Annotated in this window: 49 protein-coding genes (1 of these 49 only partly in view); 28 read left to right on the top strand and 21 right to left on the bottom strand. The window is 67.6% G+C overall.

The window, feature by feature from the left end:
* The first annotated feature begins 42 nt into the window (after positions 1–42).
* Positions 43–1,029, top strand: a complete 987-nt coding sequence (locus tag VI08_RS07100) for a glycoside hydrolase family 43 protein (protein ID WP_052697740.1) — start codon at positions 43–45, stop codon at positions 1,027–1,029.
* A 62-nt stretch (positions 1,030–1,091) separates the two neighbouring features.
* Here VI08_RS07100 and VI08_RS07105 read toward each other — a convergent pair whose 3' ends face one another.
* Positions 1,092–2,528 (bottom strand): glycoside hydrolase family 19 protein, encoded by a 1,437-nt coding sequence (locus VI08_RS07105; protein ID WP_198148870.1) that lies wholly within the window; start codon positions 2,526–2,528, stop codon positions 1,092–1,094.
* 188 nt (positions 2,529–2,716) lie between these two features.
* Here VI08_RS07105 and VI08_RS07110 point away from each other — a divergent pair, with 188 nt between their 5' ends.
* Positions 2,717–3,301 (top strand): TetR/AcrR family transcriptional regulator, encoded by a 585-nt coding sequence (locus tag VI08_RS07110; RefSeq protein ID WP_045828851.1) that lies wholly within the window; start codon positions 2,717–2,719, stop codon positions 3,299–3,301.
* Here VI08_RS07110 and VI08_RS07115 read toward each other — a convergent pair whose 3' ends face one another.
* Positions 3,302–4,234, bottom strand: a complete 933-nt coding sequence (locus tag VI08_RS07115; protein ID WP_045828852.1) for a patatin-like phospholipase family protein — start codon at positions 4,232–4,234, stop codon at positions 3,302–3,304.
* Positions 4,231–5,256: a class 1 fructose-bisphosphatase gene (locus VI08_RS07120; protein WP_045828853.1), complete on the bottom strand. Its 1,026-nt coding sequence runs from the start codon at positions 5,254–5,256 to the stop codon at positions 4,231–4,233. The genes VI08_RS07115 and VI08_RS07120 overlap by 4 nt, the downstream gene beginning before the upstream one ends.
* Positions 5,257–5,385: 129 nt before the next feature.
* Between VI08_RS07120 and VI08_RS07125 the strand changes: the two genes are divergently transcribed.
* From VI08_RS07125 to VI08_RS07155, 7 genes are all read left to right on the top strand, one after another.
* Positions 5,386–5,598, top strand: coding sequence for a hypothetical protein (locus VI08_RS07125; protein WP_045828854.1), 213 nt, complete (start codon positions 5,386–5,388; stop codon positions 5,596–5,598).
* Positions 5,599–5,613: 15 nt separating this feature from the next.
* Positions 5,614–6,252: a glutathione S-transferase family protein gene (locus VI08_RS07130; RefSeq protein ID WP_045828855.1), complete on the top strand. Its 639-nt coding sequence runs from the start codon at positions 5,614–5,616 to the stop codon at positions 6,250–6,252.
* Between the two features lie 69 nt (positions 6,253–6,321).
* Complete coding sequence (locus tag VI08_RS07135) at positions 6,322–7,026, top strand: helix-turn-helix transcriptional regulator (protein ID WP_045828856.1); 705 nt, start codon at positions 6,322–6,324, stop codon at positions 7,024–7,026.
* 141 nt (positions 7,027–7,167) lie between these two features.
* Positions 7,168–8,898: a DUF885 domain-containing protein gene (locus VI08_RS07140; RefSeq protein ID WP_052697742.1), complete on the top strand. Its 1,731-nt coding sequence runs from the start codon at positions 7,168–7,170 to the stop codon at positions 8,896–8,898.
* 154 nt (positions 8,899–9,052) lie between these two features.
* Positions 9,053–9,454, top strand: coding sequence for an MbcA/ParS/Xre antitoxin family protein (locus VI08_RS07145; RefSeq protein WP_045828857.1), 402 nt, complete (start codon positions 9,053–9,055; stop codon positions 9,452–9,454).
* Positions 9,451–10,152, top strand: a complete 702-nt coding sequence (locus tag VI08_RS07150; RefSeq protein WP_045828858.1) for an RES family NAD+ phosphorylase — start codon at positions 9,451–9,453, stop codon at positions 10,150–10,152. Before VI08_RS07145 ends, VI08_RS07150 begins: the two co-directional genes overlap by 4 nt.
* Before the next feature lie 18 nt (positions 10,153–10,170).
* Positions 10,171–10,878, top strand: a complete 708-nt coding sequence (locus tag VI08_RS07155; protein ID WP_045828859.1) for an SGNH/GDSL hydrolase family protein — start codon at positions 10,171–10,173, stop codon at positions 10,876–10,878.
* A 258-nt stretch (positions 10,879–11,136) separates the two neighbouring features.
* Here VI08_RS07155 and VI08_RS07160 read toward each other — a convergent pair whose 3' ends face one another.
* Complete coding sequence (locus VI08_RS07160; RefSeq protein ID WP_045828860.1) at positions 11,137–11,382, bottom strand: hypothetical protein; 246 nt, start codon at positions 11,380–11,382, stop codon at positions 11,137–11,139.
* Positions 11,383–11,453: 71 nt separating this feature from the next.
* Positions 11,454–12,341, bottom strand: a complete 888-nt coding sequence (phhA, locus tag VI08_RS07165; protein WP_045828861.1) for a phenylalanine 4-monooxygenase — start codon at positions 12,339–12,341, stop codon at positions 11,454–11,456.
* A gap of 139 nt (positions 12,342–12,480) precedes the next feature.
* On the opposite strand from phhA, the gene VI08_RS07170 reads away from it, so the two are divergent.
* The 9 genes from VI08_RS07170 to VI08_RS07210 all read left to right on the top strand — a co-directional run bounded on the left by VI08_RS07170 (position 12,481) and on the right by VI08_RS07210 (position 18,378).
* Complete coding sequence (locus tag VI08_RS07170; RefSeq protein WP_045828862.1) at positions 12,481–12,963, top strand: Lrp/AsnC family transcriptional regulator; 483 nt, start codon at positions 12,481–12,483, stop codon at positions 12,961–12,963.
* A gap of 196 nt (positions 12,964–13,159) precedes the next feature.
* A complete protein-coding gene (locus VI08_RS07175; RefSeq protein ID WP_045828863.1) occupies positions 13,160–13,960 on the top strand; it encodes a lysophospholipid acyltransferase family protein in 801 nt (266 codons plus the stop codon).
* Positions 13,957–14,952, top strand: coding sequence for a YheT family hydrolase (locus tag VI08_RS07180; protein ID WP_045828864.1), 996 nt, complete (start codon positions 13,957–13,959; stop codon positions 14,950–14,952). The genes VI08_RS07175 and VI08_RS07180 overlap by 4 nt, the downstream gene beginning before the upstream one ends.
* A 69-nt stretch (positions 14,953–15,021) precedes the next feature.
* On the top strand, positions 15,022–15,672 hold the full coding sequence (locus VI08_RS07185) for a YbhB/YbcL family Raf kinase inhibitor-like protein (RefSeq protein ID WP_045828865.1): 651 nt from the start codon (positions 15,022–15,024) through the stop codon (positions 15,670–15,672).
* A gap of 114 nt (positions 15,673–15,786) precedes the next feature.
* Positions 15,787–15,951: a DUF1328 domain-containing protein gene (locus tag VI08_RS21205; RefSeq protein WP_045828866.1), complete on the top strand. Its 165-nt coding sequence runs from the start codon at positions 15,787–15,789 to the stop codon at positions 15,949–15,951.
* Positions 15,952–15,997: 46 nt separating this feature from the next.
* Positions 15,998–16,420, top strand: a complete 423-nt coding sequence (locus VI08_RS07195) for a DUF883 family protein (RefSeq protein WP_157006427.1) — start codon at positions 15,998–16,000, stop codon at positions 16,418–16,420.
* A gap of 65 nt (positions 16,421–16,485) precedes the next feature.
* On the top strand, positions 16,486–16,890 hold the full coding sequence (locus VI08_RS07200; protein WP_157006430.1) for an ABC transporter ATP-binding protein: 405 nt from the start codon (positions 16,486–16,488) through the stop codon (positions 16,888–16,890).
* 4 nt (positions 16,891–16,894) lie between these two features.
* Positions 16,895–17,212, top strand: a complete 318-nt coding sequence (locus tag VI08_RS07205) for a hypothetical protein (RefSeq protein WP_045828867.1) — start codon at positions 16,895–16,897, stop codon at positions 17,210–17,212.
* Entirely contained in the window at positions 17,209–18,378 is a 1,170-nt protein-coding gene (locus tag VI08_RS07210; RefSeq protein WP_045828868.1) for an AI-2E family transporter, read from the top strand. Before VI08_RS07205 ends, VI08_RS07210 begins: the two co-directional genes overlap by 4 nt.
* A 158-nt stretch (positions 18,379–18,536) precedes the next feature.
* Here the strand turns inward: VI08_RS07210 and VI08_RS07215 are convergent, their stop codons facing one another.
* Genes VI08_RS07215 through VI08_RS07230 form a run of 4 tightly spaced genes read right to left on the bottom strand, consistent with a single transcriptional unit; the run spans position 18,537 to position 25,135 of the window.
* Positions 18,537–19,307, bottom strand: coding sequence for an SDR family NAD(P)-dependent oxidoreductase (locus VI08_RS07215; protein ID WP_045828869.1), 771 nt, complete (start codon positions 19,305–19,307; stop codon positions 18,537–18,539).
* Positions 19,304–20,737 (bottom strand): efflux transporter outer membrane subunit, encoded by a 1,434-nt coding sequence (locus VI08_RS07220; protein ID WP_045828870.1) that lies wholly within the window; start codon positions 20,735–20,737, stop codon positions 19,304–19,306. The genes VI08_RS07215 and VI08_RS07220 overlap by 4 nt, the downstream gene beginning before the upstream one ends.
* 3 nt (positions 20,738–20,740) lie before the next feature.
* Positions 20,741–23,929 carry an efflux RND transporter permease subunit gene (locus VI08_RS07225; protein ID WP_045828871.1) on the bottom strand — a complete coding sequence of 1,063 codons (3,189 nt, stop codon included), beginning with the start codon at positions 23,927–23,929 and terminating at the stop codon, positions 20,741–20,743.
* Positions 23,930–23,935: 6 nt separating this feature from the next.
* Complete coding sequence (locus tag VI08_RS07230; RefSeq protein WP_052697744.1) at positions 23,936–25,135, bottom strand: efflux RND transporter periplasmic adaptor subunit; 1,200 nt, start codon at positions 25,133–25,135, stop codon at positions 23,936–23,938.
* Positions 25,136–25,366: 231 nt separating this feature from the next.
* Between VI08_RS07230 and VI08_RS07235 the strand changes: the two genes are divergently transcribed.
* Positions 25,367–26,356 (top strand): LysR family transcriptional regulator, encoded by a 990-nt coding sequence (locus VI08_RS07235; protein WP_045828872.1) that lies wholly within the window; start codon positions 25,367–25,369, stop codon positions 26,354–26,356.
* 35 nt (positions 26,357–26,391) lie between these two features.
* Here VI08_RS07235 and VI08_RS20785 read toward each other — a convergent pair whose 3' ends face one another.
* Together VI08_RS20785 and VI08_RS07245 are read right to left on the bottom strand one after the other, a co-directional pair.
* The gene (locus tag VI08_RS20785) at positions 26,392–27,936 is read right to left on the bottom strand and encodes a S8 family serine peptidase (RefSeq protein WP_052697745.1); all 1,545 of its coding nucleotides are present in this window, start codon (positions 27,934–27,936) and stop codon (positions 26,392–26,394) included.
* Between the two features lie 138 nt (positions 27,937–28,074).
* A complete protein-coding gene (locus VI08_RS07245) occupies positions 28,075–28,920 on the bottom strand; it encodes an undecaprenyl-diphosphate phosphatase (protein ID WP_045828873.1) in 846 nt (281 codons plus the stop codon).
* A gap of 107 nt (positions 28,921–29,027) precedes the next feature.
* On the opposite strand from VI08_RS07245, the gene VI08_RS07250 reads away from it, so the two are divergent.
* Genes VI08_RS07250 through VI08_RS07260 form a run of 3 tightly spaced genes read left to right on the top strand, consistent with a single transcriptional unit; the run spans position 29,028 to position 33,547 of the window.
* Complete coding sequence (locus VI08_RS07250) at positions 29,028–30,542, top strand: efflux transporter outer membrane subunit (RefSeq protein ID WP_045828874.1); 1,515 nt, start codon at positions 29,028–29,030, stop codon at positions 30,540–30,542.
* Positions 30,539–31,993: an efflux RND transporter periplasmic adaptor subunit gene (locus tag VI08_RS07255; RefSeq protein WP_084621347.1), complete on the top strand. Its 1,455-nt coding sequence runs from the start codon at positions 30,539–30,541 to the stop codon at positions 31,991–31,993. Before VI08_RS07250 ends, VI08_RS07255 begins: the two co-directional genes overlap by 4 nt.
* A gap of 3 nt (positions 31,994–31,996) precedes the next feature.
* Complete coding sequence (locus VI08_RS07260) at positions 31,997–33,547, top strand: DHA2 family efflux MFS transporter permease subunit (protein ID WP_045828875.1); 1,551 nt, start codon at positions 31,997–31,999, stop codon at positions 33,545–33,547.
* Between the two features lie 89 nt (positions 33,548–33,636).
* On the opposite strand, the gene acpA is transcribed toward VI08_RS07260, so the two are convergent.
* The 3 genes from acpA to VI08_RS07275 are packed head-to-tail and all read right to left on the bottom strand — an operon-like array spanning position 33,637 to position 37,575.
* Positions 33,637–35,310, bottom strand: a complete 1,674-nt coding sequence (gene acpA / locus VI08_RS07265) for an acid phosphatase (RefSeq protein ID WP_045828876.1) — start codon at positions 35,308–35,310, stop codon at positions 33,637–33,639.
* A 24-nt stretch (positions 35,311–35,334) separates the two neighbouring features.
* On the bottom strand, positions 35,335–37,170 hold the full coding sequence (locus tag VI08_RS07270; RefSeq protein ID WP_045828877.1) for a family 43 glycosylhydrolase: 1,836 nt from the start codon (positions 37,168–37,170) through the stop codon (positions 35,335–35,337).
* A 60-nt stretch (positions 37,171–37,230) separates the two neighbouring features.
* On the bottom strand, positions 37,231–37,575 hold the full coding sequence (locus VI08_RS07275; RefSeq protein ID WP_045828878.1) for a hypothetical protein: 345 nt from the start codon (positions 37,573–37,575) through the stop codon (positions 37,231–37,233).
* Positions 37,576–37,696: 121 nt separating this feature from the next.
* Between VI08_RS07275 and VI08_RS07280 the strand changes: the two genes are divergently transcribed.
* The 4 genes from VI08_RS07280 to VI08_RS07295 all read left to right on the top strand — a co-directional run bounded on the left by VI08_RS07280 (position 37,697) and on the right by VI08_RS07295 (position 42,189).
* Positions 37,697–38,383 carry an alpha/beta fold hydrolase gene (locus VI08_RS07280; RefSeq protein ID WP_045828965.1) on the top strand — a complete coding sequence of 229 codons (687 nt, stop codon included), beginning with the start codon at positions 37,697–37,699 and terminating at the stop codon, positions 38,381–38,383.
* A 265-nt stretch (positions 38,384–38,648) separates the two neighbouring features.
* The gene (locus tag VI08_RS07285) at positions 38,649–39,284 is read left to right on the top strand and encodes a hypothetical protein (RefSeq protein WP_157006433.1); all 636 of its coding nucleotides are present in this window, start codon (positions 38,649–38,651) and stop codon (positions 39,282–39,284) included.
* A gap of 190 nt (positions 39,285–39,474) precedes the next feature.
* A complete protein-coding gene (glnA, locus tag VI08_RS07290; RefSeq protein WP_045828880.1) occupies positions 39,475–40,887 on the top strand; it encodes a type I glutamate--ammonia ligase in 1,413 nt (470 codons plus the stop codon).
* Between the two features lie 111 nt (positions 40,888–40,998).
* Positions 40,999–42,189: an OprO/OprP family phosphate-selective porin gene (locus VI08_RS07295; protein WP_045828881.1), complete on the top strand. Its 1,191-nt coding sequence runs from the start codon at positions 40,999–41,001 to the stop codon at positions 42,187–42,189.
* 6 nt (positions 42,190–42,195) lie between these two features.
* Here VI08_RS07295 and VI08_RS07300 read toward each other — a convergent pair whose 3' ends face one another.
* The 7 genes from VI08_RS07300 to VI08_RS07330 form a co-directional block, all read right to left on the bottom strand.
* Entirely contained in the window at positions 42,196–43,836 is a 1,641-nt protein-coding gene (locus tag VI08_RS07300) for an alpha/beta hydrolase (protein ID WP_045828882.1), read from the bottom strand.
* Between the two features lie 9 nt (positions 43,837–43,845).
* Positions 43,846–45,522: an alpha/beta fold hydrolase gene (locus VI08_RS07305; RefSeq protein WP_045828883.1), complete on the bottom strand. Its 1,677-nt coding sequence runs from the start codon at positions 45,520–45,522 to the stop codon at positions 43,846–43,848.
* On the bottom strand, positions 45,519–47,252 hold the full coding sequence (locus VI08_RS07310) for an alpha/beta fold hydrolase (RefSeq protein ID WP_045828884.1): 1,734 nt from the start codon (positions 47,250–47,252) through the stop codon (positions 45,519–45,521). Before VI08_RS07310 ends, VI08_RS07305 begins: the two co-directional genes overlap by 4 nt.
* A 141-nt stretch (positions 47,253–47,393) precedes the next feature.
* Positions 47,394–48,170: a 3-hydroxybutyrate dehydrogenase gene (locus VI08_RS07315; RefSeq protein ID WP_045828966.1), complete on the bottom strand. Its 777-nt coding sequence runs from the start codon at positions 48,168–48,170 to the stop codon at positions 47,394–47,396.
* Positions 48,171–48,175: 5 nt separating this feature from the next.
* On the bottom strand, positions 48,176–50,353 hold the full coding sequence (locus VI08_RS07320; protein ID WP_045828885.1) for a glycoside hydrolase family 3 N-terminal domain-containing protein: 2,178 nt from the start codon (positions 50,351–50,353) through the stop codon (positions 48,176–48,178).
* A 134-nt stretch (positions 50,354–50,487) separates the two neighbouring features.
* Positions 50,488–53,001 (bottom strand): response regulator, encoded by a 2,514-nt coding sequence (locus tag VI08_RS07325; RefSeq protein WP_045828886.1) that lies wholly within the window; start codon positions 52,999–53,001, stop codon positions 50,488–50,490.
* A gap of 54 nt (positions 53,002–53,055) precedes the next feature.
* A complete protein-coding gene (locus VI08_RS07330; RefSeq protein ID WP_045828887.1) occupies positions 53,056–53,865 on the bottom strand; it encodes a hypothetical protein in 810 nt (269 codons plus the stop codon).
* Between the two features lie 307 nt (positions 53,866–54,172).
* Here VI08_RS07330 and VI08_RS07335 point away from each other — a divergent pair, with 307 nt between their 5' ends.
* Both VI08_RS07335 and VI08_RS07340 read left to right on the top strand, forming a co-directional pair.
* Positions 54,173–54,937, top strand: a complete 765-nt coding sequence (locus VI08_RS07335; protein ID WP_045828888.1) for an ABC transporter ATP-binding protein — start codon at positions 54,173–54,175, stop codon at positions 54,935–54,937.
* Positions 54,934–57,158, top strand: partial view of an ABC transporter permease gene (locus tag VI08_RS07340; protein WP_045828889.1) — the 5' portion only. The gene runs 100 nt beyond the window's last position; the window shows 2,225 of its 2,325 coding nt (coding positions 1–2,225); it begins with the start codon at positions 54,934–54,936; its stop codon lies beyond the right edge, outside the window. Before VI08_RS07335 ends, VI08_RS07340 begins: the two co-directional genes overlap by 4 nt.

A 57,158-nucleotide genomic window follows, 5' to 3' on the forward strand; every position in this document is an offset into this window, starting at 1 on the left:
GGTTACGATCCCCGTTTGCACACCACGATCGGGAGAGTCGCCATGGGGGTTCGCAAGGCCTTGGGGTTCGCGCTGCTGGGCGCGCTGGTATCCACGGCAGCGATTGCCGCGCCGCCGCCGGGCTACTCGGGCAACCCCGTGTTCCCCGGCTGGTACGCCGACCCGGAGGCCGCGATCTTCGGTGATACGTACTGGATCTATCCCACCACGTCGCTTGCCTATGCCAAGCAGACGGGCTTCGATGCGTTCTCGTCGCCCGACCTCGTCCACTGGACCAAGCACTCCACCGTGCTGCCCATCGGCAACATCCCGTGGGCAAAGAAGGCGCTATGGGCGCCGTCGGTGGTCGAGAACAACGGCAAGTACTATTTCTTCTTCGCCGCCAACGATATCCAGAGCGACAAGGAGCTGGGCGGCATCGGCGTGGCCGTGGCCGACAAGCCCGATGGCCCGTTCAAGGATATGCTCGGCAAGCCGCTCATCGGCGCGTTCCACAACGGCGCGCAGCCCATCGACCAGTTCGCGTTCCATGATTCGGACGGCACCTGGTACATGATCAACGGCGGCTGGAAGCACGCCAACATCGTGAAGCTGAAGCCCGATTTCACCGGCGTCGAGCCGATGGCCGATGGCACGGTGTACAAGGAGATCACGCCCGACCAGTATGTCGAGGGCCCGCTGATGTTCAAGCGCAACGGCAAGTACTACTTCATGTGGTCGGAGGGCGGCTGGACAGGCCCGAACTATTCCGTGGCGTATGCCATTGGCGATTCACCCATGGGCCCGTTCAAGCGCGTGGGCACCATCCTGAAGACCGACCCGAAGATCGGCACGGGCGCCGGCCATAACTCGGTGTTCCACGTGGCCAAGGACGACAGCTGGTACATCGTCTACCACCGCCACCCGCTCGGCGCCACCAACGGCAACGACCGCGTCACCTGCATCGACAAGCTCGAGTTCGACAAGGACGGCAACATCCTGCCGGTGAAGATGACGTTCGAGGGTGTCACGGCCAAGACGCTGCGCTGATTGTAGGTGTGGGAGCGCGCTTGCGCGCGATCGCGCGCAAGCGCGCTCCCACAGCACAGGGCTCAGCCTTGCGTGTCGTCCACGATCTCCACCTCAGGGAAGGCCGTGCGCACGCATTGCACGTAATCGCCGGGTTTCAACGCCGAGTGCGCCGTCTGGTAACCCACCAGCTTGCATCCCGGTTCGTCGGTCCAGTTGTTTTCCCAATAGATGGGAAGCGCGCCAGTGCTGGCCTCGGTGAACTCCTTCATCTGCCGGCAACCGAGCTTCTCGCTGGCGTCGACCGGCACGCCAAGCCGGGCGGCGAACGCCCTGTAGTACGTGATGCGGTTCGCCGACGCCGCGTGCTCGGGGCCCGTGCCACCGCATTCCACCCCGCCATTGATGATCATGGTCGTGACGCCGAAGCCCGGCGTGCGGCCATCCGCGATATCGGCGGCGTTCGGCTGCCACGTACCGTCGATGACATGCAGCATCGACGGCTTGGGCGGCTGCGGGTAGGCATGGAAGAACACAGCGCTGCCCAGGTTCAGCCAGGTATCGGCCACGCGTTCGGGCGCATCGAGCAACATCGTCACGTCGCCGTACATGGCGTCGGAGAACGGGCCGTAGTTGTAGTGGTACGACAGCTGCTTCGCGCCGCGGCCGAAGTAGCTCTTGAATGAGCCATCCGGCTTGCGGCCGCACGGCCATGCCACCGTGGCCCAGTTCACGTCGCCGCAGCCACCGTTGTAGCTGTCCGAGCTTTCATCCATGCCCATCTCGCGCACGTAGACAAGGCCCTGGCGGTACTCCTCCTCGGGCCGCCAGGCTTCGTGGCCGCCGGTCTCCTGCGCAAAGTGCGCGAACATCGTGGCCAGGGTCTTGCGGCAGATGGCGTCGGCATCTTTCGGTGCCGCATAAGCGGCGCACACCGCCGGGAATTTCGCGATGCCTTTGAGGAATCCCTCATACGTGTACTCGGCAGCCCGCAACGGGAACAGGTAGTCGAACGCCGCGCCGTCGACGATGGACTCGACACGCCGCACGTTCGCCGGGTTCTGCGGGCGGCCCGGCTGCACGGCTTCCACCGTGGGGTTATCCAGCGTGCGGATGGATGCGCGCACGGCGCCCATCATGGGGTAGGCCGCGGCAAGCGCCGCTTCGTCGTCGAGCAGCTTGCTCAGCAACACCTTGCGCGGCTCGCCAGGGTCGCCACCTTCGCCCGGGCCGCCCGGGCCCGGCGGCACGGGCGGCTCGCCGGGGCAGCCGGTCGGCGTGCCGGGCGCGGCGCGTTCCCACGAGGTATCCCAGGGGTTCGCGACGGTATCCACCGCACCGGGCGAATGGCCCGGCGGCGTCCACCACTTCGCCCGGTACGTAGCCTGCTGCCAGCCCACGACGCAGCCGGCCGGGTAGGCCATGGCGGGGTCGTAGTCGAGGGCCCAGGCCGACGGGGCGGCGGCGAGGGCAAGCATGGCGAGCGCGGGGCGGGCCATTCGTTGGCGGGTGCGTTTCATGGAGCCTCCTTGCGATATCGATGCGGTTGCGCGCCTCGTGGCACGCAACCCGGACGCTAGCGCCATGGCATGGCCGCGCCTATGCGGCGAACTCCTAAAAACGTGGGCGAGCGCGTCGACATTTCAATATGCAAGGATTCGCTACAATGCGCGCGGGTAGGGAAAAACTTGAAACAGGGCAGGTTTTCATGCGTTACGAGAAAGGTCACAAGGAGCAAACGCGGCAGCGCATCGTTGAAGCGGCATCCGAGCGGTTCCGCGCCGATGGCATCGATGCCGTCGGCGTCGTGAGCCTGATGGGCGATGTCGGGCTCACCCAGGGCGGGTTCTACAACCACTTCCCGTCGAAGGAAGACCTGGTGCGCGAGTGCGTCGCCACGGGCGTCGCGTCGACCACGCAGGCGCTGGCCGATCGCGTCGCCGCCTCGCGCGGCGAGCGCTACCGCTCACTGGTCACGGGCTACCTCTCGGCGGAGCACCGCGACAACCCGGCCGGCGGTTGCGTCGCCGGCACGCTCGCAAGCGAACTGGCGCGCCGCCCGGAAGAAACCCGCGCGGTATTCACCGAGGGCATGGGCGGCATGGTCGAACTCATCGCGTCGACGCTGCCGGAGACCGTGCGTGGCAAGCGCCGCCGCCTGCTCGCCACGGCGGTGTTCTCGTCGATGGTGGGCACGATAGCGCTATCGCGCGCCGTGGCCGATGAAGCGATGTCGGACGAGCTGCTGGCCGTGGGCCGGCAATCGGCGCTGGCGTTGATCGAAGCCGGTTAGTTACTTCGCGGGCACGGGCGGCTTGCCCATGGCGGCGGCCTTCTCGGCGATCTTCGCGCGGATGGCCGGGATCGCGGCCAGCGCGGCGCGCTCGCCTTCGAGTATGGCCACGTTCTTCTGGTCGAAATCGGTGGGGCCGATCTGGCCCACCTTCGGGCGGATGACGACATCGGCGCGGCCGAGCTCCTGCTCGGCCAGCTTGCGGCCCATGATGGTGATGGACTGCCCCACGATGCCGACCATGTTGCCGGGGTTCTGGCCATCGGGCCGCGCAGAGATATCCACGGCGATGACGATGTCGGCGCCGAGCTGGCGCGCGGCATCGACGGGCACGGGGCTTACCACGCCACCGTCGACGAAGTGCTTGCCGTTGATCTCCACTGGCTCGAACACGCCGGGGATGCTGCTTGACGCACGCACGGCCTGGCCGGTGTTGCCGCGGATGAACACGGCGCGCTCGCCGTTCTCGAGCACGGTGGCCACCGCGGCGAACGGCGTGTGCAGTTTTTCTATGGGCTGCTGCTTCACCAGCTGGTTGACGTAATCCTGCAGCTTCTGCCCCTGCACCAGGCCGCCGGAGAAGATGCGCACGTCGCGCACGGCCGCCTCGTCGAGGGCGAACGCCGTTTCCTGCAGCTGGAACGCATCCATGCCGCTGGCATACAGCGCGCCCACCACGCTGCCCGCGCTGGTGCCCGAGACCACGTCGGGGTGGATGCCGCTGGCTTCGAGCATCTTGATGACGCCGATGTGCGCGAAGCCCTTGGCCGCGCCGCCACCCAGTGCCAGCCCGATGCGCGGCTTGGCCGCGAGCACGGGCACGGCGGTGTCCGGGCGCTCGTTGGGCCTGGCCGTCTCGGCGCCACCGAAACAACCGGTGAGCAGCGTGGCGGCGAGCAGGGGCAGCAGGTGGCGGAAGCGGCGGGGGTTCATGCGCGGGTCTGGTCGGCGTCGAGGTGGTAACGGGTGGCGATCTCGATCTCGTTCTTCGAGCCGAGGAACACGGGCACGCGCTGGTGCAGACCGGTGGGCTGCAGCGCCATGATCCGCTCGCGGCCGGTGGTGGCGGCGCCGCCCGCCTGCTCCACGATGAAGGCCATGGGGTTGGCTTCGTACATGAGGCGCAGCTTGCCGGTGCCGCCCTTGGCGGTGATCTTGGCATCGAGCGGGTAGATGAAGACGCCACCCCGGGTAATGATGCGGTGGACGTCCGCCACCATGGAGGCGACCCAACGCATGTTGAAGTCGCGGCCGCGCGGGCCGGTGGTGCCGGCCAGCAGTTCGCCAATGTAGCGCTGCATCGGGGCTTCCCAATGGCGCTGGTTGGACATATTGATGGCGAACTCGCTGGTTTCCGCCGGGATGCGGATGTCGCGCCGGGTGAGCACGAAGCTGCCATGCTCGCGGTCGAGCGTGAACTCGTGCACGCCATGGCCAAAGGTAAGCACCAGCAGCGTGCTGGGGCCGTACACCACGTAGCCCGCGGCCACCTGGTCGGTGCCCGGCTGCAGGAAGTCTTCCGTGGTGGGCTCGGTGACGCCATCGGGGCAGCGCAGCACCGAGAAGATGGTGCCCACCGAGACATTCACGTCGATGTTCGACGAGCCGTCGAGCGGATCGAACAGCAGCAGGTGGTGGCCCTTGGGGTAGGCATCGGGGATGGGCTGCGGGTCTTCCATTTCCTCGGAGGCGCAGGCGGCCAGGTGGCCACCCCAGGCGTTGGCCTCGAGCAGGATCTCGTTGGAGATGACGTCGAGTTTTTTCTGCGCCTCGCCCTGCACGTTATCCGAGCCGGCGTTGCCAAGGATGCCGCCGAGGGCGCCCTTGCCGGTGGCCACGGAAATGCGCTTGCAGGCGCGCGCCACCACTTCGATCAGGAGGCTGAGCTCGCCATAGACATGGCCAGCGCGCTTCTCTTCGATCAGGAACTGGATCAATGAAATCGGTTTCGTCATCACATGGGCCCGGGCACGAAAGCACGCATTGTCCGGGTGCCGCGTGAACGGCGCCAGAGGGGCTGCTGACAGTACGGTGTCAGCAGCCCCCGCGCAGACTTAGCCCCATCGCCACGGGGAGCACACGCCATGAACCGATTCCTCGACCGCCTCGCCGCGCTTTATGCGCCCCTGGGCCAGCGCGGCCTGCTGATGGACGGCCAGTACCGTTTCGCGCCTGACCAGGGCGGCAAGCCCGTGGGAGCGCGCTTGCGCGCGAAGGGGCCTGGCCTCGCCCCCGGTCGCGCGCAAGCGCGCTCCTACAACAGCCCACGCCGCAGCCAACGTCTTCGCAACGCCTGACAAAGAGGGAAGGGAATGAACAGCAGCCGCATCGTTTTCCACCACGGCCCCAACAGCCGTTCCACCAGCACGCTCATGCTGCTGGAGGAACTGGGCGCGCAATACGACATGCACGTGCTCAACCTCGCCGCCGGCGAGCAGCGCGAGCCGGCGTACCTCAAGGTGAACCCCATGGGGAAGGTGCCCGCCATCTCCCACCATGGCCAGCTGGTCACCGAGCGGCCCGCGGTCTTCACCTACCTGGCCGACCTGTTCCCCGAGGCGGGGCTGGCGCCGGGCCTCGCCGATCCGCTGCGTGGCCCCTACCTGCGCTGGATGGCCTTCTATGGTTCCTGCTTCGAACCGGCGGTGCTCGACCACTACATGAAGAACGCCGTGGCGCCCGCCTCCACGTGCCCATACGGCGATTACCCGTCGGTGCTGGCGGTGGTGGAAGACCAGCTCGCCACCGGGCCGTGGTTGCTGGGCGAGCGCTTCACCGCGGCCGACGTGCTGTGGGCCAACGCGCTCGACTACACCATGTCGTTCGGCCTCGTGCCACGCAAGCCTGTGTTCGAGGCGTACGTGGCCCGCCTGAAAGTGCGCCCGGCCATCCTCCGCGCGGCCGCGCAGGATGAAGCCCTCGCCCGCGCCCAGCAACGGGCGGCGGCCTGAGCCGCCTGCCATGGCCGGCCGTGACCTTGTTCGCTTCCCGCGCGCCGCGCGGGAAGCGATGATGGGCGCATGCGCCGCGCCGACCGCCTCTTCCTCATCATCAACGCCCTCCGCGGGCGGCGCACCGCGCTGCCCGCGCGGCAGCTGGCCCAGACACTCGAGGTCTCGCTACGCACGGTGTACCGCGACGTGGCCGACCTGCAGCTCTCCGGCGTGCCCATCGAAGGCGAGGCCGGCGTGGGTTACCTGCTGCGCAAGGGCTCGGATATCCCGCCCTTGATGTTCTCCGCCGACGAACTCGAAGCCCTGGTGGCCGGCACGCGCTTCGTGCGTGCCTTCGCGGGCGAACGCCTGGCGCGCGAGGCGCAGGCCGCCCTTATCAAGATCGAGGCGGTGCTGCCCCCCGATCTTCGCGAGCGCGCGGCGCAGTCAAAGATCTTCGCGCCCATCTGGCGCGACCCGGAACAGAACCACATCGCGCGCATGCTCGACCGGCTGCACGAGGCCGTGTTGCAGCGGCACGTGCTGTGCCTCGAATACCGCGATGCCGAAGGCCGCGCCAGCACGCGCGAAGTGGAGCCGCTGTGCCTGTCGTTCTGGGGCGGCGCGTGGACCCTCACCTCGTGGTGCCGCCACCGCAACGCCTTCCGCAACTTCCGCCCCGACCGGATCGAGAGCTGCCGCGAAAGCGGGGAGACGTTCGAGGATGTGCCGGGGCGTGATTTGCAGACGTTCCTCGAGACGATCCGCGGCTACTACGCCGGCCTCGAATAACGCGAAATCTCGGCCTCCTCCCTGTGGGAGCGCGCTCGCGCGCGATGGGTGCTCGTGGTAACCCCCAATCGCGCGCAAGCGCGCTCCTACATCGTCGGTCACCATGCGATCATCGGGCATCCCCGTCCCACCGGAACCCGCATGACACCCTGGATCCGCGCCATCGCTTTCGCCGGCCTCTTCGCCGGTGCCGCCCATGCCAGCCAGCAGGCCGACAACGCCTTCAAGGCCATCTACGAGAAGGAATGGGCCTGGCGCAACGGGCAATCGGGCATCCTCACCTCGGGCGAGGCACAGCCTGGCGATGGCCGCCTCGATTCCGTGGACGCCGCCAGCCAGGCCAGCCGCCTGGCCTACTGGAACGACGTGCTGGCGCAGCTCGATCGCATCGACAAGAGCCAGCTGGGCCCGGATGCCCGCGTGGATTACGAGGTGTACCGCGAGCAGGTGTACAACCTCGCCGCCGCGCAGCGCTTCGGCCAGTGGCAGATGCCCTTCAACAGCGATTCCGCGTTCTGGTCCGATGTCGGCTACGTGATGCACGGCGACGACCTGCGCACGCGCGAGGAATACAGCGCGTACATCGCGCGCCTGAAGCAGGTCCCCGCCTGGATGGACCAGGAGATCGCCAACATGCGCCTGGGCTTGGCGCGTGGCTTCACCGTGCCGCGCGCGGTGCTCGATGGCCGCGACGCGTCCATTGCCGCCGTGGCGGAGCTGAAAAACCCCGAAGACAGCGCGCTGTACGAACCGTTCAAGCACATGGCGAGCACGCTGCCGGCGAAGGACGCCGATGCCTTGCGCGCGCGGGCCCGCGATGCCATCGCCAGGGGCGTGATACCAGCCTACGGCAAGCTGCTCACCTTTTTCCGCCAGGAGTACCTGCCCAAGGCGCGCAACACCCTCGCGGCCGAATCCATGCCCGATGGCAAGGCGTATTACCTGCAGCAGATCCGCGAATACACCACGCTCGACCTCACGCCCGACCAGATCCACGCCATCGGCCTGCGCGAGGTGGCGAGCATCCACGCGAAGATGCTCGAGGTGATGAAGGAAACCGACTTCAAGGGCGATTTCCCGGCGTTCCTCAACTTCCTCCGCACCGATCCGAGGTTTTATGCCAGGACGCCCGATGAACTGCTGATGCGCACCGCGTGGGTGGCGAAGCAGGTGGACGCGCAGCTGGGCAAGTACTTCGGCCTGCTGCCGCGCCAGCGCTTCGCGATCAAGCCGGTGCCGGCCGATATCGCGCCGTACTACACCTCCGGCCGTGGCGGCGCCGATGTGTACCTGGTGAACACGTATGACCTGCCGTCGCGCCCGCTGTTCAACATGCCGGCGCTCACCCTGCACGAATCGATGCCGGGCCATGCGCTGCAACTGGCGCTGTCGGCGGAGCAGCAGGGCCTGCCCGCGTTCCGTCGCGATGGGTACATCTCGGCCTACGGCGAAGGCTGGGCGCTGTACTCGGAGTACCTCGGCGAGGAGATGGGCATCTACCACACGCCCTACGAGCGCTTTGGCTACCTCACGTACCAGATGTGGCGCGCATGCCGCCTGGTGGTCGATACGGGTATCCACCACCTGGGCTGGACGCGCCAGCAGGCCATCGACTACCTCACCCAGAACACCGCGCTGAGCCAGCGCGAGATCGCCAACGAGGTGGACCGCTACATCAGCTGGCCCGGCCAGGCGCTGTCGTACGAGCTGGGTTACCTCAAGATCCGCGAGCTGCGCGAGCGCGCCGAAAAGCAGCTCGGCGAAAAGTTCGACCTGCGCGCCTTCCACGACATGGTGCTGGCCGTGGGCAGCGTGCCCTTGCCGGTGCTGGAGCAGCACGTGGATGAGTGGATCGCGGGGCGTAAGGGCTGAATGGTGACGCTGGTGTAGGAGCCCACCCCTGTGGGCGACAGCTTTTCGCGAAGAGCTGTCGCCCACAGGGGTGGGCTCCTACGGTTGAATGCCCATACAGTATTTTCTCCATGGGTGTAGTACACTGCATCGCAACTCCACAGGTGAAGTCACGATGCGCCCAGCCATCCACACCGAACCGACGCCCGCGGGCGACCTTGGCGGCCCGGCGCTCCGTGCCTTCTTCAGCCTGGCCGAGCACTGGAAACTGAAGGGCGCCGAACAGCGCACGCTGCTGGGCGACCCGCCGGAATCCACCTACTTCAAGTGGAAGAAACAGCAGGATGGCTCGCCCTCGCGCGATGTCATCGAGCGCATCAGCTACCTGCTCGGCATCTGGAAAAGCCTGCAGATCCTCTTCCCCGATCCGCTCCAGGCCGATGCCTGGGTCCGTAAACCCAACGCCGCGCCGCTTTTTGGCGGCCACTCCGCGCTCGAGCGCATGCTCTCGGGCAACGTCGCCGACCTGTACGTCGTCCGCCAGTACCTGGACGCCCAGCGCGGCTGGAACGGATGAGCGCCGCGCCGCCGCTCCGCCGTATCCGCTGGAGCCACGCCTACCGCATCGTTTCCAGCCGTTTCCCGCCCATCGGCCTGTTCGACCGCATCGCCGACCCGGCGGATATCGACGCGGTGATGCAGGTGGAATCGATGACCAACCCCCGCCTGCGCGACGAGATCGGCGCGCTGCGCCTCGTGCCGCAGGAACGCCGCATCGCCGGCCCCGGCACCAGCCCGGTCATGGCGGCCTTCGCCCACATCGCGCCCGATGGCAGCCGGTTCTCCGATGGCCATTGGGGCGTCTTCTATGCCGCGCACACGGTGGCCACGGCCATCGAGGAGACGGTGTTCCATCGCGAGGCCTTCATGGCGGCCACGAACGAGCCCCCCACCGACGTGCAGGTGCGTTGCTACCGCACCTCCATCGCGGGCAGGTTCCACGACATCCGTGGCGGCTGGCCGGCCGAGCACGATGCCGACTCGTACGTGGCCAGCGTGAAGCTGGCGCGCCAGCTGCGCGACGAGGGCTCCAACGGCATCGTCTACGACAGCGCCCGCCACGCCGGGGGCGAGTGCGTGGCGGCGTTCTACCCCGACGTGGTGGCGCCCTGTATCCAGGCCGAGCACTTCATCTACCGTTGGAACGGCAAGCGCATCGAGGCGGTGCTCAAGGTCACCCCCGTGCCACGCCAGGGTTTGTCCCCGGGCCCCTAAACGGGGTACGGTCGGGAAATGAAACGCCTCACGATCCTCCTCACCCTGCTGTTCCTCGCCTTCGGCGCCGCCGCCAAGGACAACGACCACGCCAAGTGGGAACCGGATATCCAGGCCTTCGAGGCCACCGACAAGGCCACGCCGCCGCCCCAGAACGCCGTCCTGTTCATCGGCAGCTCGTCCATCCGCTTCTGGAAAAGCCTGGCCACGGATTTCCCTGGCTACAAAGTGATCAACCGCGGCTTCGGCGGCTCGGATCTCGACGACGCCACGGCCTTCGCCGACCGCATCGTCAAGCCGTACCACCCGGCCGCCATCGTGGTGTACGCGGGCGATAACGACCTGCAGAACGGTGACACCCCCGAGCAGGTGCGCGACGACTTCATCGCCTTCGTGGCCAAGGTGCGTTCCTACCAGGCCGACGTGCCCATCGCCTTCATCTCGATCAAGCCCAGCATCGCCCGCCTGGCGCTGCTGCCGAATATCGACCTGGCCAACCAGCTCATCCGCGACCAGGCCATGAAGGAGAAGGGCGTGGCGTTCCTCGACGTGGCCCCGGCCATGGTCGATGCGGACGGCAAGCCCAGGCCCGAGCTCTTCATCGAGGACGGCCTGCACATGAACCCGAAGGGCTACGCACTGTGGGTGGCGCAGGTGGGGCCGTGGCTCGCCGACCACGCCATGGCCGCGCAAGTTAAACAGACGCCAAACGCCTCCCCGAAGTAGTACGGGAACTTCACGGCCCAGCCCTTATCTAAGTATTCGATCGCTGCGAAGCGACCTGTTGGCAATCGGCGGGCAGACTGGCCGACCGATTGTCCCGGGTCCCGCTATTTCCCCTGATAGCCTGGACCCGACGCGACCCCGGCAGCTCCTCCCCTGGCTGCCGGGGTTTTATTTTGCCCAACGAAAAGTTTCGAACAAAAAAATAACGGGCCGGCGTTCGCCGACCCGTTTTTGTTCGTGCCTTGCCCTGCGGGCTGGTTACGCGGCCACGCGGCCCGCGTAAGGGCGGATGGACGTATCGAACGCACGCCACACACCGTCGTTGCCCTGGATGTTCAGGCAGATATCGGAGCCCGCCTGGCTGGCCTCGATGCGGCGCGCCTCGGTGAAGGCACACTCGAGCGCGTCGTCGCGCGAGCAGAACTCGCCGTACTCAGCCTCGTTTTTCTGCAGAAGCCAGAGGCCCGGCCCCACCGACTCAAACGGAATATCGAAGACAACCACGATGGACCCACCCTGTTCTGACCGTTGATGGTTCCATCGTAAGGTGCCGTTCGTTAGGCCGCCGTTGAGTTTCAGTTGTCTGCGCCGGAAGCGAAGCCTTCGCGGGTGCCACGCTGGAACACCTTGTCGGTGCCGAGCACGTCGGCGGCGGCCACGGGGCTGCCCTCGGCCAGGCTGGCGTAGATCGGGGTGAAGTCCGGGCGGGTGGCGTCGAACAGCTGGTCGAAGCTGTCGATGACGAAGTAGGTCTGCTGGTAGGTATCGATGCGGTACTTCGTATTCATCACCCGCTCGAGCCCAAAGCCGATGCGGTTGGGGGCCGCCGAATCAATGGAGTACACCGACTCGCCCTTCGAGCTCACGATGCCGGCGCCGTAGATGCGCATGCCCTCGGGCGTGTTGATGAGGCCGAATTCCACCGTGTACCAGTACAGGCGCGTGAGGTTCATCAGCGCCTCGGGGCCGATGGCGTGCGCCTTCATGCCGCCCTTGCCGTAGGCCTCCATGTAATCGGCGAAGACCGGATTGAGCAGCAGCGGCACGTGGCCGAACAGGTCGTGGAATAGATCGGGCTCGGAAAGGTAATCAAGCTGGTCGGGGCGGCGGATCCACCAGCTCACCGGGAAGCGGCGGTTGGCCAGGTGGTCGAAGAACACCTCATCGGGCAGCAGGCCTTCGACGGCCACGATCTGCCAGCCGGTGGCTTCGCCCAGCACCTTGTTGAGGTCGTCGAAGCGGGGGATGCCGCCTTCGCCAAAACCGAAACGCTCCACGCCCTCGAGGAATTCCTTGCACGCATACGCCGGCAGCAGCTCCCGCTGGCGCTGGTACAGCGTGTTCCACACCTCGTGGTCGGTCTTTGAATAGCTGGCCCACGGCTGCTCCACGATGCCGGTCGCATAGACGGGCACGTATCCGCGGTCGGTTTCCTGGTGTTCGACGCGACGGGGGGTGTCCATGGCGGGCCTCCTTGGGGCTGCTGCGGTGGGTCAGGACAACAGCATAGGCTCAATGCCGCGCAAGAGGGTTGTGTTATTGCACGTTCGAGCACCTTATGTGCAATGATGTTGCGCATTGGATCGATCTCACGGCAGAACCATGCAAGCGACCCTCGACCGCACCGACCTGCGCATCCTGGCCACCCTCCAGGCCAACGGCCGCATTAGCAACGCCGAACTGGCGGCCGAGGTGAACCTCTCGCCCTCGGCCTGCCTGCGCCGGGTGCAGAAGCTCGAGGCGGACGGGGTCCTCGCCGGGTACGGCGCCCGGCTGGAACCGCGGGCCATCGGCCTGGGCCTGCAGGCCTTCGTCCGCGTGCAGCTTTCCCGCCACGAGAGCGACGCGGTGGCCCAGTTCTCGGCCACCGTGGCCGACTGGGACGAGGTGGTGGCCTGCCACGCCCTCACCGGCGACATGGATTACCTGCTCCAGGTGTACGTGGCCGACCTCGACGGCTTCTCGGCCTTCCTCCTCGACCGGCTGTTGAACGCCGCCGGCGTGGCCGACGTCAACACCAGCTTCGTCCTCCGGACGGTCAAGGCCAGCACCGCCCTGCCGCTGGGTAATGCCCGCCCCGCCTAGCGCCATGTACCGACTGTGACTGTGACTGTGGGAGCGCGCTCGCGCGCGATGGACTTGCCGGCACCGCTATCGCGCGCAAGCGCGCTCCCACAGGGATCCACAGGGAAAAGCCAGCCGATCCAACATCGCGCAATTTAAGGGGAAATTAAGATTCCCCTAGCGGCAGGATCGTCCCATCGTTAATCTTGTGCGCTCCATGGAAGCCGCCACCGCCAACGCCACCCCGCGCGACCGCATGCGCCCGCTGCGCTACATGTGGCGCGTGCCCCTGCTGCTCGCGAACATCGTGTTCGCGATCGTCATCTGCGCCTTCATCCTCAGCTGGGCCGGCGGCACCATGAAGAACGGCCGCGAGCCGTTCGCCCACCGCGCCATCCGCCTGTGGTCGAACCTGCAGTTGAGGATCTTCGGCTTCACGGTGCGCGCCTATGGCAAAGCCCTGCACGATCCGGTGCTGTTCGTCGCCAACCACACCTCGTGGCTCGACATCGTGCTGCTGCACTCCCAGCGCGCCGCCTGCTTCGTGGCCAAGGCCGAAATCGCCCGCTGGCCACTCGTCGGCTGGATGGCCGCCCGCGGCGGCACCATCTTCCACCGCCGCGGCAGCAACCATTCGCTGGCGTCGGTCATGGCCGTGATGGTCGAGCGCCTGAAGGAAGGCCGCGCCGTGGCCGTGTTCCCCGAGGGCGGCACCGGCTACAACGGCGTGCTTCGCGTGTTCCATGCCCGCATCTTCCAGGCCGCGCTCGATGCCGAGGTGCCGGTGCAGCCGGTGGCCCTGCGCTTCGCGCGCAACGGTCGCCGCGATATCGACGCCGGCTTCCGCGAGAACGAGAGCTTCATGGGCAACCTCCTGCGCCTGCTGGGTAATCCCCCGCTGGACGTGGAAGTGCACTTCCTCGAACCCGTCAACGTGTCGGCCGATGGCCGCCGGCGCATGGCCGAGACGGCCCGCGAGCGCATCGCCCTCGCGCTGGATACCGACACGCCGGCATGAGCCTGCCAACGGGCGCCGACTTCAACCCGCCGTGGCCGCTGCGCAGCGGCCACATCCAGACCATGCTCTCGTCCAGCGGCATCCGCCGCCGGCTGCTGCCGAAGCGGGCGCACAAGGTGCAGGAAGACGCGCGCGAAGTGCTGGTCGACGTCGGCCACGGCGACCGCCTGAGCGGGCGCTACACCCCCCAGCAGGTGCTGCCCGAATCGCGCGGCCTGGCCATCCTGTTCCACGGCTGGGAAGGCAGCGTCGATTCCACTTACGTGCTGCAGACCGGCAGCCGGCTGCTCGAGGATGGCTGGGACATCTTCCGGCTCAATTTCCGCGACCATGGCGACAGCCACGGCCTGAACGAGGCGCTGTTCCATTCCTGCCGCATCGATGAAGTGGTGGTGGCACTGGGCCAGATCTGCCAGATGTTCCCGGCGAAGGCCGTGGGCGTGGCCGGCTTCTCGCTGGGCGGCAACTTCGCCCTCCGCGCCGCCATGCTGGCGCAGGGCGTGCCCATCGATTACGTGCTGGCGGTGTGCCCCATCATCGACCCCTCCGAGGGCCTTTTCTCGCTGGAAAGCGACGCGCCGTGGTTCTACCAGGCCTACTTCATGCGCAAGTGGCGCCGTTCGCTGCGCCGCAAGCAGGAGGCCTTCCCCACGCAGACGTATTTCGAGCTGGCCGAGCTCAACCAGAACATGCGCGACCTGACGCGCTCGCTGGTGATGCGGCACACGGATTTCGGCTCGCTCGAGGCTTACCTTGATGGCTACTCGGTGGCGGGCGACCGGCTGAAGGCCCTGCACGTGCCGGCCACCATCCTCACCTCGCGCGACGACCCGGTGATCCCCGTGGGCGCGTTCGATGCGCTGGCGCTGCCGCCGAACGTGGAGCTGGATATCGCCACGCATGGCGGGCATTGCGGTTTCATCCGCGATTTCAGCATGACGAGCTTCACCGACGATTACATCGCCGCACGGTTCAACGCCATCGCCCGCTGACCCCGCCTTCGCATCGGTGGTGCCACGCTTGGCATCCGCCTTACCTGTAAGCACGAGAAGGAAAGCAGCATGCGTTTGAACAGCGACAGCATCGAGCAGGGCAAGCCCGTTCCCGAGAAGAACGCCTTCATGGGCCCGGCCGCGGATACCCCGCCCATCAAGCCCGGTGGCAACGCCACGCCGCACCTGGCCTGGACCGAGGTGCCGGCCACGGCCAGGTCGTTCGTCATCGCCGTCATCGATACCGACGTGCCCTCGAAGCCCGACGACGTGAACGTCGAAGGCCGCGAGGTGCCGCGCAACCTGCCGCGCGTCGAGTTCGTGCACTGGCTCATGGCCAATATCCCGCTGGAATGCCGAGAGCTGGCCGAAGGCGCATGCGGCGAGGGCATCGTTCCCCGAGGCAAGGGCAACGGCAAGCTGAAGGACGACCTGGTGGGCCCGCCGGGCTCCGTCCAGGGCCTCAACAGCTACACCGGCTGGTTCAAGGGCGACCCGGACATGGAAGGCCACTACCACGGCTACGACGGCCCGTGCCCGCCGTGGAACGACAGCATCCCGCACCACTACCACTTCCACGTGTACGCGCTGGATGTCGACTCGGTGCCGCTGGAAAACGGCTTCTCGCTCGATGAACTGCGCGACGTGATCAAGGGCCACGTGGTGGACGAAGCCACGCTGACCGGCACCTATTCGCTCAACCCGAAAGTACGTGCGTGACGACGAAGTGAAGGCCTGTCGCTGAACGGCGAGACAGGTAAGCCGGGCTGCTTCACGCAGCATGCGCGGGGCGCGGGACTTAATGGTGCCCGCACCCCACGGGAGGTTCCATCCATGCTGCACTACGCCCTGGTTTTCCTTGTCATCGCGATCATCGCGGCCGTTTTCGGCTTCGGCGGCATCGCGGGTACCGCCGCAGGCATCGCGAAGATCCTTTTCATCATCTTCCTGATCCTGGCCATCATCTCGTTCTTCCGCGGCCGCGGCCCACGCGTCTAGCAGCCCCAGAACCGCATCCTTTAGCCCAGCCATACCGGAGATCGCCATGACCAAGCCCGAGGACCATGTCGCCAACGTCGCCAACGCCGCCGCGAACACCGTGTCGGCCGCCGCGCGCATCGAAGAGCGCGCCGAGCGGGTGAAGCAGGCCACGTCCGACGCCGTGGACCGTACCCGCGACGCCGCCAACCGCGCCACCGACCGCACCAAGGAAGCCGTGGACCGTACGGCCGACCGCGTCGAAAGCGGCCTGCACAATGCCACCGACCGCGCGGCGCATGGCGCTACCCGCGCCGCCGAGAAGGCGGAGGAAGCCAAGCTGCGTGGCAAGGAGGCATATGACGACGCCGTGGACAAGGCCAACGACTGGCTCGACGTGGCCCGTGACTACGTGCGCGAGAAGCCGGTGCAGTCCATCGCCATGGCCGTGGCCGCCGGCTGGCTCGCGGGCCGCATCCTGCGTAATTAATGGTGGACGACGGCACCCAGGGGAAGGAACCGATGGACGAGCCAGCGGCGGGTCCATCGTTTTCCATGCCGCCCTGGATCGACGACCTGCGCCGCCTCGGCATCGGCCTGAAGAACCTCTTCGGCGCCCAGCTCAAGCTGGCCGCCGCCGAGGTGGGCCTGGCCCGCAGCGGCATCGTCATGATGCTGTTCATGGGCCTGGCCGCCATCACCTTCGCGGTGGGGCTGGGTTTCACGCTGCTGGCCCTGGCGGGCTGGGGGCTGGCGCAGTGGTTCGGCTCGTGGGCTTGGGCGCTTGCCGCGCTGGCCGGCCTGCAGGTCATCCTGCTGCTCCTGGCCATCCTCATCTTCCGCCACGGCATGCGTTGGCTTACCCTGCCGGCCACGCGCGCCGAACTCGCCACCCTGGCGAAGCAGGCCGCGGCGCAGGGCAGGGCCGAAGGCGAACTCCGCGCGAACGACAAGGGGTAAGGGCATGGGTATTTTCAGCAGCATGGCGAAAGTGACCGAGGCGCGTGCGCGCGTCGTGGCCGCGCGTGCCGAAACCGTCGCCCCCGCCGCGTCGCTCATCGCCCGCGGTTACGAACACCCCCTCACCGTGCTCGGCATCGCGGCCGGGTCCGGTTTCCTTCTCAGCAGCGTCAAGGTGAACCCGCTCGGCGTGCCGGGCGTCAGCAACCTCGTGGCAGGTGGCACGGCCGATATCGTCGGCAAGATCGTGTCCATCGCGGCCGGCAGCTTCCTGGGCGAAATGGCCGGTGACGCGGCCGATGCCGCCGACGAGGCGACGTGAACCAACCCGCCAATCCGTTTCCCGCGCCCCCGCCCGCGGCGGCGCCGGGCGTCGCTGTCTCGTCACTGGCGCCGGCCTCGCCGCTGTCGCGGCGCAAGCCCGGTAGCGGGCGCAGCACGCGGCGCATTTCGCGGCACCTGCGCGCCATCCGCATCGGGCTGACCGGCCTCATCCTGCTGGCGCTGCTCTACACCATCGCCATCACCAAGTCGTTGCTGGTACCGCTGGTGCTCGCCGGCTTCATCGGCCTGGCCCTGAACCCCATCGTCGCGGCGGCCGCGCGCTGGCGCATCCCGCGCTGGCTGGCCGCGGTGACCGTCATGCTGCTGCTTGGCACGGGCCTGGTCACCGCGGTGACGACGCTGTCGCAGCCCGCGCTGAACTGGTTCCACGAAGCGCCGGCGGCCATGCGCGCGTTCGCGCCCAAGATCAAACCGATGACACAGCAGATCGAGGCCGCCAGCCGGGCCACGCAGACGCTGGTCGGCGGCGCCGTGTCGCGCTACAGCCCGCAGCAGCCGAACCAGTTCGCGTTCAACGCGTGGGATATCGTCTCCACCGCGCCGAAGATCATCGCCAGCGTGCTTACCGTGGCGCTGCTGGTGTTCTTCTTCCTCGTGTACGGCGACGAGATCCTCAGGCGCGCCGTCGAGATATCGCCCACGTTCGCGTACAAGCGGCACACGGTAAGCATCGTGCGCAGCATCCAGGTCGAGGTCTCGAGCTACCTGCTGCTCACGGCCGCCATCAATGTCACGCTGGGCCTGGTTACCGCGGCCATGCTGTACCTGTATGGCGTGCCCGATCCGCTGTTGTGGGGCACGTTCGCCACCATCGCGAACTTCATCCCCTACGTGGGCGCCATCAGCACCACCAGCGTGCTCGCGGTGGTGGGCGCGCTGCATTTCCAGGAACTGGGGCCCGCGCTGCTGCCGGCCGCCACGTTCGCAGGCATCACGGCGGTGGAGGGCAACATGATCACGCCGATGCTGCAGGGCCGCCGTTCGCGGCTGTCGCCGGTGGCGATCCTGCTGTGGCTGTTGATCTGGGGCTGGATCTGGGGCATCCCCGGCGCGATCCTCGCGGTGCCGATGCTGACGTGCGTGAAGCTGATCACGGCGAAGCTGCGTGGCTGGGAGTGGTTTGCGCACATCATCTCGCGATGAGGGTTACTCGATAAATGTAGGAGCCAGCTTGCTGGCGATGCTTTTCCTATCGGTTCATTCGCATTCGCGTTAGCGAATGAACCGAACCGATAAAAAAACCCGGCACGTGCCGGGTCTTTCAAGAGCATCGCGCACAAGTGCGCTCCTACATGTCTTTGTTACCAGGCGATGCGGGCTCGGTCGCGGTAGAAATCGCCCGTGCCGGCTTCCTGTTCGCTTACCAGGGCGGCCCATACCACGCCTTCCGCGCTCTCGGCCACGGGGCGGCCGCCCGCGCCGCCCATGTCGGTCGCGGTCCAGCCGGGGCATACCGCGTTGATCAGGATGCCGCTGCCCTGCGTCTCGCGCGCGATCACCTGCGTGTACGCGTTGAGCGCGGCCTTCGACACGCGGTAGGCGGGGGCCTTCTCGCCGCAGATGGCGCGCGCGGCGCACTCGCTGGAGACGTTCACCACGCGGCCGTAGCCGTGTCGCCGCATCAGCGGCAACACGGCAGCGGTGAGCGACCACGCGCCGAGGAGGTTTACCTCCAGGGCGCCGCGGATGCTGGCGAGGTCGGCCTCGGTCGCCTTGCCGGCGTGGTCGAAGTAGCCGCCGGCATTGTTCACGAGGATATCGAGGCGGCCGAAGCGGCCTTCGATGTGGGCCACGGCGGCGTCGATGTCGCGCGCCCTGGTCACATCGAGTTTCACCGCGTAGGCGTCGCCGCCCAGTTCGCGCACGGCCTTCACCGCTTTATCGCCCTTGGCCGGCTCGCGCATGCCAAGGAACACGGTGACGCCCAGCGAAGCCAGCTGCTTCGCCACCTCGAGGCCGATGCCACGGCTGGCACCGGTGACCAGCGCGACGCGCTGCGTGAGCGGCGGTTCGGTGGCCAGCGTGCGGGGCCGGCCCGGCTTCACCGGCAGGCGGGTGACTTTGGCGGTCATGGCACCTTCGCAACCTCGCTGCACGCGGTGTCGCCGCAAGCCTGCCAGCCACCGCCCAGTGCCTTGTACAGCTGCACCGCGCGGACGTTGATCGCGGCTTCGGCTTCGGCCAGCTGGTCTTCGGCCGAGAGCTGGGTACGCTCGGCGTCGAGCAGTTCCAGGTAGTCGGTGCGGCCGGCGTCGTAACGCAGCTTGGCCAGCTCGGCGGCGCGGCGGCTCTCGCTCGCCTGCACCAGCAACTTCTCCACGCGAACGCGCTGCTGGTTGAAGCCGACGAGGGAGTTGTCGACGTCTTCCAGCGCAGTCAGCACGGTGCGGTCGTAGTTGGCATGCGCCTCTTCCGCCCGGGCCTTCGCGCCCTTCACGCCCGAGGCCACGCGCTGCACGTTGAGGCCCTGCCACGAGATGCTCGGGGCCAGCGACCACGCGCGCGAGTTGGCGCCGCCGAAGTCGTTGTCGCGGCCGGCGAGGAAGCCGATGAAGCCGCCCAGCGAGATATGCGGGAACCAGTCGGCCTTCGCGACCCCGATGCGCGCGCTCGCGGCGGCGAGCTCGCGCTCGGCGATGCGGATGTCCGGGCGGCGCGACAGCACCTCGTCCGCGCCACCGATGGCGATGCTCACGTCGATCGGCTTGAACGTCGCCGGGGAGAGATCGATGTCGAGCTCACCCGGGCGGGCGCCCAACAGCACGGCAAGGCGGAACTGATCAGCCGACGCCTGGGTTTCCAGCACGGGAAGCTGCGCTTCCACCGACGCCAGGCGTGCCTTCGCGCTGGCCAGGTCCTGCTCGGCGCCGGTGCCCACGTCGACGCGTGCCTGGATCACCTTCAGCGAATCCCGTTGGTTGGCGATATCGCGCTTCGCCACGTCGATGCGCAGCTGCGTGCCGCGCAGGTCGAAATAGTTGCGCGCCACTTCGGCGAACAACGTGACCTGCGCATCCTGTACCGAGGCTTCGCCCGCGCCGGCATCGGCACGCGCGGCCTCCACCGAGCGGCGGACGCCGCCGAACAGGTCGAGCTCCCACGAGGCGTCGAAGCCGGCCTGGTAGGCCGTCGTGGTGATGCGGTCGTCGGTGAAGCCCGGCTGCTGCTGGCGGCTGCGGGTGTACGAGACACCCGTTCCCACGTCGGGGATCTGCTGCGACTTCGCCGTGCCGAGCGCGGCGCGCGCCTGGTTGAGGCGGGCGAGCGCGACGCGAAGGTCGGGCGCGTTCTTCGCCGCGCGCTGGATAAGGCTATCCAGCGTCGGGTCGTTGAACTGCTTCCACCACTGCGCCTGGAACTCGGTGGCGCTCTGTTGCTGGGCGTCGACGCCCTGCAGCGTCACCGGGGCTTCCTTCGGCGCGTGGTAGTCGGGGCCCACGCTCGCGCAACCGGCGAGGACGAGGGCCGCGAACAGGGCCGTTGTGCGGAATAACGTTTTCATGGATCAGACCTCGCGGGCCGCGTGTTCGAGGAGACGGCGCTCGCGGCGAGCGGCACGCTTCGCTTCCGAGCGCTCGTTCCACGCGCGGATCAGCACGTAGAAGAGCGGGGTGAAGATCAGGCCGAAGAAGGTGACGCCCAGCATGCCGGAGAACACCGCCACGCCCATGGCATGGCGCATCTCCGCACCGGCACCGTGCGAGGTCACCAGCGGCACCACGCCCATGATGAAGGCGAACGACGTCATCAGGATGGGGCGCAGGCGCAGGCGGGCGGCCTCGAGCACGGCGTCCACGCGGTTCATGCCTTCGATCTCGGCCTCGCGGGCGAACTCGACGATGAGGATGGCATTCTTGCACGCCAGGCCCACCAGCACGATCAGGCCGATCTGGGTGAAGATGTTGTTGTCGCCCCCGGTGATGAACACACCGAAGATCGCGGACAGCAGCACCATCGGCACGATGAGGATCACCGCCAGCGGCAGGCTCAGGCTCTCGTACAGCGAGGCCAGCACCAGGAACACCAGCAGCACCGAGAGGGGGAACACCAGCACCGCGGTGTTGCCCGCGAGGATCTGCTGGTAGGTCAGCTCGGTCCACTCGAACGACATGCCGTTGGGCAGGTTCTCCTTCACCAGCTTTTCCATCGCCGCCTGCGCCTGGCCCGTGCTGTAGCCCGGGGCCGCACCGCCGTTGATCTCGGCGGTGGGGAACCCGTTGTAATGCTGCACGCGGTCGGGGCCATTCGTCTGGCGCATGGTGAGGAACGAGCCCAGCGGCACGAGGTCGCCGTTGGCGTTGCGCGTCTTCAGGTTGGCGACGTCCGAGGCCTCGTGGCGGAACGACGGTTCCGCGGAGACGTTCACCTGGTAGGTGCGGCCGAAGCGGTTGAAGTCGTTCACGTACAGCGAGCCGAGGTAGGCGGCCATGGTCTGGAACACATCGCCCAGGTCCACGCCTTCCGACTTCGCCTTCTCGCGGTCGATGTCGGCGTCGTACTGCGGCACGCTCACCTGGTAACTGGTGAACAGGTGCGCCAGCTCCGGCGTCTTCTGGCTCTTGGCGATGATGTTCTGCGTCTGCTTGTACAGCTCCTCGAAGCCGAGGTCGGCGCGGTCTTCGATCTGCATGCGGAAACCGCCGATCGTGCCCAGGCCGTTCACCGGCGGGGGCGGGAAGATCGCGATGTACGCATCCTGGATCGACGCGAACTTGGCGTTCAGCGCGGCGGCGATGGCATCGGCCGAGAGATCCTTCGAGCGGCGCTCCTCGAACGGCTTCAGCGTGACGAACACGATGCCGGCGTTGGTGGAGTTGGTGAAGCCGTTAATGGACAGGCCCGGGAACTGCACGGCGCTTTCCACGCCCGGCTGCTGCAGGGCGATATCACCCATGCGGCGCACCACGCCCTCGGTACGGTCGAGCGAGGCGGCATCGGGCAGCTGCGCGAACGACACGAGGTATTGCTTGTCCTGCGAGGGCACGAAGCCCGTGGGCACCTTGGCGAAGCCGAAGAAGGCCAGCGCCACCAGGCCCGCGTACAGGAACAGCACCACGGCCGAGAAGCGCAGGATCTTGTTCACGCCGCTGACATAGCCGTTGGCGGCGCGCTCGAACGCGCGGTTGAACGGACGGAACACCCAGCCGAGGCCGCGCTCCATCCACACCGTGAGCTTATCCTTCGGCTCGTCGCGGCCCTTCAGCAGGATGGCGGAAAGCGCCGGGCTGAGGGTGAGCGAGTTGAATGCCGAGATGACCGTCGAGATGGCGATGGTGAGCGCGAACTGGCGATAGAACTGGCCGGTGAGGCCACTGATGAAGGCGGCCGGCACGAACACCGCGCACAGCACGAGTGCCGTTGCGACGATGGGGCCAGTCACTTCCGTCATGGCCATGCGCGTGGCCATCTTCGGTTCCTGCCCGTGTTCGATGTGGCGCTCGACGTTCTCCACCACCACGATGGCGTCGTCGACCACGATGCCGATGGCCAGCACCAGGCCGAACAGCGACAGGGCGTTCAGCGAGAAGCCCGCCACGTACATGATGGCGAACGTACCGATGAGCGAAACAGGCACGGCCACCAGCGGGATGATCGAGGCGCGCCAGGTCTGCAGGAACAGGATCACCACCAGCACCACGAGGATGATGGCTTCGAACAGCGTGTGCACCACCGCATCGATCGAACCGCGCACGAACACCGTGGGGTCGTAGACGATGGAATAGTCGACGCCCTGCGGGAACTCCTTCTTCAGCTGGGCCATCTCCGCGCGCACTTCATCCGAAATGGCGATGGCGTTGGAGCCCGGGCGCTGGAAGATGGGGATGGCGACGGCTTCGCGGTTGTTCAGCAGGCTGCGCAGGGCGTAGTTGTTCGAGCCCAGTTCCACGCGCGCCACGTCGCGCAGGTGGGTGACGGAGTCGCCTTCGCTGCGGACGATGATGTTGCCGAAGTCGTCCTCGCTGACGAGGCGGCCCTTGGTGTTGATGTTGAGCTGGAACGCGTTGGTGTTCGGGCCGGGCGGCGCATTGAGCGAGCCGGCCGCCACTTCGATGTTCTGCTCGCGGATCGCCTTCACCACGTCGCCGGTGGTGAGGTTGCGGATGCTCAGCTGCTCCGGGTTCATCCAGATGCGCATGCTGTATTCGCCGGCGCCGAACAGCTGCACGTCGCCCACGCCATCGAGGCGGGCGAGCTGGTCCTTGATGTGCGTGCGCGCGTAGTTCGACAGGTACAGCATGTCGTAGCGGTGGTCGGGCGACGTAAGGTGCACGACCATGGTGAGGTCGGGCGAACTCTTGTTCGTCGTCACGCCCAGGCGCTGCACTTCCTCGGGCAGGCGGGGCAGGGCCTGCGACACGCGGTTCTGCACCTGCACCTGGGCGTTATCCAGGTCGGTGCCGAGGGCGAAGGTCACGGTCAGCGTCATCGCGCCGTCGCTGGTGGCCTGCGACGAGGTGTAGAGCATGCCTTCCACGCCGTTGATCTGTTCTTCCAGCGGGGTGGCGACGGTTTCGGCGATGGTCTTGGGGTTGGCGCCCGGGTAGGTGGCCTTCACCACCACGGTGGGCGGCACCACCTCGGGGTATTCGCTGATCGGCAGCTTGAACACGGCGATACCGCCCGCGATCAGGAACAGCACCGACAGCACGCCCGCCAGGATGGGGCGTTCGACGAAGAATTGGGCGATTTTCATGGTGGATCAGTCCTGCGTCTGCGCCACGCTGTCGACGCCGGCGGGGCGGCTGGCGACATTGCGCGCGCTATCGGGTACCAGGGAGGCCATGGCCACGCGCTTGGCGTTCACTTCCACGCCGGGGCGCACGCGCTGCAGGCCGTTGACGATCACGACATCCTCGGCATTGAGGCCGTTGTCGACCACGCGCAGGCCGTCGACAAGCGCACCGGTGGACACGCGGCGGTACTCCACCTTCTTGTCCTTGCCCAGCACGTAGACGAACTTGTTGCCGAGGTCGGTGCCCACGGCCTTGTCGTCGATCAGCGCGCGCGGCTGTGCGTTGCCGCTGCGCAGTTCCACGCGGGCGAACAGGCCGGCGGTGAACGCGCCATCGGCATTGGGGAACACCGCGCGCAGGCGGATCGTGCCGGCGCCGGCACGCACCTGGTTGTCGACGAAATCGATCTTGCCCACGTGCGGGTAGCCCTGCTCGTCGGCCAGGCCCATGTCGACCTCCGGCGCACGGCCGTTCTGCCGGCGCAGGCGGTCGAGCTTCAGGAAGGTCTGCTCGTCGACATCGAAGTAGACGTACATCGGGTCGACGGTGACGACGCTGGTCAGCGTGTCGGTGGGCGAGACGAGGTTGCCGGCGGTGATCTGCGCGTTGCTGACCTTGCCATCGACCGGCGCGCGCACCTCGGTGAACGAGAGGTTGAGGCGGGCGTTGTCGAGCGCGGCCTGCACCGACGCCACCTGGGCCTTCGCGCTGGCGGCGGCGGTGTCGAGCCGGTCGGCCTCTTCCTGCGAGACCGCATGCTGGGCGACCAGCTTGCTGCCGCGGGCCGCGTTGGCGTCGGCGTTCTTCGCCTCGGCGCGGGCCTGGGCCAGGTTGGCGGCGAGGCGATCGGCCTCCGCACGGTACGGGCGCGGGTCGATGGTGAAGAGCAGGTCGCCCTTCTTCACCGTGGCGCCTTCGCGGAAATGCACCGAATCCACGTAGCCGCTGACACGCGGGCGCACCTGGATCGAATCGACGGCCTGCACCCGGCCGGTGAAGGTGTTGCTGTCAGCCACCGGGCGCAGCAGCACCTGGGCAACGGTGACCTCGGGCGCGGCCATGCCAGCGGTGGGCTCGGCGGCGTGGGTGCTGGGCGCGCCCAGCCAGATGGCGGAGGCGATGGCGACGGCTAAGGCGCTGGAGCCGAAGAGGATTTTCTTTTTCATGGGGCAGCCTGGGACCTTGAGGGAAAGTAGGTGGGCTGGGACGGGTGGTGGGTGGTGGGAGTGGCATCCGGAGGGCCCTTGCCCCACCTATTGCCACTCCCACCACCCATCTCCCGCCCCCGCTGTTGCTCTGGCTGCGTAACCTAGGTCTTGCGCGTCAAGTAAAAAATGGGTCTACAATCATCGCGGCTGTGACCCAGAGTCACGAATGCACCCACTCCGGAGTTCGCGATGGAAGACTTTTCCGCTATCAGCGTGTTTGTCCGGGTGGTGGAGGCGAAGAGCTTCTCGGCCGCCGCCACCCACCTCGAAATGACCCCGTCGGGGGTGAGCCGCGCCATCTCGCGCCTGGAGGAAAGCCTGGGCGCCCGGCTGTTCTTCCGCTCAACGCGTTCGCTGCGGTTGACCGACGATGGCAGCGCGTTCTACTCGCGCTGCAAGGAGATCCTCTCCGACCTCACCGAGGCCACCGAGGCCCTCGGGTATGCCAAGACCAAGCCGGCGGGCAAGCTCCGCGTGGCGGCGTCATCGGCCGTGGGCCGGGCCGCGCTCATCCCCAACCTGGCGGAATTCGAGATGCGGTTCCCGGATATCCGCCTCGAGCTGACCATGTGCGATTACCCCTTCGACCTCAACGAGGAGGGGTTCGATTGCGCCATCCGCATGGGCGAGCTGGCGGATTCCAGCCTCATCGCGCGGAAGATCGGCCACTTCAGCAACGTGCTGTGCGCCTCGCCGTCGTACCTGGCGCGGCACGGCACGCCGTCGTCCATCGAGGACCTGAAGACCCACCGCACGGTCAATTTCGTGCACCCGAGCACGGGCAAGCCCTACCAGTGGCAGTTCGACTCCCCGGGCGGGCGCGTGTCCGTGGACGTGGACGCCCACATGCTGATCAACGACGGTGAATCAGTGATCCAGGCCGCCATCGCGGGGCTTGGCATCATCCAGGCGCCGCACTGCCTGGCCGCGTGCGCGCTGCAGAAGGGCCTGCTTGAGATCATCATGACCGACACGATCTCCACCGGCTCGAACCTGTGGATCGTCTACCCGCAGAAGCGCCACCTCTCGGCCCGCGTGCAGGCCTTCATCGAGTGGACCAGCGAGCTGTTCCAGCGCACCAGCGACCCGCAATGCCGGCTGGTGGAGCAGCAGCAGGCGGCGTTGGAGGCCGCCCGCAAGAAAAAGCCGGCGCCAGCGGCCATCGCGGCGGTGGCCTGACGCTGCGTGGCCCACGTGGGTCGTTCCCGCCGGGCTCACCTGCGTCGCCGTTTGAGTAACGCATGGAGTTTCTGCATGTCCTCCTGCCGACGTGCGCGCGACAGCCCGGTAGGCGCCAGCGATGCGATATCCGCGTCGGTAATGGCCATGTCGATCCATGGCGGGGGGGAACTGGGCGGCGCTGCGAACGTCGCCGTTGGCGCCAGCGCACGGCCGCCGTTTTCGCCGATGGCGGCACCCAAAGCCCATAATGCGGCGCGTATGTTGGGCAGGGGGCCAATGTGGCCGCCGGAACCCTGCGGCTTGCCTGTGACGATCATGAGATCGCGCAATTGGCGTGAGGACAACACCGCGCCGCCCGTCTTGATCTTGTACCAGGACTGGATGGCGACGGCGGCCGTGGCGACAATGGGGCCCGCAGACGATGTGCCCGAGAACGTCTGCGTGAACGTATCGTTGGGGCCGCCGTTGTAGAGGTCGCCATAACCAGCGGAGCAGACGGTCCAGTCGCCCCAGCCCTGCAGGTGGACCTGCGTTCCATACGTAGAAAAACTTGCCTTGTTGCGCCCGTACTTGGTGCCGGCGCCGACAATGATGGCCCCGTTGTCCCCGCGCCCACGGTACTCGTCATAAAAGGGCAAATCGAGATTCTCGTCGCCATTGCCCGCTGTCGCCACCACCACGATCCCGGCGTCGGTTGCGAGCTTGGTGATCTCCCACACGGAGCGGTCGAAGTCGGGAGGTACCAACACATCGTCGCGGCCGCCGGTCTGCATTTCATATAAGAAGACGTCGCCCGGGCGCAGATACTTAAGGCCTTCCGCGATGCCGGCCGCCCGCCCCAGCGGAAGTTCCGACACGGCATAGAGCGCGTCAGCGCCAAAGACGCCGCCAACGATGCCCCTGGGGTCATCGATGTCGCCCTGCACGCCGTACATGACGCCTACGACGGCCGCGCCGTGGTCGTCATAATCGCTATTCGTGCTTTGAAGCACCTGGATGAGTCGGCCAGGCTGCTCAAGGTCGGCGTGTTTGAAGTTGTAGCCCCATTCAATGTCCGCGATGCGAACGCCCCAACCGCTGACGCCGAGCTCCCATGCGTACCAGGCATCGACCCCGTCAGGGTCATCGAGGTAGTCCTGGTATCCCAGCAGGTCAGGCGCCTGCGACCCGCGCGCCTTTCTCACTCGGGGTTGGGTCAAGGGTGCGATACGCCTGGGGCTTCCGTCGACCGATTGCGGATCCCACGGTGCCACGTTCCGTGGCTCGATCGAGGCGTACTCGACGAGGCCGGACGCCTCGAAATCCGACGCAAGGGGCAACAGGTCGTCCCGGCTGTTGGCCACCACATCCTGCACGTACATGAGGGTGGCCAGCGGCGAGAGGTCTGCATGGTGATCGAGGCGGCCACTCAAATCGTCCTTCGCGGCCGCCACCATGGGGCGGACGCGGAACGGGGATAGACGCGCTTGCGGCCATCGTTCCGCATCCAGCGGTCGCCCATCGCCATCCACCACGCCGGGCTTGAACTTCAGGACGAGCTGAAACGTCGGGTGCAGCGAAGCCAGCCTGGCATTCATGGGTCCTCCAATGATCCTGCGTGGAGGTTACTGGCTACGCCGCGCCCGGGCTCTCGTCTACCCCAATCGCTGCCCCGACCCGGACAAAGCCATGCATCCCATTGAAACGTTTCGTGAATACCGAAGGAGACGGCGCGTTTAGCCGCCCGTCGGCAGGAACAGCAAAAGCGCGATACCCAGCGCGATGCGGTACACCGCGAACGCCGTGAAGCGGTGCGAGCGGATGTAACCCAGCAGCCACTTCACCGCCGCGAAGGCGACGAGGGTGGATACGACGAACGCCACGCCCAGGCCGGTCCAGTCCTCGCCCGCGGCGCCGCCGTGCTGGTAAGTCTTCAGCAGCTCGTAGCCCGTGGCGGCGTACATCGTCGGGATGCCGACGAGGAAGGCGAACTCGGTGGCCGCGGCTCGGTTGCTGGTGCCGGCCAGCATGGCCACGAAGATGGTGGCCGCCGAGCGCGAGGTGCCCGGGAAGATGCCCGCCACCATCTGCGCGAGGCCCACGAGGATGGCGACCCGCCAGGTGATCTTCGCCTGGTCGGGCCGCTTGGCCGCGACCTGCTCCGCGCCGATCATCCAGATGCCGCCGATGATGAGGGCCCACGCGATGGGCGTGATGGTCTCGGGCAGCTTGAAGCCCATCTTGGTGGCGATGAGGCCGAGCACCGCCGTGATGAGGAACGCCACGCCCAGCTTCAGGATGTAGTCGCGCGTCTCCGGGCGGCGCCAGTTCTGCACGAAGCTCCACAGGGTGCGCCAGTAGATGAAGGTGACCGCGAGGATCGCGCCTGCCTGGATCGCCACGTTGAAGAGATCGGACCGCTCGCCTAGCCAGCGCTCCGCGATGAGCAGGTGGCCCGTGCTGGAGATGGGCAGGAACTCGGTGATCCCCTCGATGATGCCGAGGAGGATGGCGTTGATCAGGTCATTCACGTGGCTGGGGTTCCAGTGGACAAAGGCGGCATAGCTTAGCCCGGCGAACATGACTGCCGTCACGCTGCGCCCACGGAGGGCGCTGATACTTTCGATTACCGCACTGGATGGTTCGGTAACGGCCGTCCTTTCGTAAGAACTTTCCAATCGGACCTGCCATGGCGCCTCGTTCTACCCTGTGCCGCCGGGCTGGCGGCGTCGTCGCCGTCGCGCTCGCCGGGGCCATGGGCCTCGCCGCGTGCGCGCCGCCGGTGCGGCCGCCGGCGTTTACCCCGCGCGAGGAAGTGCCTCTGGCCGGCCTGCCCACGGGCCAGGCCGGCTGGCCCGATGCCCAGTGGTGGAAGCGTTATAACGACCCCCAGCTCAATCACGTGGTGGACCTCGCCATGCGCGGTTCGCCCAACCTGGAGCAGGCCGAAGCCCGCTACCGCGCGGCGTTGCGCGCGGTGGACTCGGCGAAGGCCGAACTGAATCCCCAGGTGCGCGCGCTGCTCTCGGGCAGCCACGGCTACAGCGACGTGACGCTGCACGGCCAGGCACCCGGTGCCAGCGGCAGCGCACAGGGCTTCGAGCTCAGCCCCGGCAGCAGCTGGAGCAACAGCGGCGTGGCAGGCGCGCTGGCCACCTGGGACCTCGACCTGTGGGGCAAGCAGAAGGATGCCGTCGCCGCGGCCGTGGGCCAGGCCCGCGCGGCGGAGGCCGAGAAGGCGTCGGCGGCCGCTTCGCTGCAGTACAACGTCGTGAACACCTACTTCGACTGGCAGGCGCAGCAGGCGCGCCTGGACGTGGCGCGCCACGGGGTGAAGAGCAGCGAGGATTACCGCTCGCTGGTCGAGCTGCGCGTGAAGCACGGCCTCGACGACCCCACGGCGCTGGACCAGGCCGATGCACAGCTCGCCCAGCAGCGCGGCAGCGTGGCGCAGCTGGAAGGCGCGGCGGCGCTGGATGGCGTGCAGCTGGCGGCGCTCGCAGGTGTCGCGCCCGCCGACCTCGAAGCCCTGAAGCCCACGCCCCTGCCCACCCCCGATGTGCAACTGCCGCCTGATGCACGGCTTGGCCTGCTCGCGCGCCGCCCCGATATCGCCGCCGCCCGCTGGCAGATCGAGGCATCGTCGAAAAACATCGACCAGGCCCGCAAGGCCTACTACCCCGACGTGAGCCTGATGGGCCTGGGCGCCTTCCTGCGCACGTACCCTGACCTCGGCTCCGGCACGCGCACCGACCTCGGCCTTGGCAACGTCGGCCTCTCCGTGCAGCTGCCCATCTTCAGCGGCGGCCGCCTGAAAGCCCAGTACGAGACGGCGCAGGCGCAGCTCGACACCGCGGTGGCGCAATACGATGGCGCCGTGGTGCAGGCGGCGGGCGACGTGGCGCAGGGCATCGCCACGCTCCAGGCCTTGGAGGCGCGCCGCACGCAGCAGGATGCGCAGTACGACGCCACCGTGGCGCAGAAGACCAAGGCGGGCGACCGCCGCGCCAAGGGCCTCATCGACGACCGCGACTGGCTGCGGGCCGACATGCAGGTGGACGAGCAGCGTGACGCCCGCCTGCAGATCATCAGCCAGATGCTCTCGGCCAACCTTTCCCTGATCCACGCGCTGGGCGGCGGCTATGTCGCCGACGACCTGCCCAGCCTGCCGGCCGCCACGGCCGCGAAGGAAGCCTCGCGATGACGACCGAAAACGACCTCCCCCGCGACGAGGGCGACGGCGCCGCCGCGCCGCTGCCGTACAAGTACCGCTACAAATACCTGCACAAGTACAAGGATGCGTCCGACCCCGAGGGTAGCGATGGCGACAAGGATGGGAAGCAAGGCGCGCACGGCAAGGATGGCGATGACGATGGCAAGGCCAGGGACGACAAGGATGCGAAGGACGGCAAGAAGGACGGCGAGAACGACAACGACAAGAACGGCGAGGACAAGGACGGCAAGGACAAGAAAGACGACAAGGATGACCCGAAGGCCAAGCGCCGCAAGACCATCGTCCTCTCCGTCATCGCCGCCGTCTTCATCATCGCCGGCCTGACCTGGCTGCTGCTCTACATCTTCGTCTTCACCCAGCGCGAGAAGACCGACGACGCCTACGTCAAGGGCGACATGGTGACCATTTCCTCGCGCGTGCAGGGCACGGTGGTGGAAGTAGCCGTGGAAGAGACCGACCGCGTGCACGCGGGCCAGGTACTGATCAAGCTCGACCCGGTGGATGCCCGCGTCTCGCTGATGAATGCCGAAGGCCAGCTGGCGCAGGCCGTGCGCGAGGCGCAGGCCAAGGTGCAGCAGGCGAACCAGGCCGACGCCGCTATCCCCCAGCGCCGCGCGCAATACGAGCAGGCACGCGACGAGTACAACCGCCGCCACCCGCTGCTTGAACGCCGTGCGGTCTCGGCCGAGGAAGTGGATACGGGCAAGCGCCAGATGCAGCAGGCCCAGGCCGCGCTGCAGGCGGCGGAACGCGAAGCCGCCGCGGCGCACGCGCAGGTCGACGGCACCGATATCGAGAACTACCCCGCCGTGGTGCAGGCGCGCTCGCAGTTCCGCAACGCGTGGGTGAACAGCGGGCGCAACGCCATCGTCTCGCCCATCGAAGGCTACGCCGCACGCCGCCAGGTGCAGGTGGGCCAGCGCATCCAGCCAGGGCAGGACCTGCTCACCGTCGTGCCGCTGCAGGATCTGTGGGTGGATGCCAACTTCAAGGAAACCCAGCTCGAGCACATCCGTATCGACCAACCGGTAACGGTGGAGACGGATATGTATTCCGACTTCAAGTACCACGGCAAGGTCGTCGGGCTGAATGCCGGCACGGGTAGCGCGTTCTCGCTGTTGCCCGCGGAAAACGCCACCGGCAACTGGATCAAGGTGGTGCAGCGCCTGCCGGTGCGCATCGCCATCGACGCCAACGACCTGCGCAAGCACCCGCTGCGCGTCGGCTTGTCGACGTACGTGACGGTCGACACGCATGACCGCGACGGCCACGTGCTCGCCGAATCCCCGCGTACGAAGCCGCTTGCCGTCACCAACGTCTATGAACAGGAAATGGCGCAAGCCGACGAGAAGGCGAAGGAGATCATCGCGGCCAACACCGTGACGCTGCCCGCCCCCGTGCCCGCGAAGGCCGGCCGCTAGCCCATGCCGGGGGAGAAGAACGGCAATGGCACGCGGCCACCGCTGCACGGTGGCCAGCTGGCGCTGCTCACCGCGGGCGTCGCGCTGGCGACGTTCATGGAGGTGCTCGACATCTCCATCGTGAACGTTTCGGTGCGCACCATCGCCGGCAACCTCGGCGTGAGCAGCAACGAAGGCACGATGGCCATCAGCGCCTACTCCATGGCCAGCGCGGTGATGCAGCCGCTGACCGGCTGGGTCGCCAAGCGCTTCGGTGAAGTGCGCACATTCACCATCTCGGTCTTCCTGTTCGTGATCTTCTCCGCGCTGTGCGGGCTGGCGCAGAGCATGCCCATGCTCATCGTGTTCCGGCTGCTGCAGGGCGCGGTCTCCGGGCCCATGGTGCCGCTGTCGCAGACGCTGCTGTTGAACAACTACCCACCCGCGCGGCGGCCCATCGCCCTGGCGCTATGGGCCATGACCGTGGTCGTGGCGCCCGTGTTCGGGCCGATCCTGGGTGGCTGGATCACCGATAACTACCACTGGTCGTGGATCTTCTTCATCAACATCCCGGTGGGCATCTTCGCGGTCATCATCACCATCACACTGCTGAAAGATCGCGAATCGAAGGTGGTGAAAGCGCCGGTCGATGCCATCGGCCTCTTCCTGCTCGCGGTGGGCGTCGGCTGCCTGCAGTTCATGCTCGACAACGGCAACGACGATGACTGGTTCACGTCGAACACCATCACCGTGCTCGCCATCGTCTCGCTGGTCTGCCTCACGTTCCTGGTGGCATGGGAGCTGATGCACAAGAACCCGGTGGTGGAGCTGCGCCTGCTGGGCAAGCGCAATTTCTTCGTCGGCGTGCTGTGCCTGTCGCTGGGCATGTTCGCCTTCTTCGGCGGCACCGTGGTCATGCCGATGTGGGTGCAGGAGGTGCTCGGCTATACGGCCACCTGGGCAGGCTTCGTCGTCGCACCCATCGGCATCCTCGCCATCTTCATGTCACCGCTGGTGGGCGCGTTCCAGAGCAAGTTCGACCTGCGCGTGCTGAACACCATCGGCTTCGCGATCTTCGCGGCGGCTTCGTTCTGGATGGCCAACCTGACGACCACCCTGCCTTACCACGAGCTGGCGCTGCCACGCATGATGATGGGCGCGGGCGTCGCGTTGTTCTTCGTGCCGGTGAACCAGATCATCCTGGCGGGCATCCCCGACGACCAGGTAGCGAGCGCGTCGGGCCTGTCGAACTTCTTCCGAACCCTGGCCGGCAGTATCGCGACGGCCGTGAGTACGACGCTCTATTCGCACCGAACGACATACCACCACGCCATCCTCTCCGAACACGTGGTGGCCGGCGACCGCACCACGCAGGAGTACCTGAACCAGTTGCAGGCGTTCGGTGCGCAAGGCCCCACGGCGAACGCCGCGCTCAACCGCATCGTCGACATGCAGGCCGCGACGCTGGCCGCCAACGACGTCTTCTGGCTTTTCGGCCTGCTGTTCGGCATGGCGATGATCGCCATCTGGTTCGCCAAGCCCCCGTTCGCCTCCGGCGGCACGCCAGCGCATTAGGCCCAGAAGGGGCTATGCCCCTGTGGGAGCGCGCTTGCGCGCGATCGCGCGCAAGCGCGCTCCCACAGGGAGTCCAACAAGCGGTCGGATCAGGTGAACGTCAGCGTTTCGGTCAGGTCGCCGGGTGCCGGCCCGCCGGCCTTCACCATCGCATCGTCACGCATCTGCAGGCCCGCAAGCTTCTCGAGCTTGAAGCGGCGCGTGAGGAAGCGTGAGATGGAACCCGTGTCGTAGATGGTGTGCTCCACGTGGCCTTTCTTTGCGAACGGCGACACGACCAATGCAGGGATACGCGTACCCGGGCCCCAGCGGTCGCCCTTCGGCGGCGCGACGTGGTCCCACCAGCCGCCGTTTTCGTCGAAGGTGATGACCACCAGCATGTTCTTCCACTGCGGGCTCTGCCGCAGCTGGTGCACGATGGCGCCGATGTGGCGGTCGCCTGCTTCCACGTCGGAATAGCCGGCGTGCATGTTCAGGTCGCCCTGCGGTTTGTAGTACGCCACGGTGGGCAGTTTGCCCGCCACGGCATCGGCAAGGAACCGGTTCGTCTTCGGCGATTCACCCAGGCCGCCGTCGCGCAGGTGCTTCTCGCGCGCGGGCGTGCCGGGCGCGAGGGTGACGTAGTAGTTCAGCGGCTGGTGGTGTGGCTGGAAGTTCGGGGTGGACGGGAACGTGCCGTCGTCGCTGTCGCCCTTGCCATCCAGCGCGGCCTGGAAGCCGCCGCCGTACCACGCCCAATCCACGTTTTTCGCCGAGAGCACGTCGCCGATGTGCTTGTGGGTCTGCGGCACCAGCGTGTTGGGGCTGGTGGCATCGGCCAGCGCCGGGTTCTTGTGGTCGACATTGAAGCCCGGCGAATACGGCGGGCCCATGGTGTTCACCGCGTAGAAATCGGGCGTGAGCTGGTTGTGGTGGGCGAACTTGGGCTTGCCCTGCATCGCGCTCTTCGGGGATTTCTCGTCCATCTTCAGGCGATGGTCGGTGGCGCTGCCGCTCTCGGTCACCGCGATGCCGAACTGCGCCGGGCTCTTGTCCGCATCGGGGTAGAACGGCGGCTGCGCAGCCACGAGGTACTGGTGGTTGAGGAACGAGCCACCGAACGCGCCCATGAAGAAGCGATCGCACAGCGTGAACTGCTCGGCCAGGCGCCACAGGCGCAGGTGCACGGGTGCTTCGGCGTAATGGCCCATGGTGAGCGCGCCGTTGTCGCCCCACGCCACGAAGCCATCGTTCTTGCCGCCGTTGATCTGCAGCTGGTTGTTGTAGAACGCGTGCACCAGGTCGCGCGTGACCACGCCGTGCGGCAGCGGGGTGCCATCACCCGTATGCAGCGCCCACGGCGCATTGGGCAGGCCGGTGATGTCTTTCTCGGCGATCTTGTAGGTACGGTGGTCCACCATCTGCTCGTGCGGCACCAGGCCACCCCAGATCGGCGGCAGCGCCTTCAGCACGCTGCCATCGCGGTCGCGCTGCGTGTAGCGTTCGGGCGGCACGTCTTGCAGCGGCTCGAGCAGGCCGGGGAAGTTCGCGAACAGGTTGTTGAAGCTGCGGTTCTCGGCGTAGATAACGACCACGTTCTGGATGTGCTTCTCGAGCAGGGCATCCAGCGCGGCACCTGTCGGTGCGGCAGGGGTAGTCTTCGCCGCCGTGGTGGCGGCCTCGGCGGCGCCGCCGAGGGCCAGCATGGCGCCGGTGGTGGCCATGCCACCGAGGAGGCGGCGGCGCCCGGCGTCGGGCGTATCGTTATCGCGCTTGTCTGTCATCGCCTGAAACCGTGGGACGTGGAGCTATCGAGCGGGGAGCTCCACGGTTTGAGAAAGTTCGGAGACGCCGTGCTCGTCAAAGGCCTCGATGGCCACGACATAGCGAACGCCCCTGTTCAAGCTTCTCAGGGTAAACGAAGTGGGCTGATCGGCAAAACGCTGGTAGGTGGAGTGAAGACGATCCGCGGCGAGGCCCCAGCGCACGTTGTAGCCCACCGCGCCCTTGACCGCGCTCCAGCGGATGGTGGCCTCGCGTGTGTCCTGGCCGCGCACGGCCACGAGGCCCTGCGGCGCGGCAGGCGCCTTGCCCTCCGCGTTGCCGAACACGCGGATATCCGAGATCGCAAGATGCTTCGCGCCGACGTGCTTGTGCACATAGCGGATGTAGCGAAGCCGCGCGGGCGTATCGAGTTCAATGTAGGCGTTGGGGCGGTCGCGGTCGGATGAGGAAAGGTCGGCGATCGTCGTCCACGTCTTCCCGTCCGTGGAGCCTTCGAGCACGAACTGCGTGACGATATCCGGCGCGTCGCCATAGCGGCCCGACTGGTAGTCGGCATAGTTCACCTGCACGGCGCGGACGGTCGGCGTGCCGCCGAGGTCCACGGTCACCGTTTCGCCAGCCTGGTTCGTCTTCGCGACCCAGAACGTGCGTGGGTTCTCGTCGGTGAGCAGCGCGGCCGGGTGATCCGGTAACGACGACGACGCCGTGGCCTTCTTGCGATACGACAGCAGCATCCATCCCGTGAACGTGCTTTCGCCCTCACGCAGCGCGTGGTCCGGCATGCGCTGCGGAAAATCACCGAAGCGGGTATCCACCCACATCTCGCCATCCGCATGCCAGCCCGCGGGGAACATCACGATGCGCCGCTCGAACGTCTGGTTCACGCCGAGCCACGTGGTGCCGGTATTCCACGTGTTGCCGTACGCGTCGTCGAACGTGGAGCCGTGGCCCGCGCCTGTCGCGAAGCCGCCTGGCTTGTAGCCGACGGGGTTGTAGGGTGCGTACGTGAAGGGCCCCAGCGGCGCGTCCGCGACATACACGCCGGTGCCATACACGTTGTACTCGGTGCCGGGCGCGCCGTACTGCAGGTAGTAGCGGCCGCCGCGCTTGTTCATCCACGAGCCTTCCATGTAAGCCGGCTTGTCGCCCATCGTGTGGTCGGGGCCGAAGCGTTCCCAGCCGTGGTTGGCAGGATCGAGATGGAGCAGGGCCTGCGGTTGCGTCGCGAACGCGAGGCGCTTACCTTCGCCCTCGGTGGAATCCAGCCGCATGTCGAGCTGCGCGCCGTAGATCGGCAAGGTATCGGACGAGCCCCAGTACAGGTACACCTTGCCGTCGTCGTCGTCGCGGAACAGGCCTGGATCCCATGGGCCCGGCGGCAGCGGGCCGCGGACTTCGAGTTTCCCGGCGGGGTCGTAGCGCGTCGCGCCGGGCACCGGCGGCAGTTGATGCGTCCAGAACGCCCACGTCCCGTGCGCCGGATCGGTCGACACCATCAAGGGCTTCGGCACGAACGCCGACTGCATCAGGAACAGCTTGCCATCTGCCACGAGCGTCGCTGGAGCAACATTGCCGTCGAATGGCCAGTGATCGGGCTTCACGAAGTCCCAGTGCAGCAGGTCCTTCGACATCCAGTAACCATCGGCCATGGTCTGGAACAGGTAATACGCATCACCGTAGCGAACGATCACAGGATCCGCGCCCGTGCGGAACGATACGTTGTCGTTCATCACTTCCCAGGCATAGCGATAGTCGATATCGAGCGGATTGGCATAAGTGCGCTGCGCCGCATGCGCGGCAACCGGCGCGATGGCGATGGCGATGGCGAGGGCGGCGAACAGCAAGGCATGGCGCGGCATGGGTGGCCCCTGGTCGATCGATCGCCCGATGGTGCCAGCGTAACCGGCGTTACGCCCGCCTCACCACGGTTTGCGCAGCCAGCAGTAGCAATTCTCGCACCATTCGGCGGCGTAGATGCTTTGGCGGCGACCCGCGTAGCCGGTGACTTGCTTCCCGCAATGCGGGCAGGGCGGGATGTTGAATTCGTCGGCAGCGGCAACGCACGAGCAAATGACCACCAGGCCGACCGCGAGGTAGCCAGGCAACAGGTGGGTGATGATGCTGAAGACGACCCAGGCGATCGCTGCGGCCGCAGCCGCTATATAGCGTTTCCGTGCTCGCCGCCTGCGCTCCGCGATAATTTTCGACCATGCCTCGACCACCGCCGGGTCGAGCGTCGCTTTTCCCTTTACGAGCGTTGGCATGGCAGCCCTGCGTGCGCGTGAGTCGGCAGAGGATATCCGGTGCGTGGCCGGCGCCGGAAGGCCTAATGACCGTGCGTCGTGGCTAGAATCGGCACACGATTTGGAGAAGGGGCTGCTGACGATGGAACTGGTGCTCATCCCCGGCATGGACGGTACGGGCCGGCTGTTCGCTCCGTTCCTCGCCGCGATGGGAGACACCCTGCCGATACAGGTCCTGCCCTATGCAGGCCGGGGCGCGGTGGGCTACGACCGCTTGGCGGACGAGCTGGCACCGCTTCTCCCGTCGTCGCCCTTTGTTCTTCTGGGCGAATCCTTCGCCGGGCCACTTGCGATCCTCCTGGCCGCACGGAAGCCACCGGGGTTGTTGGGCCTCGTCCTGGCCGCGACATTCGCGAGAAGCCCCCGCCCATGGGCACGGTGCCTCTCGCCGATGCTGCCGCTCGTTTCCATGACGCGTGCCTGGGCGCACGCCTCACTGCCCTTCCTGATCGGCAACCGTGCACCCGCGCAACTGAAACGAACCTATATCGACGCGGTGTCAGGTATCGGCAATGCGGCCTTGCGCATGCGGTTGTCGGCGACACTCGACGTGGATGTGTCGGCGCAACTGGCACGCGTTGGCGTGCCAGTCCTCTGTATCCGCGCGTCACGCGACATCGTCGTACCGCGTGCTGCATCACGCCACATCGCCGCGGTACAGCCCGATGCGACAGTGGCCGTGGTCGATGGGCCGCACGGGATATTGCAGGCGAACCCCGTGGAGGCCGCGGCCCGCGTGCGTGCGTTCGCCAGCGACGTATCCGGGTGACGCCCTCGATCCTCGCCGCTCGATATATATACAGGCATGCCGCAGGTACCCGATGATGCCTCGCGGCCCGTGGCGGGCCTTGGGGGAAAACCGATGATTCGACCGTTGATCGCGTGGCAGCGCGGCATGCGGCTTGCCGTGGTTTCGACGTTGCTGGTGCTCCTGGCAGCCTGTGCGTCTAAAGCAACGAGGCCGCCCCCCGCCAGTCGTCGGTGAACCAAGCATGGCGGTGGCGCCGCCGGCCGCGGTGGGGGCCGGACCAACGATGAAAGACCTCCGGCCCCCGGCGGACAAGAAGCGCGACATGCATTCGCTGCTGATCTTCAGCTGCGACTACGGTATCTCGACGCTCCCCGAGCTGCCTGGCAACCCGACTGGGCCATCGACGCTTGCGAACGAGATGGCTGCGATGCCTGGCGACCCCTGGCATGGCCATGTTGTCGATGTCTTGCACTACGCTGCCTACCTTAACCAGAAGCGCATGCTGAAAGGCCAGGTCGCCTCGATGGAGGGCGGCCTCCTGCCCGCGCTGCTGCTGAAGGCCGGCGATGACTGCAAAGAGGCGAAGGTGCACGGCGGCTATTACGCAGGCAGTGAGATCGTGAACTACTTCCCCCCGATCGTCGTCGAGATGACCGTGAAGATCGACGGCGTGGTACATCACCAGCGTACGGTCTACTCACCCAAGCCGCCCATCGATCCCGGTTTGAAGCAACCCTGGGAGGCAGCGCAGGTGCTGCAGGCGATGACCAAGGCTGACCGCGCACTTCTGGCGTCGCTGGGGCCCACGTCGGCTGCGGCACCGCCGCCCGTCGCAACCAAGGATTCGGCCCCACGGCCCGTCGCCGCGGCAAATGGCGACGATGCAGGCTTCATCAACACCAACCCGGCATCCCGGTAGCGCGGCGCCGCTTTCCCGGCCGATATGGTGCATCGGTAATCACCGTGCACCAGTATGGTGCAAATCTGCACGTGTCATTTAGCGGGTCTATGATGGCAAGGCTCGCTCTGGAGCCGTTCCGCCGATGCGGAGCCGCTGGCATAGCGATTGCTAAAAGCCCTGCGCCCCATACCCATTCCGAGGTTTGCCCATGTCCGCCGCTTCCAAAGTGCTGAACCTGATCCAGGACGAGGAAATCGAATTCGTCGACCTGCGTTTCGCCGACATGCTCGGCAAGCACCACCATGTCACCTTCCCGGCCCACGCCATCGACGAAGGCACCTTCGAAGACGGCAAGATGTTCGACGGTTCGTCGATCTCCGGCTGGAAGGGCATCAATGAGTCCGACATGGTGCTCATGCCGGATCCGGAAACCGCCCACCTCGACCCGTTCAGCGCCCACAAGCAGCTGATCCTGCATTGCGACGTGCTCGAGCCGAGCACCATGCAGGCCTATGGCCGCGACCCGCGCTCCATCGCGAAGCGCGCCGAGGCGTTCCTGAAGTCCACCGGCATCGCCGACACCGCCTTCTTCGGCCCGGAGCCCGAGTTCTTCATCTTCGACTCGATCCGCTGGCAGAACGACATGGGCCGCGTGTTCTACGAAGTGAATTCCGAAGAGGCCGCCTGGTCGTCGCGCTATAAGTACGACGGCACCAACACGGGCCACCGCCCGGGCGTGAAGGGCGGCTATTTCCCGGTCAGCCCGGTCGATAGCCTGGGCGACCTGCGCGCCGACATGTGCAAGGTGCTCGAGTCGCTGGGCCAGGTGGTTGAAGTGCACCACCACGAAGTGGCCAACGCGGGCCAGTGCGAGATCGGCACCCGCTTCAACACGCTGGTGAAGAAGGCCGACGAACTGATGACGATGAAGTACGTCATCAAGAACGTCGCCCACCAGGCCGGCAAGACGGTCACCTTCATGCCCAAGCCCATCGTCGGCGACAACGGCTCGGGCATGCACGTGCACCAGTCGCTGTCGAAGAACGGCGAAAACCTGTTCGCGGGCGACCTGTACGGCGGCCTGTCGCAGACGGCGCTGTGGTACATCGGCGGCATCTTCAAGCACGCCAAGGCCATCAACGCATTCGCCAACAGCACCACCAACAGCTACAAGCGTCTGGTGCCGGGCTTCGAGGCGCCGGTGATGCTGGCCTACTCGGCCCGCAACCGCTCGGCGTCGTGCCGCATCCCGTACGTGGCCAGCCCGAAGGGCCGCCGCATCGAGGTGCGTTTCCCCGATCCGATGCAGTCGGGCTACCTCACGTTCACCGCGCTGATGATGGCGGGCCTGGACGGCATCCTGAACAAGATCGACCCGGGTGCGCCGGCCGACAAGGATCTCTACGACCTGCCGCCGGAAGAAGAGAAGAACATCCCGCAGGTGTGCGCCAGCCTCGACGAAGCGCTCGCCGCGCTCGACAAGGATCGCGAGTTCCTCAAGGCCGGCGGCGTGTTCACCGACGACTTCATCGACGGCTACATCGCGCTGAAGATGCAGGAAGTGACCCGCTACCGCGCCAGCACCCACCCGCTCGAGTTCCAGATGTACTACGCGATCTGATCGCTTCCTCGGGGTGAGGAGAGAGGGGAGGGCTTCGGCCCTCCCTTTTTTTTTGCGAAATTTCGCAAGTTATGTCGGTATAGTGCCCCTTGGATGGGAGGGGTCATACCAATGAAACAAACCGTGCTTGCCTTGCTGGCGCTGGCTGGCAGTGGCGCCGCCATGGCCGCCGCCGATGCGCCGCGCAACACCTACGACTGGCGCACCAACTGGCCCACGCACTACGTGTTCGCCGATGGCACGGACCTTGGGCTGTCGGTGAAATACCAGTACGACGTGGACCGTTTCAGCAACGACCAGGGCACGTACGAGGACGCGCAGACCAACCGGCGCAAGGAGTTCGGTTTCTTCGTCCGCAAGAAGGGCGTGTACGACGCCACCGCGGTATTCGATTTCCAGTCCAAAACCTGGCTCGACGTATTCTTCCGGCTGCAGAGCAAGGCCGTGCTGGGCGAGGATGCTGGCGCGTTCCGCGTCGGCTTCATGAAGACGCCCGTGGGCTTCGAGGGCAATACCAGCACGGGCACCACCTCGTTCCTCGAGACCTCGCTGCCCATGCAGGCCGTGTACGCGAACCGCCGCATCGGTGCCGACTGGGCGCTGGCCCGCAAGGCGTACCTGGTGCAGCTCGGTTATTACCAGGGTGGCAACCTGCAGGGCGATCTCGATGGCCGCATGGTGGCGGGCCGCGCCGCGTGGACGCCGATGAACGCGCCGGGCAACGTGCTGCACCTGGGTGGCTCGGTATCGCGCGAGAACCCGAAGGGCACGCGCGACGGCCGTGGCCGCTACACCCCGCCCCAGGCGCGCCTGCGCGCGCTGCCCGAAGCCGGGCTGATCACGCAGCGCCTCATCGATTCCGGCGCCTTGTCGCCAGCCAACCACATCGACCGCCGCGGCGTCGAAGGCCTGTGGATCCATGGGCCGTGGTCGGTGCAGGGCGAATACCTGGACGCGAAGGTGAAGCTGCTCAACAAGCCGGCCTTCGAGGCCCGCGGATGGTACACCTTCGGCAGCTGGGTACTGACGGGCGAATCGCGCCCGTACAGCGCCGGCAATGTCGCCGACGTGGTGCCGAAGGGCCCGTGGGGCGCCGTGGAGGTGCTCGTGCGCTACAGCACGCTCGACCTCGATGACGGCACCACGCGCGGTGGCAACGAACACGACTGGACGTTCGCCACCAACTGGTACCTGACCAGGTACCTCAAGCTGCAAGCCAACTACGTCCGCGCCTTCAGCGACCGCCGCGACCTGCGCATCGACCCGCATATTTTCGAGGTGCGTGCGCAGGTCATGTTCTGACGGCGATCAGTCGTCGTAATCGTAGTACTCGTACGACGAGGCGTCCGGCAGTGCCTGGAAGGTGCACCCGGTTTCCCGGGCGCCGGCATCGGGCAGGCTGCCATCGAGCAGGTAACGGGCGGCGCCTTGTTCCACGCAGGGCGTATCCGATTGCGCGAACAGGCCATGCTGCGTGGCGCCGTTGGCCAGGAGCAGCCGCGCGCGGGGGAAGCGCTGCAGGGTGTGCCGGGCGGCGGCCAGTGGCGTCACCGGGTCGAGTTCGGATTGCACGAGCAGCATATCCGCACGCTTGCCAAGGGCCGCCATGTCGGGCCAGTCAACCCGGTGGTGGGGCCATGCCGCGCAGGCCAGCAACTCGACGGCATGCTCGCCGTCATCCGTGGGGTAGGTAAACGCGTCGCGATCGATGCGCGCACGGATCCATTCGCGCTGCGCCTGCCATGCATCGTCGTTGCACAGGGTCGCCAGGTTCACGGCATCGCCATCCGTGCCGACCAGGTCGGCGCCTGCGGGCGCGTAAGCCGCGTCGGGATCAAGGGCGCTCCCCGCCTTCACGAGGGCGCGTGCCGATTGCTTGATAAGCCGGGCCACGCCTGGGTCCGTGCTGAACGTGGTCTTCTCGACCTTGCGCGAGAGCACGCCCCAGCTTCGCCAGCCGTCCCGTTCGATCCATTGGCTGATCGCCATGCCTGCGGCGAGGTCTTGCGGCGACGACATGCGCGTGTACCAGGCCTGGCGCACCAGTGCGTGCGGCGAGCGCGCACGCCAGTCGAGCTCGCCAGGCGTGCCGGCAAGGCCCCAGCGCGCGGGCGATGCGAGCACCGGCGCAAGCATCTCCCGTTCGAAGCCCGCGAGGGTGCCGTCGAGCGAAGCGATGACGTTGTCGAGATACCGGCCGCCGACGGCCATGCTGGAATCGAGCACGAGGCGATCGACCCGGTGCGGGTAGATGGCGGCGTACCACGCTCCCACGCGGCCGCCGTAGGACATGCCGAGGAACTGGATGCGTGCATCGCCGATCGCCTCGCGTACCCACTCCATGTCGTGCACGTGGGCGAGCGTGTTGACGTGGGGCGCTTCCGGCAGGCTGGCGCATGCCGTGGCACGCCGCTGCGCGTCGTCCACCACGAGCTGCCAGTTCGCATCGTCGCGGTGCGTGGGGATGAAGCGATGCTTCGCCTCGAACCCATCGAGGCAATGCATCTGCCAACCCCCGCGTAGCCCGCGTGGAATGACGCCGACAAGGTCGAAACGGTCGCCGAGGCGGCGCTGGTCGCCATGCACCGGATCGCGCTCGTCAGCCGAGGCGAAGAACGCGGCCAGGCCCGGCAGCAGGGTCGCGGGGTTGCCACCGGGGCCACCGATGTTCACGAAGATCGAACCTTCGCGGCGCGCCGGCACGGCCGCGGCGATGCGTACGACGCCGACCTCGATGGTACGGGCATCGTCGCCGGCATGGTCGAGTGGCGCGTCGAATGTCGCGCAGCGCAGGCGGTCGCCAAGCTCGGGCCAGTCACCCGTGAGTGATGCGGGGCATCGCTTCCATGCAAGGGTGGGCAACGCGCCACGGGAGGCCACGGCATCGGCGGGCTGCAACGCCGCGAACGGAACCAGCGCCGCCAGCGCGGCAAAGCGGGATAGGGTCATCGCTGCACCTCAGAACTCATCGTGGGCGGCGGGCGTGGCCGGCGGGTCGACGGGCTGCGGCTCGGGTACCGGCGGCCTTGGCGTGCCGGGTAGCTGGTCGGCCGGCGCACCCGCCACGGCGTCGCAGGCGAACACGCGCGATGTCGACGCCGGCAGCGAGCCGGTGAGCAGGTACCGTGCCGCCGTGCGTTCGACACAGCCGGTATTGGTGAAGTTGAACACCCCATGCACGTTCGAATCCCGCACCAGCAACATGCGTGCGTTGGGAAACCGCGCGACGATGAACTGGCCACCCACGAGCGGCGTGTTCGTGTCGTTCTCCGACTGGATGAGCAGGAAGGGCGCGGCGCGCTCGAGCACCGAGAGGTCAGGTGCCCGCGCGCTGGGGCCGGCCCAGCGTGAGCACGTGAGTTCTTCCAGCGTTTCGTCGCCGGTGATGTCCACGAAGCGCGCGACATCCCGTGCCAACGATTCGCGCATCTCCGCTTCCGTGCGGGTCCATGGCGCATCGTTGCACGACGTGAGGATGCGGACAGCGTCGCCATCCGGGCTGATGACGAAGCTGGGCTCGGTGGGCGGGGTGGCGAAGAACCCGCGTGCCAGGTCGTCCGCGTGCCAGCGGATCTGCCGATCCACCACCGCGTCGGTGGTGAACGTCGACTGGCGGATGCGCCGGCGCATGGCCGCGAGGGTGCCCGCGCTGTCGGTGCCCAGCCAGGTGGCGAGGTGCAAGGCCGCGGCAAGCCGCGCGGAGGTATCGAGCTGGTGGCCCCACGCCTCGCGGGCGGCGTCGGGGAGGCCGGTGATGCGTGCGCTGACCGCCGCCGCGTCGCCGTCGAGCCCGTAATGCGCCGGCGCCCGCAACACCGGCCCGGCGACATCGCGGTTGAACGCCGCCTGCCGCGCGGCCATCGCGAGGCGCAGCGCCACGCGGTAATCGTGGGTGAAGTCCATGCTCGAATCGAGCAGCAGCCGGCCGGTGTGCGTGGGGTACATCGAGGCATACCACGCACCCACGGCCCCGCCGTAAGAGATGCCGTAGAAATGCAGCCGTTCGTCGCCGAGCGTGCGGCGCACGGCCTCCATGTCGTGCACATGCTGTTCGGTATTCACGAAGCGCGCCGTGGCATGGGCGCCGCACGCGCCGACGATGCCCTGGGCTTCATCGCGTACCAGCTGCCAGGTATCGTCATCCAGGTGCGTCGGCAGGAACGGATACCGCGGCGGCATGCCCGTGAGGCAGAGGATGGGATGGCTGCCGACGAGGCCCCGCGGGATGACCGCGACCAGGTCGAACCGCTCGGCCAGGCGCCGCTTGTCGCCATCCTGCGGGTCGCCAGCGTCGGTACGGGTCCAGCCCTCGCCCATCGAACGCATCAGCCTGCCGGGGTGCGCGCCGGGGCCACCTTTGTTGAAGAAGATGGCGCCTTCGCGCGCCGCCGGCACCGCCGCGCGGATGCGTACCACGCCGACGTCGATGCGCCGGTGGTCCGGCGCCGCGTGGTCGAGTGGCATGCCCAGGGTGGCGCACTGCAGGCGGTTGCCGAGCAGGCCGGTGTGCGTACCCACCCATGCTTCCGGGCAGGTGCCCCAGGCGATGTCATGCGGCGTGGATGCCGCGGCCTGCCGCGCGGCCAGCGCAGCGGCAAGGGCGACGGTGGTGGCCGCGATACGGCGGCGCATCATGGCGTGGCCTCCGCGGCCACCGTGGCGGATGCCGCCAGCAGTGCGCGCCGGCCCGCCCCCGCCGCTTGCCGCGCCAGTTGCGCCCGCCATGCGCTGACCTGCGCCGGCTGCGTGAAGCGCTCGGGCGGTGGCGCCGATGGCAGGTTCACCATGCACTCCGTGACCTGGGTCGTCGGTGCGCGCCCGTCGAGAAGAAACCGCGCGCCTGTCCTCTCGATGCACGGCTCGTCGGTGAGCGTGAATACGGTATGCGCGTCGGAGCCACGCAGGACAAGCATCTTCGCATTGGGTAGCGCATTGAGCGTGCGCAGCGCACCCGTCACGGGCGTGAGCGTGTCGAACTCCGACTGCACCATCAGGATGCGCCCGGCGCGCGCAAGCCGTTCGATGGGTGGCTTCACCGCGTTGGGCCCATGGGCGAAAACGCACGGGTTCATGAGGTCGCCGCTGTTGCCGGCGGGGTAGTCGCGCGCGGCGTCGGCGATGGTCTGCTGCCACGCCCCTGCGTCCGTGGTGCTGGCCGTATCGTTGCAGCCGACGGTGACCAGCATGGCGGAGTTGTTGGAAAGCTTCGCCTGGCGAACCACCGGCGGCGCGTAGATGCCGTCGACCGACGCCAGCGCGGCATCACGCGCGGCCTGGTTCACCTCCGCATCGGTAGCGAACGCGTGGGTGGCGATGCGATCCTTCATCTGGTCGCTGGCCAGCGCGGGCTCGGCCTTGAGCCAATCGGAGAGGACGTTGGCCGCCATCAGATCCTCCGGCTTGCTGAAGAGGCCCGTCCAGGCGTCCCTGACGCGCGGTTCGAGACCACGCAACACCCCGACCACGGCCGTCGCGTTCGCACCGAGGCCGTACACGGCAGGCCGATGGGCAGCGGGCCGCGCCACGAGGCGATCGAACGATTCCTGCGCAGCGGGCAGCGACTGCAGGTAGTTCGCCTCCACCGAGCGCGTGAAGTCCATGGACGAATCCAGCAGCATGCGGCCCACGGTGCCGGGATAGGTGGCGCCATACCACGCGCCCAGCCACGTGCCGTACGACACCCCGTAAAAATTGAACGTGGGCTCCCCGAGGGCACGCCGCACCAGGTCGTGGTCGTACACCGTTTGCGCGGTGGTGACGTACGGGTACATCGGGTCGTCGCGGCAGGCGTTCGCGTAGCCGCGGGCCATGAGATCCCATGCCGCGATGTTGCGCCGGCTGCGATCGATGAGGATGGGGCGCGTGGCGGGCTTGAGGGTGAGGGGGCATTGCAGCGGCATGCTGCCCGTCATGCCGCGGGGGATGACGGCGACAAGGTCGTATTCATCGGCCAGCCGCTTCTTCTCACCATGCACGGGGTCGCCCGGCTTGGCGTTGTGCCAGATGGACGCAAGCACGCCAGCGAAGAAACCCGCATCGCCGCCCGGGCCGCCGGGGTTCACGAACAAGGCGCCGCGCCGAAGATCGGGCCGTGCCGCGGCGATGCGCACCACGGAAATCGTGATGTCACCGCCGGCCGGTTGGTGGTGGTCGCGTGGCGCCCGCAGCGTGCCACAGCGCAGCCGCTCACCAAGCAGCGCTTCGTAAACGGCGACGCTTTGGGTGGTGCAAGGCGCCCAGGTGATGCCCCGGACGGGGACGGCGGGGACGGGATAAACCGTGGCGTCCTGCGCTGCTACCACGGGTGCGGCGAGCGTGACGGCAAGCAGGCCCACGGAGCGGGCGAGCGTCGGGAACGGGGGCATGGCGCGTGGTCCTTCATGCGTGGCAAGGGACCAGAAGACTACGTACGCACCGAAGGCGCGCCTATCGGCGATGGGCGCGGCGTGGTGTCAGATTCGTCGCGACAGGATGTAGCGCTTCACCTACAACTCGTGAGGCAGCGCTTACTCCATATGCCACCCATGGCTTACAAGAAGCGACTGCCCGGTGAGGGCATTCGAACCGAAGCCGGCAAGGAAAAGCGCAGTGTCGGCGATGTCTTCGAGCGTCGTGAATTCACCGTCCACCGTATCGCGCAACATCACGTCGCGGACCACGGCATCCTCGCTGATGCCCAGCTCCCGCGCCTGCTCGGGGATCTGCTTTTCCACGAGTGGCGTACGCACGAAGCCCGGGCAGATGACGTTGGCGCGGATGCCATCGGCCGCGCCTTCCTTCGCGATCACGCGCGCGAGCCCAAGCAGGCCGTGCTTGGCCGTGACGTAAGGGGCCTTGAACTTCGAGGCCACGTGCGAATGCGCCGAGCCCATGAGGATGATGGAGCCGCCGCGCCGGGCCTCGACCATCTGCCGCATGGCGGCCCGCGTGGTGAGGAACGCACCGTCGAGATGGATGGCCAGCATGCGGCGCCAGTCGGCGTAGGTGAAATCGACGATGGGCGAAATGATCTGGATGCCGGCGTTGCTGACGAGGATATCGACGGGGCCGAGTTCGCGTGCCACGCGCGCGAAACCCGCTTCCACCTGCGCCTCGTCCGTCACGTCCATGGCAAGGCCGATGGCACCATGGCCCATGGCCGACGCGGCGTCGCTGGCTTTACCGGCGTCGATGTCGGCGACGGCGACCCTGGCGCCGGCCTTCGCATACGCCTCGGCGATGGCACGGCCAATGCCACTGGCCGCGCCGGTCACGACCGCTACCTTGCCTGCCAGGTCGTGCATGCCCATCAGCCTTTGGCCAGCACGAACGACGCTGCTTCGCCCTGTGCCGACGAGCCGGCGATCCACACATCGAAGGCGCCCGGTTCGGCGTCGAATGTCACGCCGTCGCGGTGGGTGAAGGCGAGGTCGCTGCGCTCGAGTTCGAATGCCACCTCTTCCGACGCGCCCGGCGCGAGGAGGATCTTGCGGAACGCCTTCAGCTCGCGCACCGGCCGCACGCGGCTCGCCACGCGGTCGTTGATGTAGAGCTGCACCACTTCTTCGCCGGCGACGGTACCGGTATTGGTGACGGTGGCGGTGACGACGATGGTCTCGTTCCAGCCCAGGTGCGCTTTCACCACCGGCGCCGTGTAAGCGAAGGTGGTGTAGCTGAGGCCGTGGCCGAACGGGTACAGCGCTTCGAAGTTCACTTCGCGGTAGCGCGACTTGAAGGCCGGCGGCTGGTCGGCGAGCTCGGGGCGGCCCGTGCGCGGGTGGTTGTAGAAGAGCGGCTCCTGGCCGCTATCCTGCGGGAAGCTGACAGGCAGGCGGCCCGCCGGGTTGTAATCGCCGAACACCACGTCGGCGATGGCCGGCCCCGTCTGGCTGCCGAGGAACCAGGTGACGAGGATGGCGTTGGCTTCGCGTACCGCACCGGAAAGCGCGAGCGCGCGGCCATTCTTCAACAGCACGACGACGGGCGTGCCGGCCGCGGCCACCGCCTCGGCCAGCGCCTGCTGCGCGTGTGGCACGATGATCTGCGTGCGGGCCTGGGCTTCACCGGAATAGTTTTGCGGCTCGCCGATGGCGAGCAGCACCACGTCGGCGCGTTTCGCCGCCGCCACGGCGGCATCGATGCCACCGTCGATCGCGTCCTCGAACCCGCAGCCTGCGACCACCTCGAGCGACGCCGCATCGGCCAGCGCGCCGCGCAGGCCGGTCTCGATGTTGACGTGGCGTTCCTTGTCGCCGAACAGGGTCCAGCAGCCTTCGAGGTTTTCCACGTCGGCGCCGAACGGCCCGATGAGCGCGATCTTCTGCCCTGCTTTCTTCAGCGGCAGCACGCCATCGTTTTTCAGCATCACGATGGAACGGCGGCCGACATCGCGCGCCAGCGCGGCGTGTTCCGCGTTCTTCGTTGTATCGGCCTCGGCCTCGGGGTCGAGCGAACGGTACGGGTTGTCGAACAGGCCGATGGCGTCTTTCACCGCGAGGACGCGGCGCACGCCTTCGTCCAGCACGGCCATGGGCACGTCGCCGCTCTCGACCAGGCCCGGCAAGTGGGCCGCGTAGAAGCCACTCTGCATGCTCATGTCGACGCCCGCCACGAAGGCCAGGCGCGAGGCATCGCGTTCGTCTTCGGCGAAGCCGTGTGCGATGAGTTCCATGTCGGCGGTGTAATCGGAAACGACGAAGCCTTTGAAGCCCCACTCGCCGCGCAGGATGTCGGTCATCAGTTCGCGGTTGGCCGAGGCGGGCACGCCGTTGATGTCGTTGAACGCACTCATGAGCGTGAGCGCGCCGGCATCGATGGCGGCCTTGAACGGCGGCAGGTGGATATCGCGCAGGGTCTGCGGCGCCATGTCCACCTGGTTGTATTCCATGCCGCCCAGCACGGCGCCGTAGGCGGCGAAATGCTTGGGCGTGGCGAGCAGTGAATCGTTCGCCGTCAGGTCGGGGCCCTGGAAGCCCCGCACGCGGGCCGCCGCGAACGCGCAGCCGAGCACCACGTCTTCACCGGCGGCTTCGGCGACGCGGCCCCAGCGCTGGTCGCGCGCGATGTCGACGGCGGGCGCGAAGGTCCAGTGGATACCGGCGGCCGTGGCTTCCACCGCCGTGGCGCGGGCGGTGCGCTCGGCCAGGCCCGGCTCGAAGGTCGAGGCCTCGCCCAGCGGGATGGGGAACACGGTACGCATGCCGTGGATCACGTCCGAACCGAAGATCAGCGGGATGCCCAGGCGGCTTTCTTCCACGGCCACGCGCTGCGCCTCGCGGCCCTCGGCCGCGCCCACGCCGTTGAACAGCGACCCCACGCGGCCCGCGCGCACCTGCTCCAGCACCTCGGCGGCATCGCGGGCGTTGGCTTCCGGGTTGATGTCGGGGGCGAACGGGCGGACGGCATCGGCGAAGATGCCGAGCTGGCCAACCTTCTCCTCGACGGTCATGCGGGCGATGAGGTCTTCGATGCGGGAATTGCGGGTCATGGGCTTGCCTTGCGGGGAATGGCGTGCGGCGCTTCTTTGGTGCCACGGCGGGGAAGGATACCGGCAACGCGTGGACGTGTGGGCACGTAAATGACGTTACGTGTAAACGTTTACGGCGTTGGGCCCCAATGGCTTCACAAAGGTGAAGCCATGGGCCGTGCGATACCCGGCGGCGGGAACAGCCGCGCCAGTGACTGGTTCAGCGCATCGGAGCCATAGGGCTTCACGAGCACCAGGGTGCGGGCATCGGGCACGACCCCTTCGACCCCCGCGTGGCCGGTGGCGTAGACGGCGGCGAGATCGGCCTGGCGCTCGCGTGCCGTGGCCACCAGCTCCACGCCCGACATACCCGGCAGGTTCACGTCGCTGATCAGTACGTCGATGGTTTCCTGGCCCAGGATGGCGAGCGCGCGGTCGGCGTCGCCCGCCTCGAACACCTCGTGGCCGCGCAGCTGGAGCATTTCGGCAACGGTGGTGCGGACGAGCCAGTCGTCCTCGACGACGAGGACGCGCACCACGCGAATGGGCGGGGGCGTGGGCAGCGCGGGCGCGGCCACGACGGTCTCGGGGTTGCCGGCGTTGCGCTGCGCCTGGGTGGACAACATCTGGCGCAGCTTCCTGGCCAGGGTTTCGCGGGTATACGGCTTGCTCAGCAGCTCCACGCCTTCGTCCAGGCGGCCGCCGTGCACGATGGAGTTCTCGGTGTAGCCGGATGTGAACAGGACGGCGATGCCCGGCAGGCGTTCGCGGGCCTTGCGCGCCAGTTCCGGGCTCTTCAGCGCGCCGGGCATCACCACGTCGGTGAACAGCAGGTCGATGGGGATCCCGCTTTCGATGATCGAGAGCGCGCTGTGCGCGTCACGCGCCTTCAGCACGCGGTAGCCTAGGTCGGCCAGCATCGCGACGACGGTCTCGCGCACGGCTTCGTCGTCCTCCGCCACCAGCACGGTTTCACTGCCGCCCGTGACCGGGCCGCTGTCGACGTCCACGATGATGTCTTCGGATTGCGTGGTGCGCGGCAGGTAGAGCTTCACCGTGGTGCCGTGGCCCGGCTCGCTGTAGAGCTTGATATGGCCGCCGGATTGCTTCACGAAGCCGTAGACCATCGACAGGCCCAGGCCGGTGCCCTGGCCTTCGGGCTTGGTGGTGAAGAAGGGCTCGAACACCTTTTCCATGATGCCGGGCTCGATGCCGTGGCCGGTATCGGTGACGGCCAGCAGCACGTACTGGCCGGCGGCCACGTCGTCCAGCGCATCGACGTAGTTCGCATCGAGGTAGGCATTGCCCGCCTCGATGGTGAGGCGGCCCTGGCCGTCCATCGCATCGCGCGCGTTGAGGGCGAGGTTGAGCAAGGCGTTTTCGACATTGCCCGGGTCGACCAGCGTGTTCCACAGGCCGCCGGCGATGACGGTCTCGACCTCGATGCCCTCGCCTAACGTGCGGCGGAGCAGGTCGTCCATGTTGCGCACGAACCGCCCGACGTTCACCACCTTGGGCGCCAGCGGCTGGCGGCGGCCGAACGCGAGCAGCTGCGCCGCGAGCTTCGACCCGCGGGCCACGCCGGCCATGGCATTGCGCACCCGGCGTTCGCCGCGCTCGTTGCCCTGCACGTCTTCGACGAGCAGCTGCAGGTTGCCGCTGATCACCTGCAGCAGGTTGTTGAAATCGTGCGCCACGCCGCCGGTGAGGTTGCCGATGGCCTCCATCTTCTGGCTCTGGCGCAGGGCATCCTGCGTGCGCAGTAGCTCGGCCGTGCGCTGGTTGACGCGGTCCTGCAGCGTCAGCGCCTGGTTGGCGAGCGCCAGCTCGGCCACCTTGCGGTCGGTGATGTCCATGGCGATGCCGATGAAGCGGTGGCGGGTACCTTCGCCATGTTGCGCGACCTCGCCCCGGCGGGCGATCCAGCGCGTGTCGCCGCTCGCCGGGTCGACGACGCGGTACTCGGCGTATTCCACCGGGTTCTCGCGGTCCATGGCGGGCGTGGCAAGCGCGCGATCGTCGGGGTGCACGCGCGCCAGCACCATGGCATCGGTGACCATGCCTTCCGTGGGCAGGCCGCTGATGCGGCGGTACGCCTCGGATACCTCGAGCCGCCCCGTTTCAGGGAACCATTCGAACGTGCCCACGCCACCGGCGTGCTGGGCGATGCGCAGGCGCTGCTCCATCTCCACGCGGCGGGTGGTGTCCTTGATCAGGAAGAACACGCCGGTGGCGTTGCCATCCTCGTCCACGAGCGGGCTGTAGTCGATGTGGAGCCAAGTGTCCTCGGGCTCGCCCGTGCGGTTGAGCACCACGTGCACGTCGCGATACGACAGGGTGCCGCCGGCAAGCACGGTATCGAGCACGTTGCGGTTGAACTCGGCGACCTCGGGCCACGCGTCGAGGATGGGGCGGCCCAGCACGTGCGGGTGGCGCAACCCGGCGATCTCGCGATAGGCGTCGTTGTAGAGGACGACGCCGTCGCGGCCCTGGAACAGCCCCATCGGCGCGGTGGAGCGAAGCAGGGTGGCCAGCGCGTGGCGCAGGGCCGGCCCCCAGCTCTCCATGGGCCCCAGCGAGGTGGCGGCCCAGTCGAGTTCGTTGATCCGGCGAGCCATCTCGCTGTCGCGGGGAAGGAACCAGCGTGATGCTTGCGGCGGGACGCTCATGCGGCGGGCCTGCGGACCTTGGGACGAAGCGACGATGGTAACCCGCAGGGCCGCTTACGTCGCGACGTGGCGCACCGCGTCGACCACGGCGTTGAGCATGTCGCAGTCGCCATCGCTGAGCACGTCGGCCATGACGGCCGCGACGGCGATGGCCGCGAAGCCCTTGCGCATCGCGCCGATGGCCGCCCCCATGTGGCCCAGCCGGCGGCCGAGGAAACGCCCCGCGCGCTCGAGGAACGAGAGCTTGCCCGCGATGCGCGCCACCTCGTCGACCACCTGCGGCGCGGCGCCGCGGGCTTCGTCGCGGATCAGCTCGGAGAGCGCATCCATGCGGCCGACGTAGTACCGGCCGACGCCCGAGGTGAACATGACCCAGTCACGCGCCTGCGCCTGCGCGAGGCTCATGATCTCGCACGGATCTTCCTCGAAGTCGATGAAGCCGACGCCCTGCTCGCCCACGATGATGTTGCGGGCGAAGGCCTGGCCGAGGTACCCGCCGTGGCGGTGCAGCTCGCCGATGGCGTGGGCCGTCTGCCGCACCAGGATGTCGGCATCGTTGGCGCTGGGCAGGCGCTTCAGGCGGTGGGCCAGCGTGGGGCCCATGTCGCTGAGGATGAGGCTGCGCGGGCCCTCGCCAAGGATGCGCGGCACCGGCGCGCCGCAGGCGCGGAGCGCCTCCAGGCGGCGCGATTCCACGCGCTTGGCGTCGTCGCCCGCATGGCGCGGCGGCGAGCGCAGGGCGTTGAGGTCGAGGCGCCGGGCCAGGCCGTTCCATAGCCGTACCAGCGTGGGGCGTAGCCAGTTATCGGGTTCGTAGCGCTTGAGCCAGGCGGTGCGACCACCAAGCGAGAATCGTTGGACCATGAGACTGCAGACTCCATGCGCGCCAGGTGCTCGTACGCCCCCGCAGTGCGGAGCGCCCGGAACGCCGAGAAAACCATCCTCCCGTAAGCTAATTGTAAGCTTCGGCGCAGGAAAACTCGATAGCCGCAGGTTCATGCCGGGCTTTTGGTAAAGATTCCATGGACTTGTGGCTTTGCCGATGGTCGTTGCTCCGAATCGGCAAACGTAGGTCCGGATGGCCAACGGGCCTATGTGCGTACCGCGTGAAGGGGTATCGTTGGCCCCGCCAGCCCTCCCCAACGACCGCGTTCCCACCGAGGCCGCGTGCATGCGAACGCCCCATCGCCCCCCGGTCATCGACATGCGTGGCGTCGGGAAGGTGTTCGTCGCCGGGGCCCTCGAGCTGCCTGTCCTCACCGATATCCACCTCACGGTGCACGAGGGCGAGTTCGTCGCCATCGCGGGCCCCTCGGGCTGCGGCAAGACCACCTTGCTTTCGCTGATGGGCCTGCTCGACACGCCCACGCATGGGCACATGCGCTTCCTTGGCGAGCCCGTGGTGGCCGCCGGGCGCCGCCAACGCGCCTTGCTGCGCAACGCCCATGTCGGCTTCGTGTTCCAGGCTTTCAACCTCGTGGCCGACATGAGCGTTGCCGCCAACGTCGCCCTGCCACTCGCCTTCCGCAAGGGCATCGGCCGCCGCGAGCGCGACGAGCGCGTGGCGGCGGCGCTGGCCAGCGTCGGCATGAGCCACCGCATGCGCCATTTCCCGGGCCAGCTTTCGGGTGGCCAGCAGCAGCGCGTGGCCGTGGCGCGCGCCATCGTGGGGGAGCCGGCGGTCATACTCGCCGACGAGCCGACCGGCAACCTCGACCTGGAGAACGGCGAGCGGGTCATGGCCCTGCTTGGACGCCTGAACGCGGCGGGCACCACCCTTTGCATGGTGACGCACGACGACCGTTTCAGCGCGGCGGCCGATCGCATCGTGCGCCTGCTCGATGGCCGTGTCGTGGACGAGGCCACGTTCCAGGAGCGCCAGCGCGAGGCCGGTAGCGGCCTCGACGAGCGCCGCGCCATGGAAGCCCTGCTATGAGCCCGCACCACGGATTCATCGCGGCCGGCACGGCCACGCTGGCGCTGGCCACGGCCATGTTCTTCGCCACGTTCACCCTGGTCGATGCCATCCTGCTCGCACCGCCACCGTTCGCGAACCCCGCGCAGGTGGTGCTCTATGGGCAGATGCCCGGCGCCGCGCCGCGCCGGGGCATGTCCACCGCCCTCTACGACATGGTCGGCATGCCGCCCATGCTGCTGTCGCGCGGGCTGGCGGCAGCCACGACGCGGGCCAGCGCCAGCGCCCAGGGCCACGCCGCACTGCTGGCCGTCCAGCGAGTGGACGCGGGCTACCTGCCAACGCTGGGTGTCGCCCCGGCCGATGGCGTGCTCACGTTCGGCGAGGATGGCGAAGACGTCGTCGTGCTGTCGTGGCGACTGTGGCAAGCATGGTTCGGCGGCGAGCGCGTTGCCGGCCAGGCGATCATGGTGGACGGGCGCGCGTTTCCGGTGGCGGGCGTGCTGCCGCAGGCGTTCCGCGTCTTCGACGATGTGGACATCTTTCTACCCCTGCGGCCGGTGGCCGGTGGCGGGCAGGGCACGATGGCGAACGGCATAGCCGTGGGCCGTCTCGCGCCGGGTGCCTCGGCCAGCGCGTTTGGCGCCGTCGTGCGTGGTATCGCCGCGGCACATGCCAGCGCGCTGGGCATGCCCGCCGACGCGGTCGCATCCGTCGGCGCCACGCCCATCGAGGAGGCGGTGCGTGGCTATGCGGCGCCCACACTCTGGCAGTTCCTGCGCGCCTCGCTGCTGGTGATGGCCACCGCTTGCGCGAACCTGGCCAACCTGCTGCTCGCGCAGGGTTGGCGCCGCGGGCGGGAAACCGCCATGCGCACGGCGTTCGGTGCGCCGCCCTGGCGCGCCGCCATGCCGGTGGCGTGCGATGCGGCGATCGTCGGCGTGGCGGGCACGGTCGCTGCGCTTTTACTCGGTAACCTGTTGCTCGGTGTGCTGCGCGACAGCCTGCCACGCTACTGGTTGCCGGATGCCGGCACGATCCGCGCCAGCGCACATGTCTACGTGGCCACGGTCGGACTGGCCGTAGTGGTCACGATGGTCGCCGCCGTCGTCGGCGCGTGGCTTGCGGGGGGCGACCGGCTTCTGCGGGAACACATGGGCGCCGCCGGGGCGCGGCCGCACGGCCGCGTGGCACAGCGCGTGCGCGGCGCCATGGTGCAGTGGCAGCTGGCGCTGGCGACGATCCTGGCCGCGTTCTGCGCCGTGCAGTTCGTGCATGCGTCGGGCGCATGGCGCCCGCCTCCCGGCATGCCCGTGGAAGGCATCGCGCTGGCGCGGTTCCATCCCGACGCCGGCCACTTCGACACCGTGCCGCGCATCGCGGCCCTCGCCAACGCGCTGGCGCGCGATGCCTCGCAGCGCGATGGCGCCAGCGCGGCTGGCGTCACCACCCAACTACCGACCGGCCCTCGGTTCGTCGTGGCCTTCCCCGGCATCGCGGGCGCCCCCATCGAGGTACGGCTCGCCCTGCAGACCCCCGGTGTGCGCGCTGCGATGGGGCTGCATCTGCTCGCGGGGCGCGACATCGACGCGGGGGATACCGCGGGGAGTGAACCGGTGGCCGTGGTGAACGAAGCATTCATCGCCACCGTGCAGGGTGCCGGGCTGGGCACTGTGGTCGAGAAAATGTCGCGCGGCCTGGGCAGCCGGCCGTTGCGCATCGTCGGCATCGTGGCCAACGACCGTGCCGCGGGCGATACCGAGGCGACGCGCCCCGCGGCGATCGTGCCGTTCGCGCAGTTGCCGGCCAGGGAATTCTCGGCGTACCGCGGGTTGCTGGCCTATTTCATCGTGGCCAGGTTGGGCGACGAAGCCCAGGCCGTCGGTCACGACACGGGCGCCAGCCTGCGTCGCATCGCGCCGTGGCTGGTGGCCGAACCTTCGACCATGGCACGCGCGTGGCACGACGCTGCTGCGGGTGCGCGCCGCGATGCGTGGCAGGCGCTGTTGCTCGCGGCGCTGGCCACCGGCCTCGCCACGCTTGGATTCCATTCGGCGCTGGGCGTGCAGCTGGCCGCGCGCCAGCGCGACCTGGCGCTCGCGGCGGCGCTGGGCGCATCGCCCTGGCAGCTGTGCACGTTCGGCGTGCTGCGCGGCGGCGCCGGTGCGGTCCCTGGCATCGCCGCGGGCGCGGCCCTCGTCGTCGCATCGCCCCTGCCCTGGAGCGCCCCCGCGGTGGCGAC

Origin of the sequence: Luteibacter yeojuensis (assembly GCF_000964085.1) — a bacterium.
GTDB lineage: Bacteria > Pseudomonadota > Gammaproteobacteria > Xanthomonadales > Rhodanobacteraceae > Luteibacter > Luteibacter yeojuensis_A.

Coding starts and splice junctions, on each gene's coding strand:
- VI08_RS07100 (WP_052697740.1), top strand. CDS start 43: ATGGGGGTTCGCAAGGCCTTGGGGTTCGCGCTGCTGGGCGCGCTGGTA.
- VI08_RS07105 (WP_198148870.1), bottom strand. CDS start 2,528: ATGAAACGCACCCGCCAACGAATGGCCCGCCCCGCGCTCGCCATGCTT.
- VI08_RS07110 (WP_045828851.1), top strand. CDS start 2,717: ATGCGTTACGAGAAAGGTCACAAGGAGCAAACGCGGCAGCGCATCGTT.
- VI08_RS07115 (WP_045828852.1), bottom strand. CDS start 4,234: ATGAACCCCCGCCGCTTCCGCCACCTGCTGCCCCTGCTCGCCGCCACG.
- VI08_RS07120 (WP_045828853.1), bottom strand. CDS start 5,256: ATGACGAAACCGATTTCATTGATCCAGTTCCTGATCGAAGAGAAGCGC.
- VI08_RS07125 (WP_045828854.1), top strand. CDS start 5,386: ATGAACCGATTCCTCGACCGCCTCGCCGCGCTTTATGCGCCCCTGGGC.
- VI08_RS07130 (WP_045828855.1), top strand. CDS start 5,614: ATGAACAGCAGCCGCATCGTTTTCCACCACGGCCCCAACAGCCGTTCC.
- VI08_RS07135 (WP_045828856.1), top strand. CDS start 6,322: ATGCGCCGCGCCGACCGCCTCTTCCTCATCATCAACGCCCTCCGCGGG.
- VI08_RS07140 (WP_052697742.1), top strand. CDS start 7,168: ATGACACCCTGGATCCGCGCCATCGCTTTCGCCGGCCTCTTCGCCGGT.
- VI08_RS07145 (WP_045828857.1), top strand. CDS start 9,053: ATGCGCCCAGCCATCCACACCGAACCGACGCCCGCGGGCGACCTTGGC.
- VI08_RS07150 (WP_045828858.1), top strand. CDS start 9,451: ATGAGCGCCGCGCCGCCGCTCCGCCGTATCCGCTGGAGCCACGCCTAC.
- VI08_RS07155 (WP_045828859.1), top strand. CDS start 10,171: ATGAAACGCCTCACGATCCTCCTCACCCTGCTGTTCCTCGCCTTCGGC.
- phhA (WP_045828861.1), bottom strand. CDS start 12,341: ATGGACACCCCCCGTCGCGTCGAACACCAGGAAACCGACCGCGGATAC.
- VI08_RS07170 (WP_045828862.1), top strand. CDS start 12,481: ATGCAAGCGACCCTCGACCGCACCGACCTGCGCATCCTGGCCACCCTC.
- VI08_RS07175 (WP_045828863.1), top strand. CDS start 13,160: ATGGAAGCCGCCACCGCCAACGCCACCCCGCGCGACCGCATGCGCCCG.
- VI08_RS07180 (WP_045828864.1), top strand. CDS start 13,957: ATGAGCCTGCCAACGGGCGCCGACTTCAACCCGCCGTGGCCGCTGCGC.
- VI08_RS07185 (WP_045828865.1), top strand. CDS start 15,022: ATGCGTTTGAACAGCGACAGCATCGAGCAGGGCAAGCCCGTTCCCGAG.
- VI08_RS21205 (WP_045828866.1), top strand. CDS start 15,787: ATGCTGCACTACGCCCTGGTTTTCCTTGTCATCGCGATCATCGCGGCC.
- VI08_RS07195 (WP_157006427.1), top strand. CDS start 15,998: ATGACCAAGCCCGAGGACCATGTCGCCAACGTCGCCAACGCCGCCGCG.
- VI08_RS07200 (WP_157006430.1), top strand. CDS start 16,486: ATGCCGCCCTGGATCGACGACCTGCGCCGCCTCGGCATCGGCCTGAAG.
- VI08_RS07205 (WP_045828867.1), top strand. CDS start 16,895: ATGGGTATTTTCAGCAGCATGGCGAAAGTGACCGAGGCGCGTGCGCGC.
- VI08_RS07215 (WP_045828869.1), bottom strand. CDS start 19,307: ATGACCGCCAAAGTCACCCGCCTGCCGGTGAAGCCGGGCCGGCCCCGC.
- VI08_RS07220 (WP_045828870.1), bottom strand. CDS start 20,737: ATGAAAACGTTATTCCGCACAACGGCCCTGTTCGCGGCCCTCGTCCTC.
- VI08_RS07225 (WP_045828871.1), bottom strand. CDS start 23,929: ATGAAAATCGCCCAATTCTTCGTCGAACGCCCCATCCTGGCGGGCGTG.
- VI08_RS07230 (WP_052697744.1), bottom strand. CDS start 25,135: ATGAAAAAGAAAATCCTCTTCGGCTCCAGCGCCTTAGCCGTCGCCATC.
- VI08_RS07235 (WP_045828872.1), top strand. CDS start 25,367: ATGGAAGACTTTTCCGCTATCAGCGTGTTTGTCCGGGTGGTGGAGGCG.
- VI08_RS20785 (WP_052697745.1), bottom strand. CDS start 27,936: ATGAATGCCAGGCTGGCTTCGCTGCACCCGACGTTTCAGCTCGTCCTG.
- VI08_RS07245 (WP_045828873.1), bottom strand. CDS start 28,920: ATGTTCGCCGGGCTAAGCTATGCCGCCTTTGTCCACTGGAACCCCAGC.
- VI08_RS07250 (WP_045828874.1), top strand. CDS start 29,028: ATGGCGCCTCGTTCTACCCTGTGCCGCCGGGCTGGCGGCGTCGTCGCC.
- VI08_RS07255 (WP_084621347.1), top strand. CDS start 30,539: ATGACGACCGAAAACGACCTCCCCCGCGACGAGGGCGACGGCGCCGCC.
- VI08_RS07260 (WP_045828875.1), top strand. CDS start 31,997: ATGCCGGGGGAGAAGAACGGCAATGGCACGCGGCCACCGCTGCACGGT.
- acpA (WP_045828876.1), bottom strand. CDS start 35,310: ATGACAGACAAGCGCGATAACGATACGCCCGACGCCGGGCGCCGCCGC.
- VI08_RS07270 (WP_045828877.1), bottom strand. CDS start 37,170: ATGCCGCGCCATGCCTTGCTGTTCGCCGCCCTCGCCATCGCCATCGCC.
- VI08_RS07275 (WP_045828878.1), bottom strand. CDS start 37,575: ATGCCAACGCTCGTAAAGGGAAAAGCGACGCTCGACCCGGCGGTGGTC.
- VI08_RS07280 (WP_045828965.1), top strand. CDS start 37,697: ATGGAACTGGTGCTCATCCCCGGCATGGACGGTACGGGCCGGCTGTTC.
- VI08_RS07285 (WP_157006433.1), top strand. CDS start 38,649: ATGAAAGACCTCCGGCCCCCGGCGGACAAGAAGCGCGACATGCATTCG.
- glnA (WP_045828880.1), top strand. CDS start 39,475: ATGTCCGCCGCTTCCAAAGTGCTGAACCTGATCCAGGACGAGGAAATC.
- VI08_RS07295 (WP_045828881.1), top strand. CDS start 40,999: ATGAAACAAACCGTGCTTGCCTTGCTGGCGCTGGCTGGCAGTGGCGCC.
- VI08_RS07300 (WP_045828882.1), bottom strand. CDS start 43,836: ATGACCCTATCCCGCTTTGCCGCGCTGGCGGCGCTGGTTCCGTTCGCG.
- VI08_RS07305 (WP_045828883.1), bottom strand. CDS start 45,522: ATGATGCGCCGCCGTATCGCGGCCACCACCGTCGCCCTTGCCGCTGCG.
- VI08_RS07310 (WP_045828884.1), bottom strand. CDS start 47,252: ATGCCCCCGTTCCCGACGCTCGCCCGCTCCGTGGGCCTGCTTGCCGTC.
- VI08_RS07315 (WP_045828966.1), bottom strand. CDS start 48,170: ATGCACGACCTGGCAGGCAAGGTAGCGGTCGTGACCGGCGCGGCCAGT.
- VI08_RS07320 (WP_045828885.1), bottom strand. CDS start 50,353: ATGACCCGCAATTCCCGCATCGAAGACCTCATCGCCCGCATGACCGTC.
- VI08_RS07325 (WP_045828886.1), bottom strand. CDS start 53,001: ATGAGCGTCCCGCCGCAAGCATCACGCTGGTTCCTTCCCCGCGACAGC.
- VI08_RS07330 (WP_045828887.1), bottom strand. CDS start 53,865: ATGGTCCAACGATTCTCGCTTGGTGGTCGCACCGCCTGGCTCAAGCGC.
- VI08_RS07335 (WP_045828888.1), top strand. CDS start 54,173: ATGCGAACGCCCCATCGCCCCCCGGTCATCGACATGCGTGGCGTCGGG.